Genomic DNA, 55,962 nt, shown 5'->3' on the forward strand with positions numbered 1-55,962 from the left:
GCGCGTCAAACGCCTGCGAGTACAGCGCGGGCAGGATGATGCCGCGCGTCAGCTCGCCGCCCGGGGAAAAGACGATCACCTGTTCGCCGACGGTGGGCGCCGACCAGGTGCGCGTGCTGCCGGCGCGTGGCGTGGCCCAGTTCAGCCATTCGGTGGTGAGTGTCGGCCCGAGCCGCACGCGCGCCTTGGCCCCTTTGACCTCGGCAATGGTGCCCAGGCGGATCAGGTTTTGCAGCAAGCGGAGGAGGTCGGACAGGTCGGCGTTCATGCAGTGCATGTTGCCGAAGTCCGCGTGCGGATGCACGCGGGGGCGGGTTGATATGTGGCTTAGCGCCTAAGAGTTAAAAAAAATGAATGATGTTTTTTATTGTGAAGTTTTTATAGATTTAAAAGCCACCACCATATTAAAACTAATGGAACTCCTGCAATAAAAAAATATGCAAAGTGTTTGCGCCAACCAAGCCAAAATAGCATTCCAAAAATACTGTAGAAGATTACATTTGCACATAGAGATAAAAGAAAAAATTGTATTTCAGTTCTAGGGTCTTGACTTGCAGGGAGAACCATCAAAAATGTCGGCCACAGCAAAAATGTGATTTGTTGGAAGATAAAGATAAAATCGATATCTTTGCTTTTTTCTACGAAGATCCAAATAATGCGAATAAGTATTGGAAATAAAAACCCTGCGAACGAAAATATGGCTGTAAATTTTAAAAATGTCATTATCGCCTGCCTCCGAATTGTTGTTGTAGGTTTCTCATTAAAGTTCCAGGAAGCATTGTCGCAGGTGTATTTATTCCTCCAGCCCTAAGTGCATCTCGTACGGTAGTTGCACAATTTCTATCGTATAAATCGTACATGCCAGGATTTCTTCTGCGGAAATCAATAAAATCTTGTATGGCTTTATCTTGAATTGCTGTTGTTTGAATTGTTATGGATTGTTCCTGATTGAGTGTGTCGGGTTGCATAATTCCTTGGACTGGTTGCCCAGTTACAATAGACAATTTTGAGGCTGTAGCTACTGGATAAAAGCCCATTGTACTAGTCGAGTTAACGCCGACGCCTACATGACCTGCCCCATTTGCTCCTGGATAGCGAGCAATAGTCACATCGAGTCCCATGGGGTCGATAAATGAAAGCGGATTTCCGCCGACATAGCTGTAAGTATTCAATCCACCCATCAACCCAATAGGATCGCTCTGCAAATATCGCCCCAGTGAAGCATCATAGTAACGATTCCAGTTGTACCACAGGCCTGACTCAGTATCGTAATACTGCCCCGGAAAGCCGATCGGCATGCCACCGATATTGTTGATTACTATCTTTCGATCAAACGCGGCGTTGGCGGCGCGCCAGACGACTCCACCACTTGTATTACTCATGACTTCCGGACGGCCCAAATGGTCGTTATGGCTGAAGTAGAGCTGGTTGGCACGGGACATACCGATTAGCTCGCCATTGAACCAGAAGTAGTGGCTGGTTTGCGTACCGGTTTCTGCCAAGAGTTCTCCGCTTGGACCATAAATAGCCAGCGTAATTCCACCAGAATTTTCTTTTTGTACACGCTGATTGAGCGCATTGGTACGATAGTCGGCAACATAACTGCCGTTCACGAGAATCCCACGCATACGGTTGAAACCATCATAGGTATAGGCACGCGTACCATCATGGCGCGATTCGCTCGCTAGCGTACCCACGGGGTTGTAACTGAAGTTGCGAAACTCCCCGTTGCCACTCCAAGATGCGAGGCGGTTGCTGGTGTTATCTAGCACAAAGCTATAATTGCTGCCCTTTCGGGTCTGGGCGATACGATTGCCAGCCTGATCCCAGGAGAAACTCTGATAGTCGCTCGGGCGTGTCACCAGTCCCACTCGATCAGCCGCGTCATAGTCAATTCCCTGCGTCATATTTTGATCAACCGAATCGATCATGGCAATGATCTGATTCGTACTGCTATGACGATATTCGACGTTTTCCACACTGCCAGAAATTTGCGTAATACGGCCATCCGTATCGAGAGTCACTCTGCGCGGTAAATTGTTCCCATATCGCCATGCATAAGGCTTGCTGCTGACTGGCTGATATAGTACTGAATCCACAATTTTCGTCCATACGCCAGTCGCATTTGTTAAGAGTTCGCTGACACGGCCATAAGCATCGTAATTGTAAAATGTGCGTGTCCCATAAGGGTAATGGATGCCTTTCAGCCTACCTGAGGCATCGTAATCCCATGCGGTGGTATAGGTGGCACCATATATTTTGTTGGCCTGTGCAGTCAGTTGTCCGAAGGCATTGTAGGCATAGCCAGTCTGTCCCGTTAGGTCAGTGAATCCTGTCAGATATCCCTTACCGAATTGCCCTTCGTCATAGGTGAAACTCTCTGTTTCCCCGCTACTACTGCGCGAAACTTGGCGACCGAGCTTATCCCACGTGTACACCGTAACTCTACCATCAGAACGTGTTTCGCTCGCCAAGCGACCGGCACTGTCGTAGCCAAATGTACTAGTACCAGTATCTGGACTGACCATACTGGTGACCTGGCCAAAACCATTGTACGTGTAACGCGTCTGCAGAGGGCGCGGGTCGGTCACCGATGCTACGTTACCTTCTGAATCGTAAGTTATTGTGGTCACGCCGCCATCTGGTGTTGTATGACTTACGATGCGATTGGCTGCATCATATGCATATGTAGTGTTGCGTCCAGCAGCGTCGGTGACATTGGTAAGATTGCCATTAAGATCGTAGCGCTTCTCGATGCGCTGCCCGTTGTTTCCAAGCTCGGTATATGAACGGCCTAACGTATCCAGTTGCGTCGTGGAGCTCAGCTCACCTGCGGGAACTGCCACTGGTTGACTGCCGATTATATCGGCGTGATGTAAGGGCGAGCTGACACGCACACTATTGCTAGGAACATCGACTGCTACACGTGCGAGTTCTCCCAGCGCGTTCCCTATGTATTCCAAGCGACCACTGGCACTATATTGAAAACGATCGATCCTCCCATCGGGATAATTTATCGTGCTGACCTGTCTAGCATGATTGTATGTATAAGTGACTGTGCGCCCATTTTTACTCTCGGCAATGAGATTCCCAATTGAATCATAGCTGTATGTCGTAGCTATTCCATTGATATCTATTTTTGAGGTGGCAAATCCTAGCGCGTTATATCCGCCAAGTGAAACTTGATGACCTAATGGATTAATGATGGATATGAGATTTCCTGATCCATCATAGTTATACGTTGTTTGCGCTTCGCTACTTGGAAGTGCTTTCTTAACTATTTGTGTCGCTAGAACTCGGTTCGCATGGAATGTGTACGTGTAATTTATTTGTCGTTGACCGCCGACGCGTAAATCGCTTGAGATAATGCTTGCTAGTTTCCCATCTTGTGGAGTTCCTGAAACAGGGAAATACGAATATGCCTCCTTGGCGTAAGGAATATTTTTTTCGTCTAACATGGTTATTTCAGATAAATAATCTCCAGACCAACTGTAGTTTTTCGTTATCGCAGCGTCGGTGCCGGCAGCAGTTATGGCCTGTGTCAACTTTCCACTTACGTCATATAGATAATCTGTTTTATTTCCATTCCAGTCTAAGGTATAGTCAACCCATCCGTTACTATCATAAAATGTGGCGGAATTAGCGGTAGGGCATGTCGTTGTTGTTTCTCGGGAGATAGATGATAATTTTAGTCCTCCTTGGATAGGTACATATGAATAGGTTACTGTTTGACCTTTTGCACTGGTTACAGTTGTTTTGTTTGAAGAGTATGAAAAGGTATCCCGTTCCTCTCCGTCGGATAACCCACTTTCTTGAACACGTTTATCCGCATAATAACGATATGTGCTATAGCGGATGCCATTGATTGCAATACCAGTTAATAGTCGAGGATCACTGCCATCCTCATAGAAATATGTACGTATATCAGGATTTTGTCCTGGGGAGGTGACGGAAATCAACATTCCTGCTAAGTTGTATAAGTAGTTCCATTCGTTACCAGCAGGATCTCGAACTTTCGTTACACGACCATCTGTCCAAGTTAGCTCTAAAGTTTGTCCTGATATATTAATGATACGGGTAGCCTGCTCAGAATTGCTTCCATAAATAAATTCAAGCAAGTTTGCGCCGCCAGGATTGGTGATTTTTTGAATCATTCCAGCTGCAGAAAATGAATATGTCTTCTGATCTAGAATAAGAGTCCAAGTACGATTCGTCGGCTTATACGTCATGCGTCCCCTCGAGGCAGCATTCTTTGCCCGATATATTAGGCTTCCCCCGGCCATCATCCTTGTGTACGTGATGTTTGCACCATCTGGTCTGGTAAAAATAACATCTGTTGGAATACACAGATTGCCAAAGTCCGGATGGCGATAGCAACCAGAAGGGGCTAGTCTTGGATAATCATATTCAGAGAGCCATTTTGGACCAAACATGGTGGCACTGGAATTAAAAGAGCGGTAAGTCCGTTGCAGACTCAGCCCGTAACTATTTCCCGCAGAAAAGTCAACCTCATTTTTGTATTTTTCTCCTGTAGAAATAATGACCGGATTACCAGTCATTGGATTGGTATTATTTGTATCTGAGCAATCTGTTGGTGCACTGCTATCTGTCGTGGCAGGCTCTGCTGTTTCTTTTCTCCCAGGATTCTTAGGTGCTGGATCACTGTGCCCATCTCCATAGCGTGTAGGTGGTGGTGGTCTGAAAATAGGCGCTGGAGGTTCGTATCTCGGAAGTCGCTCTCCATGGATTTCGATAGCTGGAATGTTATCAATAATAATGTCACGCGATTCCGAACTATCATCACCACCATCTAGAAGCCTATGAAAAATAGGCTTATTTTTAGCATCAGAAAAATTTGCTATCGGAAATAGTATTAATAATATAAAAATATATATTAAATGTCTATGTGAAATATATTTAAACTTAAAATGACAATTATCTTTAGTCATATTTCCTCTATTTTTGTTTTAATTTAATATTTAAATAAAGTGTAATTTCAATCATGATTAATTCATAGGAAATAATATCATTTTGTTCTGTTGTGAAATTCACACTTTGTAACAATAGTGGGAAATAAAATTAAGAAATTAGTTGTTAAAATTTAATGTTTGTGAGTTTTTTATTATCTGTATTTGTAAAAAGATGGTGCAGGAAAGACTCTCGCACTAATGATTTGCCAGAATTGCTCAATCCCACCAGTGGCCGCTCCGGGTATTTATATGAGGGCCCTTTTTTTGTGACATGCTCTTGACGTCCAAATTGATGCACCCGCGCCACGCGCGCCACCCAGCCAAAGAAGCCGACCTCGATCTGGTCGCCGGTCGCCTTTACTTTCAGATGTTTTGCAGTACGAATCTTGGCGAACATCGCCGCCTTCTGCCGCTTGATCCGTCCATTCTTCCCCTTGAATTCCTTGCGCCGCTTGCGCGCCGGATAGGCCGTGCCATCCGGCCCCTGCTGGGCCTTGATGCGCTGTGCCTGGCTGCGGCGCAGGTCGATGGCCACCTTGTGATTGATGGCGCGGCGCTGGGCCGGCTGCAGCTTGGCCAGCAGGGCGCCGGCCCAGGCTTCCAATGCGTGCAGGTCGCCGCTCATGGCGTCGCCTCGGGCGTGCGCCATTCGGCCAGCAGGGTCTCGCCGTCATATAGCTTCCAAAACTCGTCCGCATAGGCAGGCATGTGCTGTATCTCAGCCAGGTGCTTGATGTCCAGGCGGCCCGCATCGCCGGACTTGACGGTCACGCGCTCGGTCAGGTCCAGCTTGATGGAAATATCGACCGTTTCATGGTTATTAAAATCGACCTCGAAGGCGATGCCATGCTTGCGCGTTTCTTCGTTGGCCATCAGGTCGAGCTGGTGGACTTTCAGCCAGGCGATCAGGGCCACCATGATGGCGTCGGCGTCGCCCGCGTAGTCGGTGACGATCAGGTTGAGCTTGAAGCGATATTCGAAGGAGAGGGAGGCGGTGGCCGACGCCACCACATTGCCCTCGTCGGCGAAGACCAGCAGCCGGTCGGGATCGCGCTGCAGCTGGGGAATTGCGGCGGCCAGGTGCTGGCGCAGGCTATTCGGTTTGTACATGGTAGGTGTCTCGTACTAGGTTGTAGGCGTCGATGCAGGAGTTGAGCTGGCGGGTGGCGTCGTCGCCTTCGCCGGCAATGGCGTCAAGAGCTGCCGCAGTCGCTGCGTCAAGTTCGGCGCGCGCTTGATGCCGATGGCCTGCGGCAGCGGTGGAATCTGCAGTGGCGGCGCAGTGGCCGCTGGCGACGGGGATTGACAGGCGCACAGCGCCGCTGCGCACGTCAGCATTGAAATGGTCACGTTCGGTTTTCGCATGGGTTTGTTCCTGGGTGAGGTGGTCGGCGCGCTGCGCCAGGGCGCCGCCGGCGGCGCGCTCCAAGGTGAGCACGCGAGCGGTGGCCTGGACCAGTGCGGTGGCGGCATTGGTCTTGCTGGTGGCGGCCGCTCGCTGCAGTTCGGCGATGCTGGCGTCCTTGCGCCAGCCCTGCGTCGTCCAGCCCGCGATGGCGCCGCACAGCAGGCAGGCGGCCAGCGGACGCCAGGTGGTCGCGGTCACATGGCCACCCGTTCCTTGATCCAGCCGAACAGGAAACGGCGCTGGGTCTTGTTGGCCTCGGTGATTTCCAGGTAACGCGCCGCCTGCAGACCGTTCAAGGCGCGCAGTAGCACGGTGGCGCCGTCCTGGCCGCGCCATTTCAGGAAGGATGCAAGGGCGCCCAGCGACTGCGCGCCCAGGCGACCGTCGACGAACAGGGCGGGATAGCGGGCGCCCGTGTCATTGAAGCCGTTCAGCCAGCGCTGCAGGAACTCGGCCGCGCGGTGCGGCCCCATGTTCACGCCCGTGTCGATCACTTCGGCGCCGATGCCGGCATGCAGGGCCAGCACCTGGTCGAACTTCGGTTCCGTGATGTAGCGGGCCGTGTAGATGGCGCGCGCCACCGTCACGGGAAGGTCGCGCATCGGTCCCGTGTAGCCGTTGGCGCGCGCCACGGCGACAGTGATGCCGTAATTGGTTTCGCCGCCCTTGTCTTGCGGGTCGTTCACATAGCCGCCCTCGGCGCGCAGGATGGCGTCGATGACGCGCGCGATGAGTAAGTTTTCGGTGGTGGCCATCAGTGTTCCTTCGCGTCTTTGACCAGCTCGGCGATGTCTTTGTCGCTGCGGCGCTGAAACCACAGGGCCACGGCGCGCGATACCCACCAGCCGGGCGCGCCCACGATCAGGTCGATGGCGGAGGCGTTGACCATGGCGCCGATGGCTGGGAGCTGGGCGCACAGCAGCTGGTACACGGTGCCGCCCAGCAGGCACGAGAACACGCCGGCGCAGGCCAGGCGGGCGACGAATTCGCCCTTGTTGAAGGTGCCGTCGGCATTCAGAGGCGGCAGCACGATGTACAGCATGGCCGCGCCGACCATGCCCAGCGCCGCCTTGAAGCCGTACAGTTTGACCAGGGTGGCGAAACCACCAAACGATTCTGCGGACATTGCTTGATTCTCCGGTGAGAGGGGTAATAGATTTTTCATGCTGGATAAAAGGGTGAATGCCAGGGTCAGTCCCATAGCTGCACAAGATCTGCTGCGGCCACCTGGCCCGTGCTAGGCGCCGGTTCGGGCAGGGTGACGACCAGGCCGGCGGGCAGCACGGCGCCGTGGCGCGCCAGCGCGGGATTCATTTCCAGGGTTTGCTCGACGTATCCCGCGCCGTCGCCCAGGTAGCGCCACACCAGGGCGTCTACCGTGTCGTGCTGTTGCGTGCGTACCTGCATCAGATCAGTTCCACGGTCAGGTGCGTGCGACCGACGATATCGGCGATGGCCCATTGCGCATTGCGCCGCTGCGCGCCGGGCGCTTCGTCCAGCCACTCTATGCTTTTCTTGTCGCTGACGGAGGTGGCCGTGCTGTCGTAATCGCGGTAACGCTCGATCAGATCGGCCTTGGCCGTGCTGTAGACGGCGCGCCGGTACTGCGCCAGCAAGCGGGATTCGCGGTTGATGCGCGTGGCCGGCACGTCCACCAGGGCGGTGATGCCGATAGCCGCCTGCTTGCCCTGCCAGTCGGTCAGTTCGCGGTTGACGTGCAGGATGGCATCGACCACGGCTTGCACCAGGCGCGCGTCGGTGACGGTGCCGTCCAGGCGCATGGCGTCGCGCAGATCGGTCAGCGCGACATCGGGAAACCAGCCGTCGTTCTCGATGATGCCGATGGGCTGTGCCGGTGGCGCCGGCGCGGTGCCGGGCGGGATGGACGGGGGCAGGGCCATGAAGGACATACGGGGCGCTTTCAAAAGGGGGCGGTGGACGGGGTTCATCAGGCCGAGATTGTTGCCAATACGTTAGCCAGAATCCCCCCGTGCCGCCGTGCTGCGGGGGATGCTCTTTACGTGGAACCGGCCGCGCGCTTGAGGCGCCGCTCCAGCCGTTCCATATCTTTCTTGACGCCGCAGGACTCGGACAGGGCGCGTGCGCGTTTCAGCTGGGCCATGGCCGTTTCCGCCTGCGCCACCAGTGCCGGGGCGATGTCCGTGTCGTCGGCCTGATCCAGTACGGCGATCATGGCCAGGCCGATGGCCTTGTGCAGCTTGGCGCGGGCCTGGTCGGGCGCGTCGCTGGCGGCCGTCAACTGTTTCACCTGGCCCAGCACCTGGGCCGCGTGTTGCGGATTGCTGGCCAGCTTGCCGTGCAAGTACCCTTCGGCGAACTCGTCCAGCATCAGGGTGGCGATGTCGCGGCTGTAGGTATCGGGCAGGGTGAACTTGTGCGCCAGTGCATATTCGGCCATGACCAGGGCGCGGTCGTACTCGCCCGTGTCGATGTGCCACACCAGCAGGGTGGCGAACACGTCATCCTGGGCGCCCTTGCCGCCGGCCAGCACGCCGTCGATCCATTGCGCATAGTCGGGCAGCAAGGTGGCCTTGACCTCGATCTTGCGTTCCACCGACTGGATGGATTTCAGGCGGCGGCGGTCGTCGGCCAGCTTGTAGAGCATCATTTCGTAGGCCGTACCGGTGGTGACGCCTTGCGGCGTGGCGGCGCCGGCCGTGCGCTCGGCCAGCATGCGCGCGCGGTGGCGCAGGGCGGGGGACTGGTTGGCCATCACTTGTCTTTCAGCTCGATGTTTTCCACCAGCGCGGCCAGGCCCAGGTCTTCGATCACGTAGGCGTCATTCGACGACTCGTAATTCTCGATGCGGTCGCGCTTGGGCACGTCCTCGACGCGGCGGCGGCGCGCGCCTTCCTGGAAGTAGATCGACAGATTGTCGAAACGCGTAATGAGGATGGCGTTGTCCGGGAAGAAGGGCACGCGCGCGGCCGGCAAGCCGCCGATGCGTTTCTGGCTGATGATGATGTCGGCCGCCAGGGTTTCCGTGGGCGCCTGCTTGGTGTTGACCAGCGGAAAATACTTGTCGTTCAACAGCTTGCGCCCGACGATGGCCACCAGATTGGTGTCTTCCTGATACCACGGGTCCAGCAGGTTGACGGCATCGGTGACGGCCGCGTCGAGGTTGGCATAGTCGGCGCCGTCCACGTCGCCGATGATGACCTTGCCCGGCATGCCGGCGGCGACCAGGCCCAGCACGCGCTCGGGCGCCAGCTCGCGCAAGTGCTGCAGCCAGCCCTTGTTCACGTCCTGCAGCAGCGGGTTGGCGTCCAGGTCGGTATCGGCCATGGCCTTGACGCCGTTGAAGCCGATGACGATGCGGTCCAGTGCCTGGCGCGTCAGGATGGCATTGGCCACGCGCGACTGGAAGTCGGGGAACTTGGCCCAGGCATCGAGCTTGGCATAGTTCAGATGCGTGTCGAAGTTGGTCTGTTCGCAGCGGAATTTGGTGCCGTCCAGGGTGGACAGGTCGCGCGTCTTGCGTTCCTTGTCCTTGGTGTTGGTGCGGCCGGCAATCGGGCCGGACACGCCCAGGCCCAGCTTTTCACCTTCCTGCTCTGTCACGCCGATGATGTTGACCTTCGACAGGAACTCGCTCGATTCCTGCATCTTCGTTTCCAGCTTTTGCTGCACGCTGGGCGTGACGCTGAACGTCTTGGCCACGTTGTCCGTGTCGTTCAGTTGGCCCAGGCGAGTTTCATACTGGCCAAAGACCTGGCGCGTTTGCTTTTTCATAAATCAGTGCTCCGTTGTTGAATGGGGTGTTGTTGGATGGCGCGCGCGCTTAAAACTCGGTCTGCACGGCGCCGTCGTTGCCGGTGGCGGCCGGGCGGCGCGGGCCGTTGCCGGGCGCTTCGTCCATCTGCGCCTTGAAGGTGGCCAGCTCGTCCTGCGTCGCTTTCTGCGCCTTTTCCGCGGCATTGAGGCGCTTGAGGGCATCGGCATAGTTGTCGTTGGCGGTAACGACGTGGCCGGCCAGCGCCTGCACGGCTTCGCTGATGTCGGCGAACTGCGCGGCGTCGGTGCCGGATTTATTGGAGAAGCGGGACAGCAGGTTTTTCACGGCGTCGGCCAGCTTGATGCCCTGCTCTTCGAATTCCAGCGTCACCTCGACGGCGGAAGTAAACAGGTTGGTGCTTTGCAGCTTGCGGCTGGCCGAGAATTGCAGCGCCTCGGTGCCCAGGCTGGCCGGGCTGTCGGTGACGCCCAGGCCGACCAGGTAGGGTTGTGCAGAGTCGGCAAAATCGGGCTGGATTTCCAGGCTGGTGTACAGCTTTTGTTTTGCCTTGTTGATGGCCACCAGTTCCGGCGTGGGTTCGATCTGCGCGAACAGGGCCAGTTTCTTGCCGCTGTCGGTGTCGACTTCCTCGGCCTTGACGGCGATCACGTCGCCGTAGGCCTTGAACTGGCTGTCGGGCAGGATGCCGCGAATGTGCTCCAGCCAGATGCGCGCGCCGTAGGTTTTCGGGTTGTAGGTGGCGGCGATCTGCTCGATGGTGGCGCGGTCGATGTTGCGGCCGTCCGTGGTGGCGCCTTCGGTGGCGACGCGGAAGAATTTCGATTTGGACATGATGGTCGTTCTCGGTTGATCGGATAACGCCATGGTCAACGTCTTGGCCCTGCGATTCAATGCGGGGCGGGTTGCTATGGGCCATAGCGACTTTTGTCTTTCCCCGCTCCGCGCGCGCGCGGCCTACGCTGGCGGCATGCTGACAATCGAGAAAACAAGCGAACAAACCCCCGACGAGAAAATCGCCGAACTGGCCGTGCCCGAATCCGAGCCGCGCCGTGCCGCGCGCGCCCTGTACTGGAAGGGCTGGCGTATTTCGTCCATCGCCCGCCACCTGGGGATCAAGCGCAGCACCATCAATAGCTGGAAAGAGCGCGACGAGTGGGACAAGGCCCAGGGCATCGAGCACGTCGAAAACGCGGTCGAGCTGCGCATCATCAAGCTGGTCGAAAAAGAGGTCAAGACTGGCAGCGATTACAAGGAAATCGACTTGCTGGCGCGCACCATCGTGCAGATGGCGCGCGTGCGCCGCTACGAGCAGCCGGGCGGCAACGAGGTGGACTTGAACCCGAAGCTGGCGAATCGCAACGCGGGGCCCAAGAAGAAGCCGACGCGCAACGACTTCAGCGAAGAACAGAAAATCCAGCTGCTCGGCGCCTTCCAGGACTCGCTGTTCGACTATCAAAAGGTCTGGTATCGCAACGGCGACCAGCGCACGCGCGCCATCCTCAAAAGCCGCCAGATCGGCGCCACCTGGTACTTCGCCCGCGAGGCGCTGGCCGACGCCATGGCAACGGGCCGCAATCAAATCTTCCTGTCCGCATCGAAGTCGCAGGCCCACGTCTTCAAGCAATACATCGTGCAATTCGCGCGCGAGGCGGCCGGCATCGAGCTGACGGGCGACCCCATCGTGCTGCCGAACGGCGCGCATCTGTATTTCCTGGGCACAAACGCACGCACGGCGCAGGGCTACCACGGCAATTTTTACTTCGACGAATTTTTCTGGACGCAGAATTTCCAGGAGTTGAACAAGGTGGCCTCGGGCATGGCCATTCATAAGAAATGGCGCAAGACCTACTTTTCAACGCCATCCTCGACCACGCACCAGGCTTACCCGTTCTGGACGGGCGAACTGTTCAACAAGCGCCGCGCCAAGGTGGACCAGGTGAATATCGATGTGAGCCATGGCCGCTTGTCGTCGGGTTTCACGGGCGAGGACAAAATCTGGCGCCAGATCGTCACCATCCTGGACGCCGAGCGCGGCGGCTGCAACCTGTTCGACATCGACGAGCTGCGCAACTTCGAATACAGCCCCGACCAGTTCGACAACCTGCTGATGTGCAATTTTATCGACGACTCGGCCTCGGTCTTCCCGCTGGCCGAGCTGCAGCGCTGCATGGTCGATTCCTGGGTCGAGTGGGACGACTACAAACCGTTGCTGGGCCTGCGCCCGTTCGGCAACCGGCCCGTGTGGATCGGCTACGACCCGGCCTTGAACGGCGACAGCGCCGGCTGCGTCGTGCTGGCCCCGCCCATGACGGCCGGCGGCAAGTTCCGCATCCTGGAGCGCCACCAGTGGCGCGGGCAGAGCTTCGAAGACCACGCCGATGCCATCCGCCAGATGACGCAGCGCTACAACGTCGAATACATCGGCATCGATACCACGGGCATGGGCATCGGCGTGCTGCCCATCGTGCGGGGCTTCTTCCCGGCAGTGACGGCCCTGAATTACTCGCCCGAAGTCAAAACCCGCATGGTCTTGAAGGCCAAAAACATCATCAGCAAGGGGCGGCTGGAGTTCGACGCCGGCTGGACGGACATCGCGCAGTCCTTCATGGCCATCCACAAGACCCTCACTCCAAGCGGGCGGCACGTGACCTATGTCGCCGGCCGCAGCGACGAAACCGGCCACGCCGACCTGGCGTGGGCCTGCATGCACGCCCTCGACCACGAGCCATTCGAAGGCACCACCGACAACCACCACTCTTTCATGGAGATTTATTCTTGAGCAAAGCACGACACTTGCGCGGCCGGCAGGCCGAGAGCGCACCACCAGCGGCCACGGCGCCGGCCGCCGCCGGCATCGAGGCGTTTTCCTTCGGCGACCCGACGCCTGTGCTCGAGCACGCCGACATTCTGGATTGCTTCGAATGCTGGAAGAACGGCCACTGGTACGAGCCGCCCGTCAACCTGGCCGGCCTGGCCAAGTCCTTCAATGCCGGCGTGCACCACAGCAGCGCCATCCACTTCAAGGCCAACGTGCTGACGTCCACCTTGATGCCGACGAAATACCTGTCGCGCGATGGATTCAAGCGCATGGCCCTGGACTATCTGACCTTCGGCAATGCCTACCTGGAAGACCGCCCCAGCCGCAGCGGCAAGGCGCTGGCGTACCAGCATGCGCTGGCCAAGTACATGCGGCGCGGCGTTGACCTCGACACGTATTTCTTCGTGAACGGCTACCAGGCCGTGCATGAATTCGACAAGGGCCGCGTGTTTCACCTGATGGAGCCGGACGTCAACCAGGAGCTGTACGGCGTGCCGCAGTACCTGAGCGCGCTGCAATCGGCCTGGCTCAACGAGGCGGCCACCTTGTTCCGCCGCAAGTACTACAAGAACGGTTCGCACGCTGGTTTCGTCTTCTACATGACGGATGCCGCCGCGAACACGCAGGACGTGGACAACCTACGCCAGGCCATGCGCGACAGCAAGGGACCGGGCAACTTCCGCAACCTGTTCATGTACGCGCCGAACGGCAAGAAGGACGGCATCCAGATTCTGCCCGTGTCGGACGTGGCCGCCAAGGACGAGTTTTTCAATATCAAGAGCGTCACGCGCGATGACCAGTTGGCCGCGCACCGCGTGCCGCCGCAGCTGATGGGCATCCTGCCGAACAACGCCGGCGGCTTCGGCGCCGTCGAGCCTGCCGCGCGCGTCTTCGCACGCAATGAACTGGTGCCGCTGCAGGCACAGTTCATGGCGATCAACGAATGGGCCGGCGTGGAAGTGGTGCGCTTCGCCCCGTATGACCTGGCCACGGGCGGGGAGGGCGCGCAATGAGCGATCACATCGACAACACCGACAAGATCATCTTTGCCGAAGTGGCGCGCGGCCTGGCCGCCGTGCGTGGTCGGCCCGCCTTGGCGGCGCATGGGTGCTGCCACTACTGCGACGAGGCGCTGGTGCCCGCGCTGCTGTTTTGTGATGTGGATTGCCGCGATGACTACGACAAGGAACAGGCGGCGATGATCCGCGCCGGCCACCCAGGATGACCGCCACGCCGCGATAGCCGGCAGGGCGGGGCCGCGATAGCCCAGCCGCGCCAGAGCGCCCCAGCCACCGCACAAGCCGCCCACGAGGCGGCTTTTTCACGTCCGGACGAATGATGTTGCTCTAGATGCAAGAAAAAAGCCCCGTTTCGGCCCGGCGCGCGCAGTTGTCCCCCCTCCACACCTGCCCGCTATATAGGGCTCTTTTGACTCAAATTTGCGCCATGGCCGAAGGCGCATGAGGACTGGCGCGGCGGGGCGAAAAGGGGGCATGCGATTTGACGCATTTTGACGCACTTTGAGCGATTTTTCGGGCGGGTGGTGTGATGGTGTGGGACGGAAGATTTTCATGCGCTGGTGGGGTTAACTGCGCCATCGCAACGTCCTCGGCACCTTGGAATGGAGCGCGCGTCATTTAGTACATGTAAAAGGGTGGTTCTGCAGTGCTCAGCCTATGATCTCAGCAGGCTACCCGCATCGGCCTTGGATGACGGGATAGTCGGGAGCTCGTACTTAATTGAGCGGAGGAAAAAATATGTGAATACCCCTCACGCCGCTATAGACCCTCTTGTCCCATGAGAAAAAGCATTACTTGCGTTGCCATATTTTTCTATTTATGTCAATATCATGTGAAATAATGATATGGGAAGATAAATATGCCTGACGTTGTCGATAATATTTTAAATGTCCTAAAAGTTAGAATGAGCAATTCATTCATGTCATCGGTGATTATATCTTGGCCGATAATTAATTATAAGTTAATTATGGTTATTTTCGGCGGTGGGGATTATGCTCAGAAAATAGAATACATAGATAATTCATTGTATAAGTCTGGTTTTAAATATTGGTATATCGCATACCTTCCAATATGTGTTGGATTATTCTATGTTTTTATATTTCCATTTATTGATATTTTGATAAATATAATTGGTATGTATTTTAAAAATTTGGAGCGTCGTTTTGTATTTTGGCGCCAGAAAAAAGATGTAATGTCTGTTGCTGAAAAGGAATATCATTTTTCTGATTTAATAGCGACAAATAAATCGTTAGAGGCAGAGATGGCAGTAATTAGAAATAGTTACGCTGATCAAATTAGTATGATAAAAAATAACGCTGAACGAGTCAATGATCGCTTTAAAAGCGTTGTCTTTCAGAATGTATCTTTTGGTTTAAATGGGGCAACAAGTTGGGCAAATAGTATAAGCGCTTTATGGCAGAGTGGTGTATTTCAGCCAGATCATATGAAGAGGGAGATGTATGCAAAATTTGCCAACTCGGAATTATTCTCTAATCTTCGAAAGTTGGCAAGTCGGCTTGTTGAATTGGACTATGCTACCGACACTAGAAATATTATCTTAACTAAAGGAGAAATTCAGCAATATAGTGGTGTATTAGAGGAGGATTGTTTTGATGACTTCATAAATGCCGTTTTGACATTTGGAATTTTGAAAGAGATTGATTTTCCAGGCGGAAGGTATAGAACTGATATTTTGGCAAAGCAGAATTTAATATTGCATAGACTTATAAGTTTGAGTGAAAATAAGCCGAATTTATAGTTTTTTTGGATATTTATGGTTAATGAGAGAGGTTTTGTGCGATTATTTTTATAATGTGAAATAAATTTCAGTAGTTATATTAAAAAGTGATTTTATGTGTGCCGATTACACTCCCAGCCGTAAAGAGCAGATCGAGGAAAGTTTCCGTGCGGGATACCCGCTGCTTGACCTGCCGCCTGAGGCATGGCCTGGCTACATGGCGCCAATCGTGCGCGGGTCACACGAAGCGCCCGGTGAGCTAGAAATCGCCCCTGCCATGTTCGGCATAGTTCCCCATTGGGCGGACCACAAGCTGGCCCGTCAGACCTACAACGCGCGAACGGAGACGGTGGCCACCAAGCCCTCCTTCCGCAGCGCCTGGAAGCGCAAGCAGTTCTGCATCATCCCAGCTGCCAACTTCTTCGAACCCAACTACGAAACCGGCAAGCCTGTGCGCTGGCGCATCGAGCGCGTGGACGGTGGGACGGTGGCTATTGCTGGCATATGGGAATACCGGCCGACGGATCAGCTGCTGTCGTTCTCGATGCTGACGATCAATGCCGACGGGCATCCGCTGATGCAGCGCTTCCACAAGCCCGACGACGAAAAGCGTATGGTGATGATCCTGGACCCTGACCAGTACCAAGGCTGGCTGGACGGCTCGTTGGCGTCCGAAGAGGATGTTTATCGGCAATATCCTGTTGACTTCCTCATAGCGCGGCCTGATCCCTTGCCCCCTCGAGCACGAGTTAAACCGGCTGCGAAGCCTGATGTTGCGCCTCCCAACTCACTTTTCTAGAAACAATTGAGTTCGTAGCCTATCCGGGTGTTCCTGATTAAATGCTAGGCGGAAATGAAACTAAAAGAGCCACCCTCGGGTGGCCCTTTTATTCTCGTTCGCCGGCGACAGAGCGGCGCAACTTTTGGCGTAGCTTTCTTAAACTAGGCTCTAAGATACGCTACTGCTTCATCAGTGTATCGGCGCGGAGCTACGATCAAAGTGCAGGGTTCCGCTCTATGGTGTACGGGGAGCACATAAAAAAGGCTGTCATTTTGTTGTCATTCTTAGGCTAGAACAGCCCAAAAACAACCCAAATAATGACAGCCTACTTCTTGCTAACTACTTGATTCTAAACAATTCAGTGGTGGAGACGGCGGGAATCGAATCCACTTCTACAACACACAATGCATCAGTTTGTATGCACAGGCGGACCTGTACCTCTCTTAATTTGTGAGGTGCCGTGAAAATAGAGGATTTGTTGTGTTTTCGGGCATGAAAATGGTAATTTCGTTTGGTTAACATTGCATTGAGCACGATTGGTGTTAGCATTAAATTATCTTAAATTTTTGGTATTTTCATATGGCTACTTCACCAGCAAACAAACGTAAGGCAGCCCCTGCTGCTCCAAAAACTTCACCACTCCCAATGCCGGTACCGCCAGCACCACCGCCCGTACCACCGCCACCACGCGACCTGTCTAAAATTGGCGACCTCTTGGACTTGGTTAAGGAGGCGAGCGACGACGAAATCAAGCGTGCTGTTGCATCGCACCTTGATGACATAGCAAAGAAATATGATTTAAGTAATTACCACATTCTATACCTGTACGACGATTCCTCGATTTCGAGTCGGCACTCAAATGCAATATATGAGGCGGCGGCATCGCAAGTATCAAATCCACGAGATATTCTTTTAGTGGTTCAAAGCGGTGGTGGTCGAATCGAGCCCGCCTACTTGATAAGTAAAACGTGTAAAAGTCTATCCGCCAAGAAGTTTGCAGTTGTTGTACCACGTCGTGCAAAATCAGCAGCGACCCTTCTTGCTTTAGGTGCTGATGAGATTCACATGGGCCTTATGAGTGAACTAGGTCCAATTGATCCACAGATTAATGGTTATCCGGCTCTTGGTTTGACGAATGCATTGAATAAAGTTGCAGAGCTATCAGCAAAATTCCCCGGTTCATCTGCGATGTGGGCCCAGTATTTAGGTAACAAGCTTGACTTGAACGATTTAGGATACTTTGATCGAATCTCCGAATCTGCAGCTCAATATGCTGAGCGATTGATGCGTGGAAAAAAACTGCCAGAGGGTAAGGATTATTCAATGTTGGCAAACCATTTTGTTAATCATTATAAAGATCATGGATTTGTGATTGATCACGATGAAGCATTAGGTTTGCTTGGGCCTGAGGTTATAAAAAATTCAACAAAAGAATATAATTTCGGAAATGAAGTCTATGGTTTCTTAGATTTTTTTGAGGCTATATTGGGTTATTTTAAGAAATATTCCTTTTCACTTGTTGGGGCTGCCGCTAGTATTCAAATACGTGCGAATGAGAAATCATGATTTTTCTGACTTTAACAGTTACCTCCACCGAATGAGCTAGGTGGAGGGGATCGAACTTCAGGTAGTTGGAAGCCGGTTGACCGAAAAATTCTGGCTATACAGATCTACTTTTTCATAAGAAAACGTTTCCGCATCGTCCATGCGGGGCGGCGAAAACAGTGCATTGTAAGGTGCTGGAAAAACATTGCGTGCGGAACGAAATCGCGTGTAAGCATCTGAAACGTATGAAGTATTTTGAAGACTTGAAAACTAGCGACGGGTTAAACTGTTCGTGAGTTCGAATCTCACCGCTTCCGCCAGTTCACCATAAGTGATTGATTTCGCTTATTATCGAGAGGTTTTTCAACCTTTTGGTACAAATGACTGGTACAAGTCCTAAGCAGAGAGCGACGTCGGCGAAAGAGGTCGATATGCTCCCCAACCTGCGTAAAACCCCGTCAGGCTATGTCTATCTGAAAACGATTCCTGCTGATCTGCAGGATGCTCTGGGCAAGACCGTTATAAAAAAAGCGTTGGGCCGTCAGTTTAGTCTTGCGAAAGAAAAATGGGCCGAGCTCGAAGCTCAAAGTACCAAGCTTTTTCAGTCGACCCGGCAGCAGTTAGCGCTCGGACGTAGTGCTGAAGATGCCATCGATGCGTATCTGAAAAAAGATCCGTTAACAAGATTAAAGTCACTGAAGGCAGATCGCCCCCGCCTTGCGGAACAATTGTCTGCTCTGTATCTCGCGGGGCTTTCAGCAGACTATACTGCGCGGAGCCGCCAAGAGCGATGGGCTCACAGCAACGAGCCTGATGAATTCACGGCTGACGTAGATGCTGTCCTCACTACCATAAAAAATGCTGTAGTTTCCGGCGATGTATCAGCGTTTATTCCGGTTATTGAGCAGTTGACAATGTTCCGCGGCTATCGATTAGTCGATGAAACCGGCGAGAGCATACAAACTCTGACGTATGAATTCTTGCGCGCTGCGCAACACGGCTGCCAAGTTTTAGCCGCACGCCAGCGTGGAGAGTTCGCCGAGCCGATACTTCCTGACCAGGAGCCGCTGCCAGCGGCTTGGGACATTCAAATTGCTGTGCCAAAGATTGAAGCAACCACTCCAAAGCTATCTGACGTCACGCCGCTACTGCGGGGATGGTCATTTAGCTGGAGTGCATCACAGTGATATTAATTCTTTACCTGTGCCATTTGACGCTACTCAATAGCGTTACTGTCTAAGGCGCTTTGCAGCGCATCTGCGAACGATACTTTTCAGATTTCGTTTGCAATCGTGGAAAGCATCTTGACGACGCAATCGGCGCGCGCCCGCGCAGCGTCGCTGCGGCCTCCCTGCACGTCGTGTAGTTTGCAGCTGATCGGTTTGGAGTCAGGCGTGCCGGCATCCTACTCAGTGTCTTCGCTCATTTGCTTTTCCTAGACGTGAATGTGTTCGCGCGTTACGATCAAAACCTTTGATGCGTGACAACATTCGGGAAGAAAATGACATGACAAGAGATTTTGACTTTTCCCGCAATACCAAAATAGACCTGGCACAAGCTGCTCAGTTCCGGTGCGTGCGGCCCGGATGTAACAAGCAAACACACTTCTTCGATCAAATGGCGGGTAAATGGAAGCACCTCGGTGCAGCAGCACATGATGCACCAGCATCACCGAATGAGGGCGGTGAGCGTGCCGATAACGACCTAACGGCTGACCAAAAGAAGGCCTATGAAAACGGTGCTTGGCTATGCAGAAATTGCTCGACCGTTGTGGACATTGCGCAAAAATTTTTCCCGCTCGGGACCTTGCCTTCGTGGCAGGCGGCCGCGTGCCAGGCACTTCAAGGTAGTACCCTCAGTTCTGTTCAACCGAGCAGCATCGACTTTCTAGCCGCAGCTGCAAAAGTAGAAAAATTCCTGGCCTGGACCAAATCCATTCGCTTCGAATTTCACTGGCAAGTCTTGGCGATTCCTGTCCCCACGATTCACCATATTGACCGGATTTGGGCTGAGACGTGGCCACTATTGCCTTTGCGGCCTTACAGCGGCCTGTTCCCACACATCGTCAACGTACAACAGCGCCTATTGGATACTCTAAAGGCGATTAAAGCCGAGGTTACCGACCTGTGGTCCTGGCACACCAGTCAAGGATACTACCACTGCAATAAGCCTGGCTTTGGCGCCGCCCCAGGACTGGCTGAACGATTCGAGGAGTCGCATGCTAGGGTAGTCGCGTTGATTAACGACTTCTTGGAGGCGCGCGATTACCTCCAAAACTTTGTTTCTGGCAGAGTGAATCACCATGCGCTTTACCTTTGGTAAGCCGGGCCTCGCCCCTGGGTGTACGGCGGTAGGAACCGAGCACGTTCGAACGGGTGACCTACGCCGACCTGAAGGCGAACGCGACGCTGGTGCCGTCGCTGCGGCCAGGCTCACAGCAGAGAAAATTCTGCAACAGCCCAGCGGAAGCCCAAGTCGGTCATCCCGGCGACTAAATCGACATTTCAATTTCTATTGTCGTGTTGGTGGCAATTGGGAAGAAAAATTAGGCAAGGGCTCGGTCCATTTATCAGCGCGTCGAGCGCTTGGCGTAGTGGCCGAGTTCAGGAATGGCGAAACGTGAGCGACCAAAAACCTTTGTGGCGCCGCCCATGCTGGAAACAGGCTTTGCGTTGGCTGGCTTTTTGATCGTTACAATCCCGACTGCGTAATTGATCCCCACCAACGCATTCGGAGCGGTCGCGCTTAATGCCTTCTCGAGGTTCTTTTGCGCACGACGACGCGCCGCACCAGCGCGATACTTCGCGATGGCCTCAGCTTCAAGCTTCTTCTTCGTGTTCATCGTCGTTCTCCAGCAGAACTGTGTAAATGTAGTTTAGCAGAACCTTCCATGAGGTGCTGCCGGCGGTCAGGTCAAAGTACATTTCCTGACCGCGCCCGTGGGCTTCCCACCACGCCGGGTCAGCCTCGACGACATCAAGGACGTTGCTGCACCCCCTAAGGTGAGCTGGCGCCCTATTCAGGTCGACTGGAAGCAACGGCGCGTCGAAACCGAACTTAGGCCAGACAAAATAGCCAATGAGGTCACCATCCTCCAGATCGACAGGGGGTGGCCCGTTCCCGCCAGCAAAGAGGGATATCTTCGTAAAGCCGTTCCGATACGCTGTACAGGCCATAAGCCCAAAAGCGACAGTGCAGAACCGCGCTGGCGCGTCCTTGTTAAGCATGACACGCACCAAATGCAGAGAGTCGATCCGGACGTGCGGACCGCCTTCATCCTGATACGCGACAATGGTAACAGGCTCATCCTCTTGAACGAACTCATTATCCGAAATCATCTTGACGCCTGCTGGGGTGCCGTCGTCACATTCGGATACGTTCAACGCAGCGACAGTAGAACCGTCGGGAGCCATAAACAGGCGCCCAACGCTGGTTGCGTCGAGCCACATCGGCTCTTCCGAAAAGCCCTCCAAACTGAGGCCCGGGAAGCGCTCATCAGAGATTTTGTAAAGCTCGCCAGTGAATAGAGTTCCGATGGGCAAGCTGAGCAAAAACTCCTCAAACGGCTCAACACTATCTTTAAGGAAAGCAAGATCGATCACTGTCATGGAAGAGCCAGTCGTGGATGAACGTACAGATTACTCTACGGGTGGCACTGACCGCAAGCCGTCCGTCGCGAGCCCACCTACAGGTTCGCCGCTGCAGTGTTCGACTTGCACTGTAGTGGTCAACCCATCCCGGACACTATATTAAGTTTTTCTTCGAAGACGGCCGGTGCCAGTCCCTGGTTGAACTGATGCGGCCGTATCCAGTTATACCGGTGCATCAGGTATGGGCGGCCCGCAAGCATCCGTTTCGCGCGGGCTGGCTGTTCTCGGTCTACCTGGTGCTTGCCGGCGCCGAGCGCCTGCTGATCAAGGAGATCCGGGTCAACGTCAAGTTCGAACTGGCCGGCATCCAGTTCACGCAGGCGCAGTTCATTGCGCTGGTCTTCCTAGGCATCGGCGCCATCGGCATGGCCGTGCTCAACCGCCGCGCACCTGCAGAGTTGTCGGGATCCACAAAGCAACGTAAGGGTAAGCCCTCAGTGTAGTGCGTCAGAGCAATTTTAATGGCATAATTAATTGCCAACAGTTAATATCTACCTGCGGCAGATATTCACTGACATTCGACGCACCACGCTCATGAGAACAAAGAAAAACTACCAGCAGTACCTGAAAGAGGCCGAAGGCGCACTTTCCAGCGCGGCCGTACAGTCGGAGGCGCTCGACGTGCTCCGGACCGATCTGGACACCGCCGAGCTGCTGATTCCCATCGTCGGAAGTTTTAGTGCCGGCAAGAGTTCTATGCTCAACGGGTTCATCGGACGCCCGGTCCTGCCGGTCGGTATCCGCCCTGAGACGGAGCTGGCCGCCGAGCTGCGTTACGATACCGACGAGCGCATCGAGGCGATCGGCCTCGACGGCAGCACGGCGCGGTACGCTCTGGATGCCTTCGAACAGGTCAAGGAGCGCGCCGAAAGCTTCCGTTTCCTGCGCGTGTATGTCGACAGTGCCGCGTTGCAGCGCCTTGAACCGCTGGTACTGGTCGACATGCCCGGTTTCGGTTCCGCCGCCATCAGCCACAACAAGGCGATCGGCAACTATCTTGCGCGCGGCGCCCATTTCGTGGCCGCCGTCAGCGTCGAAGAAGGCAACATCACCCGTTCGACCGCCAGCCAGTTGCAGGACATCGCCGCGATGGGCCGGCAGATCAGTGTGGTGCTGAACAAGGCCAACCTGAAGCCGGAAGCGGAGGTCAGCGAGATTGCCGGCTATGTGGCCGACCAGATCCACGACATGACCGGCACCGCCCAGCCGGTCCATGTGATGGGCAAGGACCCGGCGGCGTTCGCCGGTATGCTGGGCACCGTCGACCCGGAGAAGCTGTTCGCGGCGCTGTTCGGCGCCCGGCTGAAGCGCCTGCACTTCGACCTGCTGGAAAACGGCAACGTCGCGCTGGCCTCGCTGCGCCACAGCAGCGAGGAAAACCAGCAGGCGTTCGACGAGCTGAAGGAGGCGGCCGGCAAGATCGAACGCAAGCGCGACCTCCTGATCGAAGACATCCGGCATCGTTTTGGCAATGGACGCGTCGGCGCCATCGTCGACGCCGTCGGCCTCGCCCTGACCGATGCGGCCGATGACATGGTGGCGGCCCTGCAGGCGGGCGACAAGGCGCGCCTGGAGAGCCTGGTCGGGGATCTGTTGCGCAGTACGCTGCTACGCAAGATGAAGGCGCAGATGAGCGAAATCTCGGCGCTGGTGGTCCACGAATTCGAGCTCGAGCTGCGCGGGCTGGACCGCCTAATGAGCAGCTATTCCGCCGACAGCACATGGTCCTCGGGCTTGTCGCAGAAGATGCTGGATGGCCTGTCTTCGATCCAGACGAGTATCGCAAAACTCGGCAAGGACCTGGACAAGGACAGCAATCTCGGCAATGTGTTCAAGACGGCGGCGACGGTTCTGGCGGTCGCGACCAACGTGGTCGCCCCCATCGTCGAGCTGCTGATCGTCTTCCTGCCGGATATTCTGCCGGCACTTTTTGCCGGCAGTATCCGCGAAAAAATCCGCACTTCGGTACTGACGGAAATGATCCCGTCGATCAAGGAGGAGTTGCGCAAGGAATTGCCGGGCTTGTTCGAGCAGCAGCTTGCTGAGCTCATCCGGCAGGTCGGCGCCCAGTTCGAGCAAGTGTTGCTCGACAAGCAGGAATCCATCCGCCAGCAGGAAAGCGTGGTGCGCGATGACGCCGTCAAGGTTGCCGCGCGCATCGCCCAGTTGGAGGCAATGCAGGCAACGCTGACCTCGCGGGCCTCGGCACTGATCTTCGAGGACGCCCATGGATAAGTCCCGACTGATTGCTGCGCGTACCCGGGTCACACAGATTGTTGCCCGCTATGGCGAGGTGCTAGGGCAGGACGAGCCGGGAATCGCCCGCAAGCACGGCATTGAGCAGCTCGATGCGCTGCAGGCCGCGTTCGACGAGATCGCCAATGCGGACCGGCTGCTGCGGATCGGTGTGGTAGGCCGTGTAAAAGCCGGAAAATCCTCGCTCCTCAACGCCCTGCTGTTCGACGGCGTATCGTTGCTGCCGAAGGCGGCGACCCCGATGACGGCCGCGCTGACGAGTCTCACGCATGGCGACGAGTTGTCCGCCGAGGTCGAATTCTTCACCCAGAACGATATCGCCGCCATCCGCGCCAGCCACGATCAGTTCGTGCGCCTGGTCGACGAGGAAACCCGGCGCCGTCTCGAGCCGCGCGAGGGCGCAGGATACAGTCCCGCGGCCCCGGCGGGCGACGAGGCGCGCGAGCGCGCCCGGCGCTCGGCCATACGCGAGCTGAAGCAGCGCTATGCGAGCCAGGCGGTGGCATACGAGCAATTCATCGACATCCAGAAGTCGGGCCTGACGATCGCCGAGCTTGGCCAGCGCGCGACGCTGCGCGCAGGCAGCAATGCCGAGCTGCTTGAACAGATGCGCGACTATGTCGGCTCCAACGGCCGCCATACGCCCTTCACCCGCAACGTCCGCATCGCAATGCCCCTGGACAGCTTGCTCGACATCGAGGTGGTCGACACGCCGGGCCTGAACGATCCGGTCGTATCGCGCGAGGAACGCACCGCCGAAGCGCTCAAGCGCTGCGACGTGATCCTGATCGTGAGCCCGGCAGGACATTTCTTGAGCGCCGAAGACCTCGACCTGATGGGGCGCATCGTCACCAAGGAAGGCGTCCGCGAGATGCTGGTGCTGGCGAGCCAGGCGGACACTCAGCTGTTCGGCAGCGAGTACAGGGGCCAGCCGCTGCGCGCCGTGCTGGACGATATTACCGGCAAGCTGGGCGGGCGCATGGTCGAGACCCTCGGCAGCCTCAAGCTGAACCAGCCGGCTGTCGGCACCACCTTCGACGCCCTGATTGCCCAGGGCCGCGAGCGGGTCCAGCACTCGTCGAGCAGCTGCTACTCGCTGGCCCGGCAGTTTGAACAGCCTGCGGCGTGGGATGAGCACCAGCAGACCGTCTGGGCCAACCTGAAGGAAGCCTTCCCCGACAACTTTCCGGACGATCCAGTGCTGGCTAGGGCGAATCTCGAGCACCTGGGGAACATCGAACCCGTGCGCGCACTGATCGCCAACGTGCGCCAGCAGAAAGAACGCATCACGGAGGAGCGCAAGCTGGCCCTGGTGCAGGCCAAGCGCACCGCATTGCAAGCGTACCTGGGTGACCTGGTCAAGTTCGTCACCGCTGAACAGGAGCACCTGCGTTCAGCTGACATCGGAAAGCTCGAAAAGCAGAAAGAGGACCTGCGCCGCGAAACCGAGCTGCTCGAGGTTGAACTCGAGACGGTCGGCCGCCGGCTGAGCCACCAACTGCGTGCGGAACTGCGCGAGCAGCTGAAGCGGGAGATTGAGAACGCCTTTTCCCAGTCCCGCAACCGTCAGGAAGCTGCGGTAAGCAGCGGCACGCGGACCGTGACCGAAGAAAAATCCGGTTTCCTGGCCGGGACGGCCCGCTTGCTTTGGGGTGGCGGGTCGCGCGAGCGCCGGGTCGACTACACGAAAGTCGCCACCAACCAGATCCACGCCCAGATCGAGGAATTCTCGCGCGGCGCGAGGGATGAGATTACCCATCTGGCGGAGCGGATCCAGCTGGACTGGGAACAGGCGGTGCGGCACGACCTGCTTGCCGTACTCAGGCGCGTGATCGGCGACGCCAATCTCGACCAGGTCCTCGCGAGCAGGACGGTGAATGAACTAGTCCACAAGATCAAGCTGCCGCCTCCCGCAGTCGACATCACGATCCCGGCCGGGCTGAGCGCAAGGGGCACCCTGACGGACAACGCCGCCGAGGAATACCTGTCGGCCGCCGAAAGGCACATGGACAACCTGCGGCGCGGATTCTTCAGCGAGCTGGACGACTATCTGAACCGGCTGGAAAAGGTGCTTTCGCCCGGGGTGGCGGTCGGTTTCGTCGCGAACTACGGCGCCAGGATCGACAAGCTTGAAGCCCACATCCACAGCAGGGTCCAGGTGACCGAGCGGCTGCAGAACCTGATCGGCGAGCTGAAGGAATGCGAATGCTGAACACCGACATCTTTAACACACTGATCGGGCGCACCAGCCAGCTCGGGCGGTGGTTCCTGTGGGGCCGGCGCCGGCTCAGGGAGGAGGTCGTGGCCGACCTGTCGACGCTGTCCGAAGCGGTCGGCCAGGCGGTGCGGCAGCTCGACGCGCAAGGGGCGCAGCTCGTCGAATGGGAAACGCGGCATGCGCTGCTGTCGAATCACAAGGACGTGCTCGATGCCCAGCTGGGCATCGCCCGGATCGAGGTGGAGGAAACCGCGCGCACGCTCGGCACGGTCCGCGACACCCTTGAGCGGGTGGAGGGCAAGTATGCCGCACTGCAGGAGCGCAACGAGCTGGTGGTCGGCCTGCTCAGCCTGACGCCGCCGGTGAATCCGGGCCTGGCCCGGCTGCGGGACCTGATCGAGCACGACTACATGGGGTTTGCGAATGAAGAGCAATCGCTGGCCGAAGAGGCCGAAGCCCTGGTGCTGCTGCAGGGAGTGGTCGAGGACTTGCGCATGCTGTCGGGCTTTCCCGGCATTTATGGCAAGCGCCGGGTCGCTATCGCGGGCGGTTTCAGCGCCGGCAAATCCGAACTGGTGAACAGCTTTATCCAGGACGCTTCGGTGCGCCTGGCCGTCGGCATCGAACCCGTCACCGCCATCCCGACCTATGTGGTGAGCGCGCCGAAAGCCGCCATCCGCGCCTACGGGGCAAACGGCGGTTCGCTCGAACTGTCTTCAAGCATGTACAAGCGCATCTCGCACGACTTCGTCAAGTCGCTCGGTTTCGACCTCAAGCAATTGATGCCCGCCTTGTCGCTGGGCGTGCCCCTGGACCCTGAATTATTCAGCAACCTGTGCATCGTCGACACTCCCGGATACAACCCGTCGGCGGGTGACGGTTATACGGAACAGGATGGCGCAACGGCGCGCGAGTTCGTGGGCTCGGCGGCGGCCTTGCTCTGGGTGATCGGCGTCGATGCGAACGGCACCGTGTCCGCCTCGGACCTGCAGTTCATTCGCGGACTCGAGCTCGGCGAGCGGCCGCTCTACTTGGTGCTCAACAAGGTCGACCTGCGCAGCGCATCCGAGGTCGAGGAGGTACTGGCCGAAGTCGAGGACATCCTGGCGGAGGAAAACATCACCGTGGCCGGCATCAGCGCCTACAGCGCCAGGCGCGGCAAGGAATACGCCTGCCGCACCATGTCCCTGGCCGACTTCCTGCGCAGCCAGAACCGGCCCGCCGCGGCGGAAGAGCGCGTGCTGGCGACGGTGAACATGGTATTCGACATGTACGGGAAAGCCCTGCGGGACGACCTGGCGCGCTGCGCGCACGTTGCCGATACCTTCAAATCAATGCAGCTGGACGTACTGCAGTACGGGAATACGGTGCTGTACCACAAACTGGAGGAACGCTTCGCCAATATGCGCGACGAGTTCGATCGCGATCAGCTCAATGCGCTGATGGAGCGCGCCGAGCTCTTGCGCGGCAAGCTGCTACAGGCTGCACGCGAAGCGCTCGACGGCATCGCGCCCAGGGAGCGCCTTGAGGACGTCCCAGGCCCGCTGTCCGGTCTGTGGGCGAGCGTGCGGGCTGCCGTCAAGGCCGCGGATCAAGCCCCCGGCCGGGACGCCGGTCTAGGGGCGGAGGCTGTTACGAATGTCTGCACAGCAACAACACCGTACACTGAACTATTCTGACCGTCCGCCTTCGGCTATGAACGATCATTCGCACGCAGCCCGTTTGACGTTCAGAGAACCGTTGCTCCTCTGATGCAGTCATTGCGCATGTAACAACACGCTGCAAACCCGCATAAATATACTGAGGTCTGCGGGTGAATGGATATTATCCCTCAATCACTCCAAAAAATACTTTTAAAATCAAATGGTTACATGTAAATTTTTGTGGCCCCTGCGACATCTAAACCTTACATGTAACCACGGTGTAAGCCGATTGTCGAATTGGTTTTTGTTTGACAACTCAGTCGCGGCCCGAAACCAGAAATCCTTTCCGCTACTGATCTGGAGCATGAGCGTTAACCTTCCATGGTGCCTTCAATTGGGTAACCTAAAGGACGCAGGCCATCATTTTATAAAGTCCAATTTCACTAAGATTCGCGGAAACGTTAGATAATTTTTCCTCAAGTTGTAGGTGAGCCTTTCGAACACCAATACTGGTAGGTGGTTTCGGCATCTTCCGTTCTTTGTATCCGTGGTTTTGATTTCAGTGCGCCAATTCTTTCTGCCAGAACTTCTAGCTCGCCCGCAGCCTTTGGATTCCAGCGATTTTTAACTGCCCATGATCTAATATTTTTAGCGTCCTGTGTGTGTCCTTTGATTTTGAGAATTCGCAACGTTCTATCGGCGTGTTGTTGATTTGCACCGAAAACTGACCCACTTAGCCGCATAATTTGCATCGAAAATTGACCCACGTTTAGCACACAATCCTACTTATCTGAATGAGTAGGGGATCGGAGTGATTGACGTGGCATTACTAGGAATTATTAGGCGCTGGCATCTTCGCGACCAAGTCTCATTGAGGGAAATCGCGAAGCGCCTCGGCATTTCGCGCAACACCGTCCGGCGCTATCTGCGCTCGGAGACAACTGAGCCCGCCTATGCGGAGCGCCAATCGGCCAGCGCCATCGACCCATACGCTTTTCACCTCGCAGGCTGGCTCAAGACCGAGGCGGCCAAATCACGCAAGCAACGGCGCAGCCTAAAACAGCTTCACGAGGATCTAACGGAATTGGGGTTCAAGGGGTCTTACGACCGAGTGGCGGCGTTCGCCAGGCAATGGAGGGAGGGTCAAACAGAGTGGGTCAATTCGGCGCGAAAAAGAACACCCACCCTCACAAAATCAAGCCGCTTCACCCCGTCGATACACAAAGTCCTGACGGCGAATACCCTGCGTAACAAAATCTGCATCCGACGGTATCGTCTCCCAGAAAAACACATGTTTGAAAATGGGTATTTTGTTGAATTTTTTCGAGCGGAATATCCATCTGTTTTTCGTGAAATCGCTGTAGCGGTCGCCTTTGAACTGCTTGTGCACAGCGGTGAAAGGAAGCAGTCTTTCCGCAATATCCGGGAAGGAATAACCCGGATGGTTGTCCTTGAATTTCTCAAAAATTTCAAATTGACCTCTGCAGATAACTTGAATGGCCGTTTCTGGAAAACGATAGCGCGGCGACCACAGGACGTTCCAGCCTGATTCGATTTCATTGATGAAATTAACCAGGCGCGGCGTCATGATATAGGCGTCCGACTCGATGTGGATGATTTTATCCACGCCTAATTCATTTGCCACCTTGACGGAGTGGAGAAAGCTGCGCCACCAGCCAGGGTAGTCGGCCCCGCTTTGCCGTCCCAGATTGTTATCGAAGCGAATGATGAGGTTTTTTTCGCCATTCGAAGCCAGCGAAGCGCTATGGGAAACGGTATTGATGATATCGGCAGGGGGAAGAAATGGCGATCCATCATCGATCATTATCTTCTTTATTGCATTGATTGGAATATCTTGGTAGTAATCGAGCCACCGTTGATACCGGCTTTCCCATGACGGGGCATCTTTAATAAAGCTGGTGCAGAATATAATGGCTTTCATTTGCTAAGCACATTCCTTGTGTTTGAAAAATCCGGGTTATTCATTGTCTGATCATTAAAATTTTTGACTATTTTAACAGAGTGCAGGTGCTCAAATAACTGAACGTTCATGCCGGCGAGGCAGCCGCTGGCATCATGGAGCCTTGGTGCGCGTTCCTGGCGACTTCATTCGATGATGGACGTCCATACGGGCACTTGCCGCACGCGGCACAAGCGTTCAAGCATCAGCGTCAAGTCGTGAGGGAGATCAAGAAAGCTTTCACAGCGGACAATACATCTGTCCATACCCATGCCCGCCTTCATCCGGTGCCGCGTGCGTGCTGCCTTATGCACACTCCTTGGCCCAATCGGCTTTCTGATGCTTCTTGCGGCACTCTACGCGTTCCTCTTCTTTTGTGAAGGAAAATTCAACGGAGTTAACCTCTTTCTGATCATCCGATAAATTGAGATAAATACCGCGTTTCGTCCACGCGGCATAGGGCCGCATGTCAGCGTCGCTGAAACCCGATTCGTCGGGTTTCCCATATTTGGCAATATAGCGTTGCAGGGGAATGGGTGCGTCCGGTACCCAGCGCATATTGTTTATCTTTAAACTATTATCGGTGGTTTCATTTGCCAGTTTAGTCCAATACTCGAAAGTGAATACATCCTTTCTCGTGATCGTGCCTAGGGGAGAAACTTCTATTTTCTCACTTATCTTTTCAAGCATTTTTCGGTAAAAAGGCCGCATGTCGGAAAACACCAGGTATAACTTGCCGGGAAAGCCCGGGCCTGACAGTCGATAGAAACCGTCCGACTCCGTTACCCATGCGGCTTCGACGGATTCAATGGTTGCGGCGGGAAATTGTGCCTTGATGCTGCCAAAGGTTTGTCCGGCGGTGATGCCTTGAAAGCCTTCGGCGGACACTCCGGTGTAAGCGAGTGCGAAGGAAAACAGCGCTAGTGTGCGCAAGGTTTTCGAGCGCAAGAGCAGGCCAGACAATATTTTTGATAACATGGTTATTTGATCAATGAGAGAGTTGGTTGATATAAGTACTTGTTATGATTGGCAATATTATAAAGTGCTGGCATTCCCTGAGCGCCGTTCATCCAGCCGATATTTTCAATCTTATATAAGCTATGTTAATTCTCGTTCTCGGTAAAATGCAGCTCAATGAAACCTGTCTACACCCTCGCCGAAGCCCTGGCACAAGACCCGGCCCGCATCGTCAAAATGCAATTCCTCACCCTCGACATCACTAGGCCGCACATGGGCTTGAAAGGCAGCCACGGCCTGTTCGCCTCCGACGAGTGGTGGGAAAGCATCAAAGCCGGCCGGATCACGACCCGAACGGTGACGGGCAGGATCGAGCGCACGTATTTCGCGGGCCAGGATAGCCGGCGTGGCGATCAAGTCAACAGCTTTACCTTGCGCCTGGAGGATGGCTCGACATTCGACGAGAGCATCTACACGCACAGCAAGCACGACATCAAGCTGTTCGTGCCTGGCGCCATGGTGACGATGGTGTATGCGCTGGACGAACTCAAGGAGCAGCCGGCCGCCGACGGTAGTGTCAATGTGGCGCGTATCGTGCTGGAAGGGTACTGTGTCTTGCCGCCACACCCGCCATCTGCACAGAATTGACCTCGGACAAATTCCTCACTGGAATTCATTTGACCACCTCCCGCGCCGGGTCTAGAGTCAACAAGGATCCCTCAACCGAACACGATCGCCTCCCATGGCCAAGCCCTTTCCCCTGAATCCCAAGAACCCCGAACGTATCTGCTGGGGCTGCGACAAATATTGTCCGCCGGACGCCATGCGTTGCGGCAATGGTTCCGAGCGCACGCAACATCCGATCGAGCTGTTTGGGGAAGGCTGGAATGACTGGGGGCTGGCGGCGGCCGACAAGGCCGACAAGGAGCAGGAGAATAAGCCTTGATGGCAATCCCACCACGCATTGACCCGCTACAATTCCTCATCGCGTCCGAGCTGAGGAATCACCATGCAAGAAACCCTGTCCCGCTGGCTGGAAAGCAATGCCGGCGATTGCCCATCCGTCGAGCACCCGGCCGTGCACACCATCGATGAAGCACTGATTCATGTGCCAGCCATGCCCGGCTTGATGGTGAAAAACCTGTTCGTGCGCGACGAGAAGGGGTGCCGGCATTTTCTCGTCATCGTGCCTTTTGATAAGCGCGTCGGCCTGGCGGCGCTGGGGCGCTTGCTGCCGGCCAGCAAGTTGAGCATGGCTTCGCCCGAACGCCTGCTGCATCACTTGGGTATCACGCCCGGGTCCGTCAGCTTGTTTGCGCTGATACACGACAGCGCCCAGGCGGTGGAACTGGTGCTGGACCAAGTCGTGTGGGACGCTGATTCAGTGCAAGCTCATCCGCTGCGCAACACGGCCACGGTGGCGCTGTCGCATGCCGCCTTCGTCGATTTCCTTGCGCATACAGGCCACGTGCCCCGCATTCTGAGCATACCGGCGGCTGATTAGAGCGCCTTTTCAATGCCCGGATACGGGCGCGCCGCCGCTGCGCCGTCCGGGCCGGAAGCCATGTTCGCGGGCCGACCAGGCGATCACGAATGCCAGCACCAGCAAGCTGACCATCGCCCAGGGGAAAGCATTCGCACCCCAGGTTTCCAGCAAGGCGCCGCCCACCACGCCCGCGGCCGCAATCGCGCCATTCCACGCCACCACATTCATCGACAAGGCCACGTCGGCGCCGCTGCCGGCCGTGTCGGCCAGCGCTGTTTGTAAAAGTGTTGCCGCGCCGCCAAAGCTCAGGCCCCAGATGGCCATGCCCAGGTAGATCGCAAAGGGAATGTGCGCTGCGATACCCAGCACGAGGGCCGTCGCGGCGAACACGGCCAGGCTGGCTAGTACGGTGGCGCGCAGGTGGCGCTCGACCAGTTTACCCGTGATCCAGATGCCGGCCATGGCGGCGGCGCCGAAGACGAGCAGCACCAGGTCGATTCGCTCTGTCAATCCTGCCGGAGCCACGAACGGGGCGATGTAGGTGTAGAGAATGTTGTGGGCCAGCATCCAGGCGATGACGACGGCCAGCACGGGGCGCACGCCCGGCGTCGTGAAGACGCGGCGCAGGGGCAGGCGCTCATGGACGGACTGGCCCGGGTAGTCAGGCACCTTTGCCAGCACCCACCCGATCAGTATCAATGTCAGCGCGGAAATGATCCAGAACGCGGCGCGCCAGCCGACGAGCGAGCCGAGCAAGGTGCCCAGCGGTACGCCCAGGGACAGGGCGACGGGGGCGCCCACCATGGCCAGCGCCAGTGCGCGGCCTTGCTGATGCGGCGCCACCATGCGGCGCGCGTAGCCGGCGAGCAAGCTCCACGCCAGCCCGGCCGCCATGCCGGCAAAGAAACGGGCCGCCAGGGTCAGCCAGTAGTGGGACGACAGGGCCGTGACGGTGTTGAACACAAGAAAGCCGATGATGGTCAGCAACAGCACGTTGCGGCGGCGCCAGCCGCGCGTGGCGATGGTGAGCGGAATGGCCGCCAGCAGGGCGCCGAGCGCGTAGGCCGTGACCATTTGCCCGGCCAGCGCGGCGCCGATGCCGAGCCCTGCGCTGATTTGCGGCAGCAAGCCGGCGGGCAAGGTTTCCGTGACGATGCAGATAAAACCCGTCATAGCCAGGGCCAGCAGGCCGGCGACGGGGAGGCGGTCGGCCAGCGCTGGGCTGGTTCCGGTGGTGAGCGTAGCGTGATTCACGGCAAACATCCTTGTAAAGTAATCGGGCGCAGGAATCCCCCCGACCGTTATAACGGTACATATGTATCGATCGGTATAAATATAGATGATGGCGCGCGGCGTTGTCAACGACTTCTGTATCGAGTAGTATGTAAGTAGATAAAAGGGAGTGATCGATGGCGCAAATGGGACGGCCGCGCACGTTCGACCGGCAGGCAGCGGTCGAACAGGCCATGTATTTATTCTGGCAGCAGGGATATGAATCGACGTCCTTGAGCCAGCTCAAGGCGAGCCTGGGCGGCGGCATTTCCGCGCCCAGCTTTTATGCGGCATTCGGTTCGAAAGAAGCGCTGTTCCGCGAGGCGGCGCAATGCTATCTGGACACATTTGCCCGCGTGACGGAATGCCTGTGGGACGATGGCCTGGCGCCGCGCGCAGCCATCGAGCAGGCCCTGCGCCAGTCGGCCCGCATGCAGTCCGATGCGGGGCATCCGCCCGGCTGCATGGTGGCGCTCGGTTGCATGAGCGCGCCGACGGCCGAGCATGCGGCCGTGGCTGCTCCCCTCACGCAATCGCGTGCCCGCACCCGCGCCGGCTTCGTGCGCTGCGTCGAGCGGGGCATGGCCAGTGGAGAATTGCCCGCAGATACGGATGCAGCGGCTCTGGCGTCCGTCTTCGACAGCTTTTTATCGGGCGTGGCGATCCAGGCCCGCGATGGCGTAGGTTACGCCGTGTTTGGCTCTGCCATCACGCAGGTGATGCGCGTGTGGGATGCCAACCGCTTGACCGCTTAGGCCGTAAAGTAAAATTCCAGCACCTCGTCGCCATACTTGTCCGTCTCGCCCGTCGCCGTCCAGCCCAGGTAGCGGTAAAAGCCGTAGGAGCGCGAGGCGGGATCGCTGGAGCAGCCGAGGAACAGCCGTTGATGGCCTTGCGCACGCAACTCCGTCATCACCAATTCCAGCAAGGTCTTGCCTAACCCTAAGCCTTCGAATGCCGGCAGCAGGGCCAGGACGATGATTTCGCCCGTGTCGCGCTCGCCAAAGCAATAGCCGACCAGCTGGCCGTCGTGATGGCAGACCTGGCCAGGCAGGCTGCCCGAGCGCATCATTTCCGCCCAGGAGTCTGCTGTGATACCGACTGCGGCCAGGCGTTCCTTGGGTATCGCGTTTTGCCGCGTCTTGCCGCGCAATTCGATGAAGGCTGGCGTGTCTTCCGCCTTGGCGGGATGGAAAGTAATCGATGCTGGATGTGTCGTCATATGTTTTATTTATTCAATGGTGTCGGATGGCAGGATAAATATCATTCCCAGGATTTGCGCATGATGTGCGCATGGCGCTGCCAGTCATATGCTTTTACGTTGTCAATGGTTTGCTGGCCAGGATTGCCGCTATCGATAATTTCATCCTTGACGATGATCAAGTCGTTTTTTTCATTCAAACGATACTCACGGTAGCGTTCGCAATCCTGTTCGCGCCGGGCGGTGGCGATTAACTTGTCAGCCCGCCACTTATAGCTGTCCTCATAAAAACATTGCGCTGCGCAGCCGCAATTGCGAATGCCGCCTTGGATTCCTTGATCGGCCATGCTGATATCCAGATTCGGAATGGCAGATAATAGCTTGTTGAAACGGTATTGCTTCGCCGGCGCATCCCACAGCCACACATCGGAACAGCGGATGCGCCCCTGGCTATCCGTGTAGCCGGTCACCCACAGGTCGGCATGGCCGTCGAAATTCATGTCCAGCAGCAGCGCGTGCAAATTGCCCGTGCCGCTGCTGCTGCAACTGCCATTGATCCACTGCTTGCCGATGTTCAGCTGGTACGTCTGTTTTTCATCGTGATTCGCATAGCGGATATCGGCCGCTTGCCATACTTTGCCTGTCGCGGCTTTGTCCAGGTGCAAGGTGCCGCAATAAGCCGAGGTGGAAATCAGGGATAAAAGCAGAGCAATCAGTTTCATGGCGATATTCTTGGGCGGGTATTGGAGCGCAATGCCCTGATTGCATCAGGCGGAGAACGATCATAACGCATGATTTGGGCAATGCGCCACACCGTTTCCTATCGTGCATTCGGCGCGGAACAGTGCTGTGTACAATGCCAAAAAATCCCCGAACAAGGAATTCTGATGACATCTTCTCCCGAATCTTTGAATGAAGCGGGCATCCTCGCTTATAACGACGATAACCACGCCGAGGCGTTCAAGCAATTCGACGCGGCGGCGCGCACCGGCGATCCGGCCGGCCAGCATTTATTGGCCAGCCTGTATTACCAGGGCCATGGCGTGACGCAAGACCTGCCGAAAGCGGTGGAGCTGTTCACGGCCGCCGCGCAGGCGGGCTTTCCGCCGTCGCTGGCCAACCTGGCCCTGATGTATGCGAGCGGTGATGGCGTCGCGCAAGACATGGCGCAATCGCTGGCTTACGGACGCCAGGCGGCCGAGGCGGGCGATGGCCAGTCGCAATTCAACCTGGCGCAGGCTTACCGCAAGGGCGATGGCGTACCGCAAGACTATGCCGAGGCGGCGTTCTGGTACAAGCAGGCGGCCGAAGCCGGTTCCCTGTCGGCGCAGAATGAATACGGCTTGCTGTACGCGCAAGGGCAGGGCGTGGAACTCGATTACGTGCAGGCCTACGCGTGGATCGCCATGCCGGCCGAGGCGGGCAGCACGCAATCGATCAAGAACCGCGACCAGTTGCTGGAAATCCTCACGCCCTCACAGCAGCAGGCGGCGCGCGCGCTGGCGGCCGAGTATGCGGCCCAATACGGCGTCAATCCCCACTAAAATAACACCTGACAAAACCTGCTGCGCGTCGTAATTTGCGGTCTGCGATGCTCACTGTACCTTCGTACAGTTGCGCTTCTCGACCACAACTTCCTTCCGCTCGCTACGGTTTTGTCAGGCGTTGTTAATTCGGTTTTAACGGCAGTTTGATCAGCTCGCCCGCCGCATCGAGTTCATAGCTGTCGAAATCGCGCGCCAGGAACAGCTGGCCTGAATAATGCAGCCGCGCTTCCGCTTCCAGCTCGGCCATGCCGTCCGCATGGTGATAGCGGGCGCTGAAGTGGGTGAGGATCAGGTTCGGCAGACGCACCGCTTCGGCGAACTGCGCCACGCGCTGCACGGAGCTGTGCGTGGGGCCGGGGCCCACTTTCTGCAGCATCGCTTCCGTGTAAGTGGCTTCATGCACGAGCAATTGCGCACCGGCACAGGCATCCGCCAGCAACGCTGGCGTATCGTTGTCGCCGCCGATCACCACCGTGGCGCGCTGCGTTTCCGTCTGGCGGAAAGCGCCGGCCGCTAGTACCGTGCCATCGTCCAGGATCGCATCCTGGCCCGCCTGCAAGAGTCCCCAGGCGGGGCCGGGCGGCACGCCGGCCGCCAGCAGGGCGGTCTTGTCCAGCTTCCATCTGCTTGTTTCCAGCGCAAAACGATAGCCCACGCTCGGCGCGCGGTGCGACAGCGCGTGGCGCTCGATGGTCAAGCCCGCTGCTTCATGCACGACTGGCGTGCTGTCCACGTCGATGTGGATCAGCGGGTACGTCAAAAACAGCTCCGTGTGCAGCAAGGTCGCGTCGATCCACGCCTTGATGGCGGCCGGGGCGATCAGCAGCAGGGGCTTCTTGCGCCCCGTCATCGAGGCGCTGGCCAGCAGGCCCGGCAGACCATAGCTGTGGTCGCCATGCACGTGGGTGATGCAGATGCCCACCAGGTCGTGCACGGACAGGGGGATACGCTGCAGCCGGTGCTGCGTGGCTTCGCCGCAATCGATCATCCACCAGTCGCGGTTGTGCGTGGTTTGCAGGGCCAGCGACGTGACGTTGCGGTAGCGCGTGGGCACGCCGGAAGAGGTGCCGAGAAAAGTCAGTTTGAACATGCCCGCATTATGCGGCAGCCGTGCGGGCTTGCCAACGCTGTTGGCCGCAGCCAGCTTGTGGCGCGAGGCAAGGCGGTACCAGCTCAAGCGTACACTTGCTTTGAGCAAACAAATATAGAATGCCTGCGTTAAAAGTATGATGCGGAGTCATTTCGGGTCATACTGTCGCTACTATCGAAATCACTTTAAAGGGCAGGACATGATGCGTACACACTATCGGAAAATCGTCGCCGCCTTGGCATTGGCTGCCTGCAGCGCTTCTGCTTCCGCCGTCGGCCTGGGTTTCCTGGCCGATACGCCGATGGCTTACCTGAACAAGAACGACAAGCCCGTCTTCGTCAAGGCCGTCACCGACGTGCTCAATGACAAGAAGGATGGCGAAACCGTGCAATGGAGCAATGAAGGCTTGCGCAATTCCGTGCGTATCGCTGCGGAAATCACGGCCAGCGACACGGAAAAAACGGATGCGCAAACCTGCCGCAAGGTGCAGGTGGGTTTGAGCGCCAAGGGCCAGGAACAGACCCTCAAGCTGAAGGTCTGCAAGGCCGGCACGGCCGCGTGGAAAGTGGCGAAGAGCTGATCGTCCGTGTTGTTCCCTTGCCGGTTCTGCACCGGCAAGGGGCGACTTTCCTCTAGGTAAGTCTGGCAGCGGTTAGAATCACGCTTTACCCTCACTTTTCTCACCTGCATGCAGCAAAGTCGCCTCCTGTTTTTCCGCCTGGCCGGGCAGTTTCGCCGCTATGGCGCCATCGTTGCCGCCACCTTGCTGGCCGTGGGCGTGGCGTCCGCCACCGATGTGTTGTTAATCCGCCAGTTGCAAAACGTCGTCGACGCCATGCGTACGACGGCCAGCACGCAGGTGGCGCCCGCATCGGGCGTGATGGGCATGCTGCAGGGCTGGGTCGACCGTTTCTTGCCGGCACAGGCGGGGCAGGTGGACTTGTGGGTGATTCCCGCCACTATCCTGGGCCTGGCCGTGCTGCGCATGGTGTCGAGTTTTGCCGGCGATTACGGCTCCGTTTGGCTATCGAGCCGCGTGCAGGCCGATTTGCGCGAAAAAATGTTCGCCACCATCATGCGCCTGCCCAGCCGCTTCTTCGATACCACCACCACCAGTCTGACGCAGTCGCGCGTGGCCTTCGACGCGAGCCAGGTGTCGCAGGCGGGCTTGAACGTGCTCAACGTGATGGTGCGCGATTCCGTCGCCACCGTCGGCTATTTGATCTTGCTGTTCAGCATCGACGTGAAGCTGGCCCTGTTCTGCATGGCGTCGATGCCCATCGTGGCCATCGTCGTGACCCTGGCGGGCCGCCGCATGCGCCATCTGAGCAAGAGTTCGCAGCAAGCCGTGGGCGAGCTGACGTCCGTGCTCGACGAAAGCATCGCTGGCCAGCGCGTGGTGAAAATCTTCGGCGGGCAGGATTACGAACAGGCGCGCTTTGTCGACGTCGTCAAGCGCAACCGCCAGCTGGCAGTCAAGCATGCGGCTACCTCGGCCATGAATTCCGGCTTCATCATGATGCTCGTCGGTATCACCTTGTCGTCCGTGATCTATTTCGCCATGCTGCGCGCGCAGAGCGGCGCCATCACGCCGGGGGCCTTCGTTGCGTTCATGGGCGCCTTGATGGCCATGCAGTCGCCGATCAAGAATTTGACGAAGATCAATGAGCCGCTGCAACGGGGTTTGGCGGCGGCCGAGTCCGTTTTCGGCCTGATCGACACGCCGCTGGAACCGGACCCGGGCACAGTGGCCCCGGCGGCCGTGCAGGGCAATTTGTCCTTGCAGAACGTGCAGTTCCGCTACAACAGCGACGACCCTGACGCGCCCACGGCCTTGAGCGATGTCACGCTCGACATCCGCGCCGGCGAGACGGTGGCCCTGGTGGGCGGCTCCGGCGGTGGCAAGACGACCTTGCTGGGCCTGCTGCCGCGCTTCTATGACGTCAGCGGCGGCCAGATCCTGCTCGACGGCGTGGACGTGCGCGACTACGCCTTGCTGGCCCTGCGGCGCCAGTTTGCCCTCGTCAGCCAGGACGTGATCTTGTTCAACGACACGATGGCGGCGAATATCGCCTACGGCGACCCGGCCCCGGACCAGGCCCGCATCGAAGCGTCGGCGCGCGCCGCCTATGCGCATGACTTCATCATGCAACTGCCGCAAGGCTACGCCACCCAGGCGGGGCAGAACGGTTCACGCCTGTCGGGCGGACAACGCCAGCGCCTGGCCATCGCGCGCGCCCTGTACAAGGACGCGCCGATTTTGCTTCTGGACGAAGCGACCAGCGCGCTCGATACGGAGTCGGAGCGTTCCGTGCAGGCCGCGCTGGAAGTGCTGATGCGCAACCGCACCACCATTGTCATCGCCCACCGTTTGTCCACCATCGAAAGCGCCGACCGCATCGTCGTCATGCAGGGCGGGCGACTGGTGGAATCGGGCAGTCACACGGACTTGCTGCAACAGGGCGGCGCGTATGCGCGCCTGCATGCGAGCCAGTTGTCGCCAGTCAAGGATAGCGTGGGCTGAGGTGTGGCGCGTCTGGCGCGCCAGCGCATCCGCCGGGCCGGAGCCGGACCAGCAGGTCCGCCCCGGCCTTTTTTCATGGAGCGGCAATCGTGCCCATGGCGCAGGGCGCTTGCCTTTATGATGGTGGCCGCAAAGCAACATGAACAATGGAACAACATGAAAAATCAACAAACGATGCGCTGGCTGCTGGCCGCCGCGCTGGGCGCAGCCTTGCCGCTGGCGGCGCAGGAGCTGCCGGCGGCGCCAACGCCAACCCTACAGGAGAAAGGCCAGACCATGTATCTGGATGAAAATTTCATGCCGAGCAACCAGCGCAGCGCCGCGTATGCGCTGCGCACGGCGCCCGTGCGCGACGAGGCGCTGGGCGCCTGGCATGTGCGCCTCGAATTTCCTGACACGCCGGGCGTGCTGGCCTTTGAAACCTATGCCACTGACCTGGACTTGAGCCAGGTGAAGTTCGTGCGTTTTCGCAAGTACTACTACGAGAATGGCCAGCTGCTGCGCGAAACCTATTTCAATGACCAGGGCGAGGAGCTGCTGGGCGGCTCCGTGTATTTCGAGAATGGCCAGGTCAAGCAAAAGGTGACGGCGCTGCCGAACGGGCGCGACAGCATCTCGGAAACGTATCACGAGAATGGCCAGCTGATGAGTCGCACCTTGTATCACGGCGACGAGATGGCCGATGGCGAGCACGTGTCGTATGGCGCGAACGGGGCCGTCAGCAGCCGCTCGTATCGCCGCAATGGCCAGATGGATGGCGTGGAGGAATCGTTTTATGCCGATGGCAAACTGCACCGGCGGGGACAGTATGTCAATGGCCAGCGCGAGGGCGAGTTTGTCATGCTTGCCCAGGACGGCAAGGTGCTGGCCAAAACCGTGTGGGTGCACGGCCAGCCCGATGGCTGGTCGTTTGAAAGCCATGGCAATGGCAAACTGTCGAACAAAACGCTGTACCGGAAAGGTGCCGTGCTCAGCTTGGAAAAGTGGGGGGCGGATGGCCATCCCATTTTTGCGTGGCAGAAAGATGCACAGGGTCGTGACCACGGCGATACGACGGAGTGGCATGCCAACGGCGTGCGCGCCAGCGTGACACCGTTTGTCGCAGGCCAGCGCCACGGCTTGCTGCAAACCTGGTACAGCGACGGCAGCCTGCGGCAGATCGTGCCGTATGAACACGGCAAGAAGCACGGCATCGAGCGCCAGTGGGACAAGGCCGGCAAGCTGGTGCTGGAACAGGCTTGGCGTGATGACCAGTCGGTGACAGGCAGTTAGTTCCTCGCCGCCATTGCAGGTATCATGTATGCATTCCGGCCCGCCAGCAGGCGCGAAGCCGGCGGGATAACTGGAGGCAATGGTGGCGGAAGCGGAAGTATCGGCGATAGCCAAGGCGCAGGGCATGGCCTTGCAAAACATGCGCGTCGTCATGCGCGCGGCGCAGCGGCACTCGGCGCAGATCGAGAAGCAATGCGGCGTGTCGGGCGCGCAATTGTGGGTGATGCAGGAATTGCTGGAGCGGCCGGGCCTGCGCATGGGCGAGCTGGCCGGCAAGATGTCGCTGCACCAGACGACGGCCAGCAACCTGGTCGACGCGCTGGTGAAAAAATCCTATGTGCGCAAGGCGCGCGACCAGCCCGACCAGCGCGTGGTCACCTTGACCCTGACGGTGGAAGGCCAGGCCGTGATCGCCGGCGCGCCGCAGCCGGCGCGCGGTTTGCTGCCCAGTGCGCTGGCCCAGCTGGACCCCGACAGCCTGGCGCACCTGAACCAGGGCTTGGACGCCTTGCTGGCCGTCGTCGCCCCCGATGACAGGCAGGCGGGCATGCAGCCGTTTCCGTTTACGATGTAGTTTCCCGGCCCGCTTGCTGCAGCGGCAGCGGCAGCCGTTGCAACTGCAGCTGCGCCAGCGCGCCGTACAGCGGCTCGCTGAGCACGCGCGACACCGTGCTGGCCACCACGGCGCAGGCCATCAGGCTCAGCACCATGCCGTGGCCATCGACCATTTCCATGACAATGATAAACGCCGTCAGCGGCGCCTGCGTGGCGGCGGCCAGGAAACCCACCATGCCCAGCGCGATCAGGGCCGGCGCGTGCGGGTAGTGCAGCAGCACGGCGATATCGTGGCCGATGCCGGCGCCGATGGCCAAGGAGGGCGCAAAAATGCCGGCCGGCACGCCCGACCAGACGGTCAGCCACGTCGCCACATATTTGAAGGCGACAAAGGCGGGCGCCACATCGGACGAGCCTTCCAGCATGGCGCGCGTGGCCACGGTACCGCTGCCGAACGTGGCGCCGTGGCTGGCGATGCCGATGGCCGCCACCAGCACACCGCAGACGGCGGCGAACAGCACGGGCCGGTCTTTTCTCCACGCAGACAATTTCCCCAGCGGATTGCCCCGGGCGGATGCCAGCAGCAATCGCGCAAACAGGCCGCCCGCCACGCCCGCCACCAGGGTCACGAGCAAGCCTGGCAAGGCCAGTGCCAGGCCGATGGGACCCGGGTGGATGATGCCGAAGTGCGTCGCGTTGCCGTGGATCGACACGGCCATCATGCCGGCCAGCACGATGCCGGCGACGATCAGGCCGCTGTTGCGCTGCTCCGGCGAGCGTGACAATTCCTCGATGGCAAACATGACGCCGGCCAGCGGCGTGTTGAAGGCAGCCGCGATGCCGGCCGCGCCGCCGGCCACCAGCAGGGAATGGGCGCTCACTTGCGAGTGGCGGGGCAGCCAGCGGCGCGCGGCCAGCATCACGCCCGCGGCGATCTGCACGGACGGCCCTTCGCGCCCCAGCGACAATCCGCCCAGCAAGCCGCCCGCCGTCAGGACGATTTTCGCGGCACTGAGTTTCAGGGACACGAACAGCGAGCGCTGCTCGGGCGCCACGGCCGGGTCCAGTGTCGCCATCACTTGCGGGATGCCGGAACCTGCCGCGCCCATCGCGTAGCGGCGCGTCAGCCAGACGAGCAGGGCGGCGCAGGCCGGCGTCCACAGCAGGGCGAACCACCAGGCTTTGCCGTTGAAAAAGAGAAACAGGTCCAGCGCTTCCTCCGCCAGCCACGTAAAGCCGACGACGACGAGCCCCGCGATGGCGGCCATGCCGACGACGACGGCGCGCGACCACCACAGGCGCGGGTTGGCAAATTCATGCTTGAAGGCAGAGGGAATATCGTGCAAGTGCTTCATTGCGGCAAGTCCAGGAAGGGGCGCGCAGGGCGTCGGGGAGACTTGCCATTATATAGATGTATTTGCTCAAATGTATTTGAGCCTCATCTTCCGTGGGTGGCTGGCAACAGTATGTCTGTTTCGGCCAGAAAATCGACGAGGGCCCGTACTTTCGGCGCCAGGTGCGGCCCGGATGGCCACAGCAGCCAGCAACTGTGGGCCGGATGGGCGGCGATCGCGTAGTCCCTCAGCACTTCGATGAGGCTGCCGTCAGCGATGGCGGAGCGCACATAAAAGTCGGGCAGCCAGGCGATGCCCAGGCCTTGCCGGGCGAAGTGCAGCCGCGCTTCGACGTTGTTGCAGACCATGGACAGTGGCAAATCCGGCGTCGGCGCCTCGGCTTGCTGGCGCAGCTGCCACTGTTCGACCTTGCCGCTGTGGCGGAAGCGGTAGTGCAGGCAAGCATGTTGTTGCAGTTCAAGGGGATGGCTGGGTGTGCCGTGGCGCGCCAGATAGGCGGACGAGGCCACGAGGCAGGAGCGGAACTGGCCCAGCTTGCGGGCGGCCAGGCGCGAATCGCGCGGTGCGCCGATGCGGATGACGGCGTCGAAACCGTCGCCGACGACATCGGCCAGCGCGTCGGAAAAGTCCAGGTCGAGGGCGATGGCCGGGTGTCTTTGGGAAAAATCAGCAAGCGCGGGCAGGAATACGCTGCCCAGTTCCGGCAAGCCCAGGCGCAGGCGGCCGCGCGGCGCCAGCGTGCCCGCCAGTTCCTCCTGCGCCGCCTGCATTTCCGCCAGGATGCGTTCGCTGCGCGCGAGGAACAGCTTGCCTTCCGCCGTCAGGCTCAGCTGACGCGTGCTGCGCTGGAACAGGCGCGTGCCCAGCCGCTGCTCGAGCCGGGCCAGGCTCTTGCTGACGGCCGATGGCGAAATGCCGGCCTGGCGCGCGGCGGCGACAAAGCTGCCCGCCTGCGCCAATTGCACGAACAGAGCCACGCCGGAGAGATTATCGATGTCTTGCATGATTCATGACAGTTTGGTCAGGTGTGAAACGCATTGAAGCATATTTTTCTTTCTCGCGTGGCTGCTTACCATGCGGATTTACCTGGAGCATGCAATGAAGATGATCGGTTTCAAGAAAGGAAGCAGTGTGGTTGAACAAGGCGGCCTGTTCGACATGGAAGGCCCGATGCCCGTGCCCGGCCCGCGCGACGTGCTGGTGCAGGTGCGCGCCGTCGGTATCAATCCGCTCGATACCAAAGTGCGTGCGGGGCTGGTGACGGTACCCGATGGCGTCACGGCATTGGGCTGGGATGCGGCCGGCATCGTGCATGCGGTGGGCAGCGAAGTGACCCTGTTCGCGCCGGGGCAAGCCGTGTATTACGCGGGTTCGTTCGACCGCGCGGGCGCAAATGCCGCATATCACCTCGTCGATGAGCGCATCGCGGGGCGCATGGCGGCGACCCTGGATTTTGCGCAGGCGGCCAGCGTGCCGCTGGCGGCGCTGACGGCGTGGCAACTGCTGTTCGAACGCTTTGCCATCGTTCCCGGCGACCAACAGCCGTGGGGCAGCCTGCTGGTGCTGGGCGGCGCGGGCGGCGTTGGTTCCATGCTGATGCAACTGGCGCGCCAGTTGACGGGCTTGACGGTAATCGCCACAGCCTCGCGTGGCGACAGCATGGAATGGTGCCGGGCCATGGGCGCGCACCACGTGATCGACCATACACAACCCCTGCCGGCGCAGGTGGCGGCATTGAACGTGGCGCCCGTGCGTCACATCGCGGCGCTGTCGCACACGGCGCTGCATTTCATGGAATTGCTGGAACTCATCGCGCCGCACGGCAAGCTGGCCGTCATCGACGACCACGATGTTTTCGATGCGGCGCCGCTGAAGGGCAAGAGCATCTCCTTGCACTGGGAAATGGTGTTTACGCGGCCTTTGTTTGCCACCGAAGACATGATCGAGCAGCACCGCATCCTGAACCGCGTGGCGCGGCTGCTGGACGAGGGCGTGCTGCGCCATACGCTGCGGCAGCGCTTGTCGCCGATGAACGCGGCCACCTTGCGGCGCGCGCATGCGCTGCTGGAGCGGGGCGGGCAGCCGGGCAAGATCGTCGTCAGCGGCTGAACGGATTTACACGAACAGCTCGCGCCGCGCGCTCTGGCTGATGGCGATGGTGGCCGGGTGGCGCAGGCGCCGTTCCGTGGTGATCGCATACACCTGCTCGACGAGGCTGTCGACCCGGCCCAGCGCCACCACCGCGTATTGCTCGCACACCTGGGGCGCGATGACGGTGGGCGCAAAAAACAGGCCGGCGCCGGACTGGCCAAACGCCTTCATCATGGCGCTGTCGTCGAACTCGCCGACGATGCGCGGGTGCAGGTTGTTGTCGCCGAGCCATTGCAGCAAGCGCCCGTAAATGGCGAAGTCTTCGCCGGGCAGCAGCAGCGGCGCGCCGTCCAGGCATTGCGGGAAGTCGCCGTTCAGCGTGGCGGCCAGGGCTGGCGTGCCGAACAGGGTCATGCCGCTTTCACCGAGCAAATGGTTAAAGCCGCGCACGCTCAAGTGGGCCGGCATGGGGCGGTCCGCCATGATCAGGTCGAGCCGGTGCACGGCAAGGTCCGCCAGCAGGCTGGCCAGCCGGCCTTCGCGGCAAATGATGCGCAGCGGTTCGGCCAGGCCCAGCGCCGGCTCCACGAGGCGGCAGGCGATCAGTTTCGACACGGAATCGGCGCAGCCCACGCGGAAGGTCGTCGTTGTCGTACGTGACTGGTCGCGCACGATTTCCAGCAACTCATCGCCCGTGCTGAAAATGCTTTCGGCATGGCTGAGGATGCGCCGGCCCGTGTCCGTCAATTCCAGCTGGCGCCCGCTGCGGCGGAACAGTTCCACGCCCAGGGTGTCGGCAAACTCGCTGAGCTGGCCGGAAATCGATTGCGGCGTCAGGTGCAGCTGCTCGGCCGCGCGCGCGATGCTGCCCGTCTTGGCCACCATCCAGAAATAGCGCAAGTGCTTGAAGTTGAGTGTCGACATGGTTTTTCCCGGCAGATTAATACATCGATTTTTTCGACGTATTCTTAAATTATATTCGATTTGTTCGATGTTTATATTCGGACTATGATGGCAGCTCAATTCATGCAAGGAGAGTGTCATGGACTTCAGAATACAAACAGATAGTTGCGGAGGCCGCCGATGAACGGCCTGGAAAGTATTGCAACGGCACCCATGTGGGCCGGCTTCATCGCCTTTGTCCTGGTGATGCTGGCGCTGGACTTGTTCGTCTTCGGCGGCAACAAGGCGCACAAGGTCAGCGTCAAGGAAGCGGCGACGTGGTCGCTCGTGTGGGTCAGCCTGGCCATGCTGTTCAACGGCGGGCTGTGGTGGTACCTGAACGGCACGGCCGGTCCCGAGATCGCCAACCAGAAGGCGCTGGAATTTTTCTCCGGCTACCTGATCGAGAAAGCCCTGTCGGTCGATAACGTGTTCGTCTTCCTGCTGATCTTCAGCGCTTTCCAGGTGCCGATCCAGTACCAGCGCCGCGTGTTGATCTATGGCGTGCTGGGCGCGATCGTCATGCGCGCCGTGATGATCATGGCCGGTGCGTGGGTGGTGAGCGAGTTCAGCTGGGTGCTGTACCTGTTCGGCGCCTTCCTGCTGGTGACCGGCATGCGCATGCTGGTGGCTGCCGATGCGGAACCGGACGTGGCGAACAACCCCGTGCTGCGCTTTGCCCGCCGCCACTTGCGGGTGGCCGACGGCGACCACGGCGAGCGTTTCTTCGTGGCAAAGGGTGGCTTGCGCTATGTCACGCCGCTGTTCCTCGTGCTGATCCTGATCGAGGTGACAGATTTGGTGTTTGCAGTCGATTCGATCCCGGCGATTTTCGCCATCACGACGGACCCGTTCATCGTCTTCACGTCGAACCTGTTCGCCATCATGGGATTGCGTGCCCTGTACTTCCTGCTGGTGGACGTGGCTGACCGCTTCCACATGCTCAAGTATGGCCTGGCGATGGTGCTGGTGTTCATCGGCGCCAAGATGCTGATCATGCCGTGGTACCACGTGCCGGTGGAAGCATCGTTGCTGGTGGTGGCGGTGCTGATCGTGTCGAGCTGCGTGGCCAGCGTGTTCATCACCCGCAGCGACAAGAAGTAAATGCCGTACCGCGCGCCCTGCAATGGCGGGGCGCGCTTTTTAAACTGACAATGGAAAGTGAACTATGCGTACCTATGCAATGAACAGTCCCCAGGCAGCGGGACGTATCCTGGCCCTGATGATGGTGGTCGATGGCAACCTGGCCAGTGCCGAGCTGCAAGCGATGCACCGCAGCAAAATCCTCGAGCATATCGACCTGGAGCCGGCCGCCTTCCAGCAATTGCTGCAAGACCTGTGCGACGACATGCTGACGTCGACCGTGCATGGTGCCGTGCAACTGGCCAATGGCGTGATCGACAGCCTGCTCGATGAAATCACCGAGCCGGACTTGCGTCGCCAGCTGCTGCAAGCCATGTGGAAGATCGCCGATGCGGACGACTGGCTGGCCGATGGCGAAGCCGTCTTGCTGGCCCGCGCCAGCGCGGCGTGGTCGGCGGAAACGAACTTCCGCCGGCATGCGGCGTAATTACTGCGCCTTGTGCCCCATGGCAATGACGGCGGCGCCGGCCAGGGCCATGGCCACGCCGGCGACGTCGGTCCAGGCCGGCGTGACGTCGTCCACCAGCCACAGCCAGCCCAGCGCCGTGGCGATATAGATGGCGCCATACGTGGCATACACGCGGCCGCTGGCGGCCGGATGCAAGGTCAGCAGCCACACGAAGACCAGCAGGCTGAGGGCGGCCGGCAACAGCAGCCAGGCGCTGCCCTTGTTGCTCAGCCATAGCATGGGCAGGTAGCAGCCCAGCAGTTCGGCCACGGCCGTGACGGTAAACAGCCCGAAAGTGCGGGCAAGACTGGTCCATTCGATGGCGTCGTTCATGCTATTCCTGTTGTGCGGTCAGCCGCCATTGTAGACGGGCATCTGTCAATTCAGTTGCAGGGCGACATACAGCAGCAGGCGGTCATCCGTGTCGTCCAGATCCAGCCCCGTCAGTTCGGCGATCTTCTGCAGCCGGTAATCGAGTGTGTTGCGGTGGATGTGCAGGGCCCTGGCCGTGGCCATCGGGTGGCTGTGGTGGCGGAACCAGGCGGCCAGGGTGCGCATCAGGGTGCCCGACTTGCGGTCGTGCGCCAGCAGGCGCGCCAGGGTCTGGCGCAATTGCTCGGCCTGCCAACCCGCTTGCAGGCCGGACAGCAGCACGGGCAGGCTCAGTTCCAGATAAGAAAAAGTAGTGTGCCCGCCATCGCGGGCGCGGCCCACGCGCGCCGTCTGCTTCGCCGATTCATACGAAGCCGTGGCGCCATCGAGGCCCGGCAAGGCCACGCCCATGGCCAGGGTGGCCGGTGGCGTGAGCGCCTGCTGTGCTACCTGATGCAGTTCGAGCAGGCGCTGCCTGGCTTGCGCCGCGCGCGCCTGCTGCGGGCCGCTGGCGGGAAAGGCGTCGAGCAGCACCAGTTCGCCCGGCGAGACGACGGCCATCAGCAGCGAGGGCCAGCGGACCGACAGGTCGGACTGCACTTGCTGCAGCTGCGTCAGCACCTGGTCGAGCCGCTCGCCCGGGCCTTCGCCCGCATCCGGTACTTCCAGCACGAACATGGCGCGCGGCACGCGCAAATCGACCGCCAGGCGCGCCGCCCATGCCTGCATGCTGGCGTCCGAAATGCCCGTGCGGTAGACGAGCTGGGACACGAATTCCTCGCGGTAGCGCTTTTCATGCTGCAACTCGCTGACCAGCCGTGCCTGCTCCAGCATCATTTCCGCCATGGCCCGCACCAGTTCGCCGAACTGGCGCACGGCATCTGGCTCGCCCGTCAGGCCCAGCACACCGCAAATCTCGCCGCGCACCGTCAGGGGCAGGTTGATGCCGGCCCGCGTGCCCGGCAGCCGAGCCATGTCGGCCGCGCCGATTTCCACGCTGGCGCGCCGGGCCAGCGCCACTTGCGCACCCGGATGCAGGTCGCCCACGCGCTGCGGATCGCCGCTGGCCAGGATCACGCCGCGCGCATCGATGACGTTCACGTTGAAGGGAATGATGTGCATGGTGCGCCGGACGATGTCCTGCGCCAGGGGAAGGTCAATATTCGGCATGTGGTGGTCCGTCTCGTGCATCTGCATGGAATCATCGTATCAAGCACCATATTTCTTCATGCATCCGCACGATGACTGTTTCTGACGGCGATTGTACGATGGGCTGGCCGTATCCCATAAAAAAATAGTCAGGAGACACCCATGACCACCCATCCAGGCGCCAGCCTGTCCGCCGGCGCGTCCGCGCAGGGCCGCGTGCGCGAAGGCGCCTACCGCAAGGTCACCTTGCATCTGATCCCCTTCATCTTCATCTGCTATCTGTTCAATTACCTGGACCGCGTGAATGTCGGCTTTGCCAAGCTGCAAATGCTCGATGCGCTGCAATGGAGCGAAAGCGTGTACGGCCTGGGCGCCGGCATTTTCTTCATCGGCTACGTGGCCAGTGGCGTGCCCAGCAATCTGCTGCTGCACCGCCTGGGCGCGCGCAAGGTCATCGGCACCCTGATGATCGCCTGGGGCATCGCCTCGGCCTGCCTGATGTTCGTCACCACGCCGGCCGCGTTCTATTCGCTGCGCTTCATCACGGGTGTGTTCGAGGCGGGCTTCTTCCCCGGCATCGTGCTGTACTTTACGAACTGGTATCCCGCGTCGCGCCGGGGCCGCATCATGGGCCTGTTCATGTCGGCCATTCCCATTTCCGGCTTGCTGGGCAGCCCCTTGTCGGGCTGGATGATGCAATCGTTCGCGGGCCACGGCGGCCTGGCCGGCTGGCAATGGATGTTCCTGCTGCAAGGTATTCCTACCGTGCTGCTGGGCTTTCTCGTGTACGTGCTGCTGAACGACGGCATCACCCAGGCGAAGTGGCTCAATACCGAAGAAAAGCAGCTGCTGCGCGCCGACCTCGACGAGGACGAACGCCAGCGCCGCAACGGCGCGAATACGGCCGACACCTTCGCCAGCGTGCTGCGCAACAAGCATGTGTGGATGCTGGGCCTCGTGTATTTCTGCATCCAGATGGGCGTGTATGCGATCAACTTCTGGCTGCCCACCATCGTCAAGTCGCTCGGTTTCGCCAGCCCCGTGGCCGTGGGCTGGGTCAGCGCCATTCCCTACCTGTGCGCCAGCATCTTCATGATCTGGGTGGGCCGTTCGGCCGACAAGCACAAGGAACGCCGCTGGCATTTGAGCGGCCCCTTGCTGATGGCGCTGTGCGGCTTGCTGCTGGCGACCCAGGCGCACGGCAACGTGGTCGTCGCCCTCATCGGCCTGTCGCTGGCGACCATGGGCGCGCTGTCCGGCCTGCCCATGTTCTGGCCCTTGCCGACGGCGTTTCTCGGCAGCGCGGCGGCGGCCGGCGGCCTGGCGCTGATCAATTCGCTGGGCCAGGTGGCCGGTTTCGTCAGTCCCTTCCTCGTCGGCTGGATCAAGGATGCGACGGGCGGCACCGACGTGGCCCTGTATATTCTTTCCGCAGTCATGCTGCTGGGCGCCATACTGGTGCTGCGCGTTCCCGCGCGCATCGTTAATCGCTGATCGAACCGGAGGAATTGACCATGACGACGACCCTGCCACCGCCACCGCGCGCCTTGCTGCAAGCGATGTTCCAGGCCGCCATCGCCGCGGCCCAGCCATCGCATTGCGTCCCGCCCCATCTGCCGCCCGCGCCCAAGGGCCGGCTGATCGTCATCGGCGCCGGCAAGGCGTCGGCCGCCATGGCGCAGGCCGTGGAGCGGCACTGGCCGGGGCCGCTGTCGGGCCTCGTCGTCACGCGCTATGGCTATGCCGTGCCGTGCGAACGCATCGAGATCGTCGAAGCGTCGCACCCCGTGCCCGATGCGGCCGGCATGGACGCGGCACGGCGCATGCTCGAGCTGGTCGGCAATTTGCACGCTGACGATACGGTGCTGTGTCTGATTTCGGGCGGCGGCTCGTCGCTGCTGGCCTTGCCACTTGACGGCATCAGCCTGGAAGACAAGCAGGCGCTGAACCGCGCGCTGCTGGCGTCGGGCGCCACCATCGGCGAAATGAATTGCGTGCGCCGCCATTTGTCCGCCATCAAGGGTGGGCGCCTGGCGGCCGCCTGCCATCCGGCGCAAGTGGTGACCCTGGCCATTTCCGACGTGCCTGGCGACAAGCTGGGCGACATCGCTTCCGGCCCCACGGTGGGCGACGCGACCACGTGCGATGACGCGCTGGCCACCGTGCGCCGCTATGGCATGGACTTGCCGGACAGCATACGAAAGACCCTGGAAAGCGGGCGCGGCGAATCCGTCAAACCCGACGACCCACGGCTGGCGCGCACGCGCACGACCCTGATCGCCACGCCGCAGATGGCCCTGGAAGCGGCGGCCGACGTGGCGCGCGCGGCCGGCGTCACGCCGTATATCCTGGGCGACAGCCTGGAAGGCGAGGCGCGCGACGTGGGCAAGGTGATGGCCGGCATCGCGCTGCAAACGGCCGTGCGTGGCCAGCCGTTTCCCACCCCGTGCGTGCTGCTGTCGGGCGGAGAAACGACGGTCACCGTGCGCGGCAACGGGCGCGGCGGGCGCAACGTGGAATTTCTGCTGGCGCTGGGCATCGCGCTGGACGGGCACGAGGGCATTCACGCGCTGGCCGGCGACACGGATGGCGTCGACGGCCAGGAAGACATCGCCGGCGCGGTCCTGGCGCCCGACACCCTGCAACGGGCCTGGGCGCAAGGCATCAAACCGCGCGACAGCCTGGACAACAACGATGGCCACGGCTTCTTCCAGGCGCTGGGAGATGCCGTGATCACGGGCCCGACCTTGACGAACGTCAATGATTTCCGGGCCATTTTGATTACCTGATTAATTAAAACTTTCCAGGACGATTTTCCCTTTTGCCGTATTGCTTTCCAGCAGGGCATGCGCGCGTTTCAGGTTTGCCGCGTTGATCGTGCCGAAGCTCTCGGCCAGGGTGGTCTTGATGATACCAGCGTCGACCAGCTGCGCCAGTTCCTCGAGCAATTCATGTTGTTTGACCATATCTGGCGTCTGGAACAGCGAGCGGGTAAACATCAGTTCCCAGTGCAAGGACACGCTCTTGCCCTTGAACTTGCGCACGTCGATGTGCTCGGGGTCGTCGATCAGGGCGAACTTGCCTTGCGGCGCGATCAGTTCGACGATTTGCTCGAAATGCTTGTCGGTCTGGTTCAGGCTGATCACGTAATCGACGGGCGGCAAACCCAGGCGCGTGATTTCCTGCGCCAGCGGCAGGCTGTGGTCGATCACGTGGTGGGCGCCCAGTTCCTTGACCCAGTCCGCCGTTTCCGCGCGCGAGGCCGTGCCGATGATGGTGACGCCCGTCAGTTGCCGCGCCAGTTGCACGAGCACGGAACCGACGCCGCCGGCCGCGCCGATTACGAGCAGCGACTTGCCGGTGAGATTCTTGTCGCGGCTGATCTGCAGGCGGTCGAACAGCAATTCCCAGGCCGTAATTGCGGTCAAGGGCAGGGCTGCGGCTGGCGCGAAGTCGAGGCTGGCCGGCATGTGGCCGACGATGCGCTCGTCGACCAGCTGGAATTCGCTGTTGCTGCCGGGACGGTTGATGGCGCCTGCGTACCAGACTTTATCTCCGACCTGGAACAGGGTGACGTCGGGGCCGATGGCCGTGACGACGCCGGCCGCATCCCAGCCCAGCACTTCCGGCTGGCCGTCTTTCGGCGCGCGGTTCTTGCGTACCTTGGTGTCGACGGGGTTGACGGAAATCGCCTTGACGGCGACGAGCAGGTCGCGCCCCGTGGCGACGGGCACGGGCAGCTCGATGTCGAGCAGGGCGTCGGCATCGGTGATGGGCAGGCTGTGGTGGTAGGCGATGGCTTTCATGTGCTTCCTTTGGTAAAACAGTGATGGAGTAGGCGTAGGTCGGATCAGGTCCGAAGGACCGTAATCCGACACCATTGTTGGCGTGGCCATACGGGCTTGACGTATCATGGCCATTTTCTCGCCCTGGAAACAGGGGGCGCGTACCGAAACACTTTCAAAGGAATGCTGAAAATTGCTGCGACTCGATGACTTGCAGGTATTTGTGCGCACGGCCGACCGCGGCAGTTTGTCGGCGGCCGCGCGCGAGATCGGCATTTCGCCCGCGCTGGCCAGCGCCGCCGTCAAGCGCCTGGAAGGGGAGCTGGGCTTGCGCCTGCTGGCCCGCACGACCCGTTCGCTGAGCCTGACGGCGGAAGGCACGCAATACCTGGAACATGCGCGTGAAGCCTTGCGCCTGCTGCGCGCTGGCCACGATGCGCTGATGGCCGGCAAGGACAGTTTCGGCGGAACCTTGAAAATTGCCATGCCTTCCGACCTGGGCCGCAACCTGATGCTGGGCTGGCTCGACGAATTCCAGTCGCGCCATCCGAAACTGCACTACCAGCTCAGCGTCAGCGACCGGGTGGCCGACATGGTGCGCCAGCAAGTCGACGTGGCCATCCGCTATGGCCAGCAGGACGATTCGAGCATGGTCGCCATGCCGGTCGCGCCTGCCAACGACCGAGTGCTGGTGGCGTCGCCCGCCTACCTGCGCGAACATGGTCCCCTGCTGGCGCTGGAAGATTTGTCGCAGCGCAATTGCCTGCGCTTCGCGCTGGAAGACGGCTTGCATGACCGCTGGACCTTTTACCGCCTGCCGCAGCGCGAGCAGGTGACGATAGCCGTGAGCGGCAACCGTAGCGCCGACGATGCCGACCTGGTGCGCCGCTGGGCCGTGGCGGGCCTGGGCATCGCCTACAAATCGCGGCTCGACGTGTCCGGCGACGTGGCCGCCGGCCGTTTGCACGTGCTGCTGCCCAAGGTGGCGGGCGAGGCCGCGCCCTTGCAACTGCTGTGCATGCACCGGGCGCAGGTGACGCCGCTGGTGCTGCAGCTGCGCGATTTCCTGCGCGACAAGTGCACGGAATTGCAAAAATAGCATTATTGATTACAACTCGTTGCAAATGGCAATCATGCGCAGGTCAACCTGGGCGTACCCTCAGGCATTCTGGTTGAAACCGCTTGAAGGACCGCCATGACCCCTCACCGACTGTTGCCGACGACCTTGATTTCCCTGCTGTTGCTGGCCGGCTGCGCCGCCACCGGACCTGCCGTCCAGGCCGACCATCGCGCGCAGACCAGTTCCGCGCAGGACATTGCCTTGCTGGAAAGGGTGAGCTGGGGCGTGAACGCTGGCAGCGCGCGCCAGATGCAGGCGCAAGGCTGGCAGCGCTATCTGCAGGCGCAATTGCATCCCGGCAAAGCCAGCCTGCCGCCCGCCGTGCAGGCGCAGATCGACGCCATGACCATCAGCCAGGTGCCGCTCGATCAGCTCGTCATGTCCGTGGAGCAAAAGCGCAAGGAGTCGGCTGCCGTCATGGACGACATGGCCAAGCAGCAGGCGCAAAAGGATTACCAGCAAGAACTCAACCGTCTGGCGCGCGAAGCGGCCACGCGTTCGCTGTTGCTGGATGTGTATTCGCCGAATCAGCTGCAGCAGCAGCTGAGCTGGTTTTGGCTCAACCATTTCAGCGTGCACCAGGGCAAGCACAACTTGCGCGCCATGGTCGGCGATTACGAGGCGAACGCCATCGCGCCGCACACGCTGGGGAAATTCCGCGACTTGCTGGGCGCGACCGTCCACCATCCGGCCATGCTGCGCTACCTGGACAATGAAGCCAATGCCGCCAAGCGCATCAATGAAAACTATGCGCGCGAGCTGATGGAACTGCACACCCTGGGCGTGAACGGCGGTTACAGCCAGGCGGACGTGCAGGAGCTGGCGCGCATCCTGACGGGTGTGGGCGTGAATTTGGGACCGGACATGCCGAAGGTGAAACCGGCGCTGCAGTCGCAATACGTGCGCCGGGGCCTGTTCGAGTTCAATCCGAACCGCCACGATTATGGCGACAAGCAATTCCTCGGGCAAACGGTGAAGGGCCGGGGTCTGGCCGAGCTCGATGAAGCGCTGGACCGTTTGAGCCGCAGTCCCGCCACCGCGCATTTCATCAGCGGCAAGCTGGCCCAGTATTTCGTCGGCGACAATCCGCCGGCGCCCCTGGTGGCGCGCATGGCGGCCACCTTCCAGCAGAGCGACGGCATGATCGCCGACGTGCTGCAAACCATGTTCAACAGTCCGGAATTTACGCAGTCGCTGGGCAAGAAATTCAAGGACCCCATGCATTACGTGGTGTCGGCCGTGCGCCTCAGCTATGACGATAAGCCCATCCTGAATGCGGGCCCCATGCTGAGCTGGCTCTCGCGCATGGGCCAGCCTCTGTACGGCCGCCAGACGCCGGACGGTTATCCCTTGACGGATGCCTCCTGGGCCAGCCCCGGCCAGATGACGACGCGTTTCGATATCGCCCGCACCATCGGCTCGGGCAGTGCCGGCCTGTTCAAGACAGATGGCCCGCAGCCGCAGGAAAAGGTGGCGTTTCCCCAGTTGGCCAGCGCCCTGTATTACCAGTCGCTGCAGCCGACCTTGAGCCCGGCCACGCGCCAGGCCCTGGAGCAGGCCGCTTCGCCGCAGGAGTGGAATACCTTCCTGCTCTCGTCGCCCGAAATGATGCACCGCTGAAAGGAATTGTCATGAACCGTCGTGACTTGTTGAAAGCCCTGGCCGCCGCGCCCCTGTTGTCGCATGCGGGCAGCTTGCTGGCCGCACCGGCCACGAATGCGAAGCTATTGTTCGTCTTTTTGCGCGGCGGCTATGACGCAAACAATCTGCTGGTGCCGGTCGGCAGCGATTTTTACTATGCCTCGCGGCCGAATATCGCCATCGCGAAACCGGGCGAGGAGAACGGCGCGCTGGCCTTGAACGCCGACTGGGCCCTGCATCCGGCCTTGC

The 55,962-nt window shown here is 59.3% G+C and carries 55 protein-coding genes and 1 pseudogene (1 of these 56 only partly in view); 30 read left to right on the forward strand and 26 right to left on the reverse strand.

Translation table 11 applies throughout. From position 1 onward, the window contains the following. From MRBLMS1_RS09950 to MRBLMS1_RS10005, 12 genes are all read right to left on the reverse strand, one after another. The coding region (locus MRBLMS1_RS09950) for a phage baseplate assembly protein V (protein WP_485879249.1) at positions 1-277 on the reverse strand (277 nt) is incomplete at its 3' end. Positions 278-722: 445 nt separating this feature from the next. Beyond that, positions 723-4,949 carry an RHS repeat-associated core domain-containing protein gene (locus tag MRBLMS1_RS09955; protein ID WP_485879251.1) on the reverse strand — a complete coding sequence of 1,409 codons (4,227 nt, stop codon included), beginning with the start codon at positions 4,947-4,949 and terminating at the stop codon, positions 723-725. A gap of 145 nt (positions 4,950-5,094) precedes the next feature. Beyond that, entirely contained in the window at positions 5,095-5,595 is a 501-nt protein-coding gene (locus tag MRBLMS1_RS09960) for a phage virion morphogenesis protein (protein ID WP_485879253.1), read from the reverse strand. Then, positions 5,592-6,080, reverse strand: a complete 489-nt coding sequence (locus MRBLMS1_RS09965; RefSeq protein WP_485879255.1) for a phage tail protein — start codon at positions 6,078-6,080, stop codon at positions 5,592-5,594. The genes MRBLMS1_RS09960 and MRBLMS1_RS09965 overlap by 4 nt, the downstream gene beginning before the upstream one ends. Beyond that, positions 6,064-6,576: a lysis system i-spanin subunit Rz gene (locus MRBLMS1_RS09970; RefSeq protein ID WP_485879257.1), complete on the reverse strand. Its 513-nt coding sequence runs from the start codon at positions 6,574-6,576 to the stop codon at positions 6,064-6,066. Before MRBLMS1_RS09970 ends, MRBLMS1_RS09965 begins: the two co-directional genes overlap by 17 nt. Next, positions 6,573-7,133 (reverse strand): glycoside hydrolase family 108 protein, encoded by a 561-nt coding sequence (locus MRBLMS1_RS09975; protein WP_485879259.1) that lies wholly within the window; start codon positions 7,131-7,133, stop codon positions 6,573-6,575. The genes MRBLMS1_RS09970 and MRBLMS1_RS09975 overlap by 4 nt, the downstream gene beginning before the upstream one ends. Beyond that, the gene (locus MRBLMS1_RS09980) at positions 7,133-7,504 is read right to left on the reverse strand and encodes a hypothetical protein (RefSeq protein ID WP_070224671.1); all 372 of its coding nucleotides are present in this window, start codon (positions 7,502-7,504) and stop codon (positions 7,133-7,135) included. Before MRBLMS1_RS09980 ends, MRBLMS1_RS09975 begins: the two co-directional genes overlap by 1 nt. A 65-nt stretch (positions 7,505-7,569) precedes the next feature. Further along, positions 7,570-7,785 carry a tail protein X gene (locus MRBLMS1_RS09985; RefSeq protein WP_046682368.1) on the reverse strand — a complete coding sequence of 72 codons (216 nt, stop codon included), beginning with the start codon at positions 7,783-7,785 and terminating at the stop codon, positions 7,570-7,572. Further along, a complete protein-coding gene (locus tag MRBLMS1_RS09990; RefSeq protein WP_485879261.1) occupies positions 7,785-8,288 on the reverse strand; it encodes a head completion/stabilization protein in 504 nt (167 codons plus the stop codon). Before MRBLMS1_RS09990 ends, MRBLMS1_RS09985 begins: the two co-directional genes overlap by 1 nt. Positions 8,289-8,395: 107 nt before the next feature. Then, a complete protein-coding gene (gene gpM, locus MRBLMS1_RS09995; protein WP_485879263.1) occupies positions 8,396-9,112 on the reverse strand; it encodes a phage terminase small subunit in 717 nt (238 codons plus the stop codon). After that, positions 9,112-10,131 carry a phage major capsid protein, P2 family gene (locus MRBLMS1_RS10000; RefSeq protein ID WP_485879265.1) on the reverse strand — a complete coding sequence of 340 codons (1,020 nt, stop codon included), beginning with the start codon at positions 10,129-10,131 and terminating at the stop codon, positions 9,112-9,114. Before MRBLMS1_RS10000 ends, gpM begins: the two co-directional genes overlap by 1 nt. A 49-nt stretch (positions 10,132-10,180) precedes the next feature. After that, the gene (locus MRBLMS1_RS10005) at positions 10,181-10,969 is read right to left on the reverse strand and encodes a GPO family capsid scaffolding protein (RefSeq protein ID WP_485880058.1); all 789 of its coding nucleotides are present in this window, start codon (positions 10,967-10,969) and stop codon (positions 10,181-10,183) included. 133 nt (positions 10,970-11,102) lie between these two features. Between MRBLMS1_RS10005 and MRBLMS1_RS10010 the strand changes: the two genes are divergently transcribed. From MRBLMS1_RS10010 to MRBLMS1_RS10045, 8 genes are all read left to right on the forward strand, one after another. Further along, positions 11,103-12,914, forward strand: a complete 1,812-nt coding sequence (locus MRBLMS1_RS10010; RefSeq protein ID WP_485879267.1) for a terminase ATPase subunit family protein — start codon at positions 11,103-11,105, stop codon at positions 12,912-12,914. Continuing rightward, a complete protein-coding gene (locus tag MRBLMS1_RS10015; protein WP_485879269.1) occupies positions 12,911-13,966 on the forward strand; it encodes a phage portal protein in 1,056 nt (351 codons plus the stop codon). The genes MRBLMS1_RS10010 and MRBLMS1_RS10015 overlap by 4 nt, the downstream gene beginning before the upstream one ends. Then, complete coding sequence (locus MRBLMS1_RS10020; RefSeq protein WP_485879271.1) at positions 13,963-14,178, forward strand: hypothetical protein; 216 nt, start codon at positions 13,963-13,965, stop codon at positions 14,176-14,178. Before MRBLMS1_RS10015 ends, MRBLMS1_RS10020 begins: the two co-directional genes overlap by 4 nt. Before the next feature lie 653 nt (positions 14,179-14,831). Beyond that, the gene (locus MRBLMS1_RS10025; protein ID WP_485879273.1) at positions 14,832-15,731 is read left to right on the forward strand and encodes a hypothetical protein; all 900 of its coding nucleotides are present in this window, start codon (positions 14,832-14,834) and stop codon (positions 15,729-15,731) included. A 94-nt stretch (positions 15,732-15,825) separates the two neighbouring features. Beyond that, complete coding sequence (locus MRBLMS1_RS10030) at positions 15,826-16,509, forward strand: SOS response-associated peptidase (RefSeq protein ID WP_485879274.1); 684 nt, start codon at positions 15,826-15,828, stop codon at positions 16,507-16,509. A gap of 561 nt (positions 16,510-17,070) precedes the next feature. Next, positions 17,071-18,057 (forward strand): SDH family Clp fold serine proteinase, encoded by a 987-nt coding sequence (locus MRBLMS1_RS10035; protein ID WP_485879276.1) that lies wholly within the window; start codon positions 17,071-17,073, stop codon positions 18,055-18,057. A gap of 410 nt (positions 18,058-18,467) precedes the next feature. After that, positions 18,468-19,223 carry a DUF6538 domain-containing protein gene (locus MRBLMS1_RS10040; RefSeq protein WP_485879278.1) on the forward strand — a complete coding sequence of 252 codons (756 nt, stop codon included), beginning with the start codon at positions 18,468-18,470 and terminating at the stop codon, positions 19,221-19,223. A 289-nt stretch (positions 19,224-19,512) separates the two neighbouring features. After that, positions 19,513-20,358 (forward strand): hypothetical protein, encoded by an 846-nt coding sequence (locus MRBLMS1_RS10045; RefSeq protein WP_485879280.1) that lies wholly within the window; start codon positions 19,513-19,515, stop codon positions 20,356-20,358. A gap of 247 nt (positions 20,359-20,605) precedes the next feature. On the opposite strand, the gene MRBLMS1_RS10050 is transcribed toward MRBLMS1_RS10045, so the two are convergent. Together MRBLMS1_RS10050 and MRBLMS1_RS10055 are read right to left on the reverse strand one after the other, a co-directional pair. Beyond that, positions 20,606-20,878, reverse strand: a complete 273-nt coding sequence (locus MRBLMS1_RS10050; protein WP_485879282.1) for a hypothetical protein — start codon at positions 20,876-20,878, stop codon at positions 20,606-20,608. Continuing rightward, positions 20,856-21,644 carry a hypothetical protein gene (locus MRBLMS1_RS10055; RefSeq protein ID WP_485879283.1) on the reverse strand — a complete coding sequence of 263 codons (789 nt, stop codon included), beginning with the start codon at positions 21,642-21,644 and terminating at the stop codon, positions 20,856-20,858. The genes MRBLMS1_RS10050 and MRBLMS1_RS10055 overlap by 23 nt, the downstream gene beginning before the upstream one ends. A 188-nt stretch (positions 21,645-21,832) precedes the next feature. On the opposite strand from MRBLMS1_RS10055, the gene MRBLMS1_RS10060 reads away from it, so the two are divergent. From MRBLMS1_RS10060 to MRBLMS1_RS10080, 5 genes and pseudogenes are all read left to right on the forward strand, one after another. Next, positions 21,833-22,129 (forward strand): hypothetical protein, encoded by a 297-nt coding sequence (locus MRBLMS1_RS10060; RefSeq protein WP_485880101.1) that lies wholly within the window; start codon positions 21,833-21,835, stop codon positions 22,127-22,129. 91 nt (positions 22,130-22,220) lie between these two features. After that, entirely contained in the window at positions 22,221-23,921 is a 1,701-nt protein-coding gene (locus MRBLMS1_RS10065; RefSeq protein WP_485879284.1) for a dynamin family protein, read from the forward strand. Beyond that, positions 23,914-26,154, forward strand: a complete 2,241-nt coding sequence (locus MRBLMS1_RS10070; RefSeq protein WP_485879286.1) for a dynamin family protein — start codon at positions 23,914-23,916, stop codon at positions 26,152-26,154. The genes MRBLMS1_RS10065 and MRBLMS1_RS10070 overlap by 8 nt, the downstream gene beginning before the upstream one ends. Then, positions 26,148-27,839, forward strand: a complete 1,692-nt coding sequence (locus MRBLMS1_RS10075; protein ID WP_485879288.1) for a dynamin family protein — start codon at positions 26,148-26,150, stop codon at positions 27,837-27,839. Before MRBLMS1_RS10070 ends, MRBLMS1_RS10075 begins: the two co-directional genes overlap by 7 nt. Positions 27,840-28,614: 775 nt before the next feature. Then, positions 28,615-28,956 (forward strand): annotated as a pseudogene (locus MRBLMS1_RS10080) (helix-turn-helix domain-containing protein); the annotation flags it as partial. 42 nt (positions 28,957-28,998) lie between these two features. Here MRBLMS1_RS10080 and MRBLMS1_RS10085 read toward each other — a convergent pair. Together MRBLMS1_RS10085 and MRBLMS1_RS10090 are read right to left on the reverse strand one after the other, a co-directional pair. After that, on the reverse strand, positions 28,999-29,745 hold the full coding sequence (locus MRBLMS1_RS10085; RefSeq protein ID WP_485880103.1) for a hypothetical protein: 747 nt from the start codon (positions 29,743-29,745) through the stop codon (positions 28,999-29,001). A gap of 324 nt (positions 29,746-30,069) precedes the next feature. Continuing rightward, positions 30,070-30,741: a hypothetical protein gene (locus MRBLMS1_RS10090; RefSeq protein ID WP_128140055.1), complete on the reverse strand. Its 672-nt coding sequence runs from the start codon at positions 30,739-30,741 to the stop codon at positions 30,070-30,072. Positions 30,742-30,897: 156 nt separating this feature from the next. Here MRBLMS1_RS10090 and MRBLMS1_RS10095 point away from each other — a divergent pair, with 156 nt between their 5' ends. From MRBLMS1_RS10095 to MRBLMS1_RS10105, 3 genes are all read left to right on the forward strand, one after another. After that, positions 30,898-31,368, forward strand: coding sequence for a hypothetical protein (locus tag MRBLMS1_RS10095; protein ID WP_485879290.1), 471 nt, complete (start codon positions 30,898-30,900; stop codon positions 31,366-31,368). A gap of 94 nt (positions 31,369-31,462) precedes the next feature. Then, entirely contained in the window at positions 31,463-31,666 is a 204-nt protein-coding gene (locus tag MRBLMS1_RS10100) for a DUF3079 domain-containing protein (protein WP_034759072.1), read from the forward strand. A 63-nt stretch (positions 31,667-31,729) separates the two neighbouring features. Continuing rightward, a complete protein-coding gene (locus tag MRBLMS1_RS10105; RefSeq protein WP_485879292.1) occupies positions 31,730-32,224 on the forward strand; it encodes a prolyl-tRNA synthetase associated domain-containing protein in 495 nt (164 codons plus the stop codon). Between the two features lie 9 nt (positions 32,225-32,233). Here MRBLMS1_RS10105 and MRBLMS1_RS10110 read toward each other — a convergent pair whose 3' ends face one another. Next, complete coding sequence (locus MRBLMS1_RS10110) at positions 32,234-33,379, reverse strand: MFS transporter (protein ID WP_485880060.1); 1,146 nt, start codon at positions 33,377-33,379, stop codon at positions 32,234-32,236. 236 nt (positions 33,380-33,615) lie between these two features. On the opposite strand from MRBLMS1_RS10110, the gene MRBLMS1_RS10115 reads away from it, so the two are divergent. After that, the gene (locus MRBLMS1_RS10115) at positions 33,616-34,233 is read left to right on the forward strand and encodes a TetR/AcrR family transcriptional regulator (protein ID WP_485879294.1); all 618 of its coding nucleotides are present in this window, start codon (positions 33,616-33,618) and stop codon (positions 34,231-34,233) included. Here the strand turns inward: MRBLMS1_RS10115 and MRBLMS1_RS10120 are convergent. Together MRBLMS1_RS10120 and MRBLMS1_RS10125 are read right to left on the reverse strand one after the other, a co-directional pair. Beyond that, entirely contained in the window at positions 34,230-34,700 is a 471-nt protein-coding gene (locus tag MRBLMS1_RS10120) for a GNAT family N-acetyltransferase (protein ID WP_485879296.1), read from the reverse strand. The genes MRBLMS1_RS10115 and MRBLMS1_RS10120 overlap by 4 nt on opposite strands. 41 nt (positions 34,701-34,741) lie before the next feature. Continuing rightward, complete coding sequence (locus MRBLMS1_RS10125; RefSeq protein ID WP_485879298.1) at positions 34,742-35,401, reverse strand: XAC2610-related protein; 660 nt, start codon at positions 35,399-35,401, stop codon at positions 34,742-34,744. Positions 35,402-35,566: 165 nt separating this feature from the next. Here MRBLMS1_RS10125 and MRBLMS1_RS10130 point away from each other — a divergent pair, with 165 nt between their 5' ends. Beyond that, entirely contained in the window at positions 35,567-36,223 is a 657-nt protein-coding gene (locus tag MRBLMS1_RS10130; protein WP_181877874.1) for a tetratricopeptide repeat protein, read from the forward strand. A gap of 124 nt (positions 36,224-36,347) precedes the next feature. Here MRBLMS1_RS10130 and MRBLMS1_RS10135 read toward each other — a convergent pair whose 3' ends face one another. Continuing rightward, a complete protein-coding gene (locus MRBLMS1_RS10135) occupies positions 36,348-37,403 on the reverse strand; it encodes a ribonuclease Z (RefSeq protein WP_485879301.1) in 1,056 nt (351 codons plus the stop codon). A gap of 112 nt (positions 37,404-37,515) precedes the next feature. On the opposite strand from MRBLMS1_RS10135, the gene MRBLMS1_RS10140 reads away from it, so the two are divergent. The 4 genes from MRBLMS1_RS10140 (at position 37,516) to MRBLMS1_RS10155 (ending at position 41,686) form a co-directional block, all read left to right on the forward strand. Further along, positions 37,516-37,896: a hypothetical protein gene (locus tag MRBLMS1_RS10140; RefSeq protein ID WP_485879303.1), complete on the forward strand. Its 381-nt coding sequence runs from the start codon at positions 37,516-37,518 to the stop codon at positions 37,894-37,896. 108 nt (positions 37,897-38,004) lie between these two features. After that, positions 38,005-39,840, forward strand: a complete 1,836-nt coding sequence (gene msbA, locus MRBLMS1_RS10145; RefSeq protein ID WP_485879305.1) for a lipid A export permease/ATP-binding protein MsbA — start codon at positions 38,005-38,007, stop codon at positions 39,838-39,840. 156 nt (positions 39,841-39,996) lie between these two features. Further along, complete coding sequence (locus MRBLMS1_RS10150) at positions 39,997-41,112, forward strand: toxin-antitoxin system YwqK family antitoxin (protein ID WP_485879307.1); 1,116 nt, start codon at positions 39,997-39,999, stop codon at positions 41,110-41,112. Between the two features lie 124 nt (positions 41,113-41,236). Then, positions 41,237-41,686, forward strand: coding sequence for a MarR family winged helix-turn-helix transcriptional regulator (locus tag MRBLMS1_RS10155; RefSeq protein ID WP_223278900.1), 450 nt, complete (start codon positions 41,237-41,239; stop codon positions 41,684-41,686). On the opposite strand, the gene MRBLMS1_RS10160 is transcribed toward MRBLMS1_RS10155, so the two are convergent. Beyond that, positions 41,676-43,022, reverse strand: a complete 1,347-nt coding sequence (locus tag MRBLMS1_RS10160) for a chloride channel protein (RefSeq protein ID WP_485879310.1) — start codon at positions 43,020-43,022, stop codon at positions 41,676-41,678. The two genes, MRBLMS1_RS10155 and MRBLMS1_RS10160, sit on opposite strands and share 11 nt — an antisense overlap. An 83-nt stretch (positions 43,023-43,105) precedes the next feature. Next, the gene (locus MRBLMS1_RS10165; protein WP_485879312.1) at positions 43,106-44,026 is read right to left on the reverse strand and encodes a LysR family transcriptional regulator; all 921 of its coding nucleotides are present in this window, start codon (positions 44,024-44,026) and stop codon (positions 43,106-43,108) included. Positions 44,027-44,120: 94 nt separating this feature from the next. On the opposite strand from MRBLMS1_RS10165, the gene MRBLMS1_RS10170 reads away from it, so the two are divergent. Further along, a complete protein-coding gene (locus MRBLMS1_RS10170) occupies positions 44,121-45,131 on the forward strand; it encodes a zinc-binding alcohol dehydrogenase family protein (protein ID WP_485879314.1) in 1,011 nt (336 codons plus the stop codon). Positions 45,132-45,137: 6 nt separating this feature from the next. Here the strand turns inward: MRBLMS1_RS10170 and nhaR are convergent, their stop codons facing one another. Beyond that, entirely contained in the window at positions 45,138-46,037 is a 900-nt protein-coding gene (gene nhaR, locus MRBLMS1_RS10175) for a transcriptional activator NhaR (RefSeq protein ID WP_139090894.1), read from the reverse strand. A gap of 159 nt (positions 46,038-46,196) precedes the next feature. On the opposite strand from nhaR, the gene MRBLMS1_RS10180 reads away from it, so the two are divergent. After that, entirely contained in the window at positions 46,197-47,159 is a 963-nt protein-coding gene (locus tag MRBLMS1_RS10180) for a TerC family protein (protein WP_070304117.1), read from the forward strand. Positions 47,160-47,223: 64 nt separating this feature from the next. Beyond that, positions 47,224-47,625, forward strand: coding sequence for a tellurite resistance TerB family protein (locus MRBLMS1_RS10185; RefSeq protein ID WP_034759008.1), 402 nt, complete (start codon positions 47,224-47,226; stop codon positions 47,623-47,625). Here MRBLMS1_RS10185 and MRBLMS1_RS10190 read toward each other — a convergent pair whose 3' ends face one another. Together MRBLMS1_RS10190 and MRBLMS1_RS10195 are read right to left on the reverse strand one after the other, a co-directional pair. Then, positions 47,626-47,979, reverse strand: a complete 354-nt coding sequence (locus MRBLMS1_RS10190; protein WP_485879317.1) for a YnfA family protein — start codon at positions 47,977-47,979, stop codon at positions 47,626-47,628. A 45-nt stretch (positions 47,980-48,024) separates the two neighbouring features. Beyond that, complete coding sequence (locus MRBLMS1_RS10195; RefSeq protein WP_485879319.1) at positions 48,025-49,215, reverse strand: sugar diacid recognition domain-containing protein; 1,191 nt, start codon at positions 49,213-49,215, stop codon at positions 48,025-48,027. A gap of 114 nt (positions 49,216-49,329) precedes the next feature. Here MRBLMS1_RS10195 and MRBLMS1_RS10200 point away from each other — a divergent pair, with 114 nt between their 5' ends. After that, positions 49,330-50,661 (forward strand): MFS transporter, encoded by a 1,332-nt coding sequence (locus tag MRBLMS1_RS10200; protein ID WP_485879321.1) that lies wholly within the window; start codon positions 49,330-49,332, stop codon positions 50,659-50,661. Between the two features lie 20 nt (positions 50,662-50,681). Then, positions 50,682-51,956, forward strand: a complete 1,275-nt coding sequence (locus tag MRBLMS1_RS10205) for a glycerate kinase type-2 family protein (RefSeq protein WP_485879323.1) — start codon at positions 50,682-50,684, stop codon at positions 51,954-51,956. Here MRBLMS1_RS10205 and MRBLMS1_RS10210 read toward each other — a convergent pair whose 3' ends face one another. Beyond that, complete coding sequence (locus tag MRBLMS1_RS10210; protein WP_485879325.1) at positions 51,957-52,973, reverse strand: zinc-binding alcohol dehydrogenase family protein; 1,017 nt, start codon at positions 52,971-52,973, stop codon at positions 51,957-51,959. Between the two features lie 172 nt (positions 52,974-53,145). On the opposite strand from MRBLMS1_RS10210, the gene MRBLMS1_RS10215 reads away from it, so the two are divergent. The 3 genes from MRBLMS1_RS10215 to MRBLMS1_RS10225 all read left to right on the forward strand — a co-directional run. Next, positions 53,146-54,051, forward strand: a complete 906-nt coding sequence (locus MRBLMS1_RS10215; RefSeq protein WP_485879327.1) for a LysR family transcriptional regulator — start codon at positions 53,146-53,148, stop codon at positions 54,049-54,051. 96 nt (positions 54,052-54,147) lie between these two features. Continuing rightward, positions 54,148-55,692, forward strand: coding sequence for a DUF1800 domain-containing protein (locus tag MRBLMS1_RS10220; RefSeq protein ID WP_485879328.1), 1,545 nt, complete (start codon positions 54,148-54,150; stop codon positions 55,690-55,692). 11 nt (positions 55,693-55,703) lie between these two features. Next, positions 55,704-55,962, forward strand: partial view of a DUF1501 domain-containing protein gene (locus MRBLMS1_RS10225; RefSeq protein WP_485879329.1) — the start only. Its footprint extends 932 nt past the window's final position; only the first 259 of its 1,191 coding nucleotides appear in the window; it begins with the start codon at positions 55,704-55,706; its stop codon lies off the right edge, out of view.

It is taken from the genome of Massilia sp. LMS1-1-1.1, from assembly GCF_040815535.1.
Lineage (GTDB): Bacteria > Pseudomonadota > Gammaproteobacteria > Burkholderiales > Burkholderiaceae_D > Janthinobacterium > Janthinobacterium aestuarii.

Excerpts from the sequence above, each read along its gene's own strand:
- MRBLMS1_RS09955 (WP_485879251.1), bottom strand. The coding sequence starts at position 4,949 with ATGACTAAAGATAATTGTCATTTTAAGTTTAAATATATTTCACATAGA.
- MRBLMS1_RS09960 (WP_485879253.1), bottom strand. The coding sequence starts at position 5,595 with ATGAGCGGCGACCTGCACGCATTGGAAGCCTGGGCCGGCGCCCTGCTG.
- MRBLMS1_RS09965 (WP_485879255.1), bottom strand. The coding sequence starts at position 6,080 with ATGTACAAACCGAATAGCCTGCGCCAGCACCTGGCCGCCGCAATTCCC.
- MRBLMS1_RS09975 (WP_485879259.1), bottom strand. The coding sequence starts at position 7,133 with ATGGCCACCACCGAAAACTTACTCATCGCGCGCGTCATCGACGCCATC.
- MRBLMS1_RS09980 (WP_070224671.1), bottom strand. The coding sequence starts at position 7,504 with ATGTCCGCAGAATCGTTTGGTGGTTTCGCCACCCTGGTCAAACTGTAC.
- MRBLMS1_RS09985 (WP_046682368.1), bottom strand. The coding sequence starts at position 7,785 with ATGCAGGTACGCACGCAACAGCACGACACGGTAGACGCCCTGGTGTGG.
- MRBLMS1_RS09990 (WP_485879261.1), bottom strand. The coding sequence starts at position 8,288 with ATGTCCTTCATGGCCCTGCCCCCGTCCATCCCGCCCGGCACCGCGCCG.
- gpM (WP_485879263.1), bottom strand. The coding sequence starts at position 9,112 with ATGGCCAACCAGTCCCCCGCCCTGCGCCACCGCGCGCGCATGCTGGCC.
- MRBLMS1_RS10000 (WP_485879265.1), bottom strand. The coding sequence starts at position 10,131 with ATGAAAAAGCAAACGCGCCAGGTCTTTGGCCAGTATGAAACTCGCCTG.
- MRBLMS1_RS10010 (WP_485879267.1), top strand. The coding sequence starts at position 11,103 with ATGCTGACAATCGAGAAAACAAGCGAACAAACCCCCGACGAGAAAATC.
- MRBLMS1_RS10020 (WP_485879271.1), top strand. The coding sequence starts at position 13,963 with ATGAGCGATCACATCGACAACACCGACAAGATCATCTTTGCCGAAGTG.
- MRBLMS1_RS10025 (WP_485879273.1), top strand. The coding sequence starts at position 14,832 with ATGCCTGACGTTGTCGATAATATTTTAAATGTCCTAAAAGTTAGAATG.
- MRBLMS1_RS10030 (WP_485879274.1), top strand. The coding sequence starts at position 15,826 with ATGTGTGCCGATTACACTCCCAGCCGTAAAGAGCAGATCGAGGAAAGT.
- MRBLMS1_RS10035 (WP_485879276.1), top strand. The coding sequence starts at position 17,071 with ATGGCTACTTCACCAGCAAACAAACGTAAGGCAGCCCCTGCTGCTCCA.
- MRBLMS1_RS10040 (WP_485879278.1), top strand. The coding sequence starts at position 18,468 with ATGCTCCCCAACCTGCGTAAAACCCCGTCAGGCTATGTCTATCTGAAA.
- MRBLMS1_RS10045 (WP_485879280.1), top strand. The coding sequence starts at position 19,513 with ATGCGTGACAACATTCGGGAAGAAAATGACATGACAAGAGATTTTGAC.
- MRBLMS1_RS10050 (WP_485879282.1), bottom strand. The coding sequence starts at position 20,878 with ATGAACACGAAGAAGAAGCTTGAAGCTGAGGCCATCGCGAAGTATCGC.
- MRBLMS1_RS10055 (WP_485879283.1), bottom strand. The coding sequence starts at position 21,644 with ATGACAGTGATCGATCTTGCTTTCCTTAAAGATAGTGTTGAGCCGTTT.
- MRBLMS1_RS10060 (WP_485880101.1), top strand. The coding sequence starts at position 21,833 with ATGCGGCCGTATCCAGTTATACCGGTGCATCAGGTATGGGCGGCCCGC.
- MRBLMS1_RS10065 (WP_485879284.1), top strand. The coding sequence starts at position 22,221 with ATGAGAACAAAGAAAAACTACCAGCAGTACCTGAAAGAGGCCGAAGGC.
- MRBLMS1_RS10070 (WP_485879286.1), top strand. The coding sequence starts at position 23,914 with ATGGATAAGTCCCGACTGATTGCTGCGCGTACCCGGGTCACACAGATT.
- MRBLMS1_RS10075 (WP_485879288.1), top strand. The coding sequence starts at position 26,148 with ATGCTGAACACCGACATCTTTAACACACTGATCGGGCGCACCAGCCAG.
- MRBLMS1_RS10085 (WP_485880103.1), bottom strand. The coding sequence starts at position 29,745 with ATGAAAGCCATTATATTCTGCACCAGCTTTATTAAAGATGCCCCGTCA.
- MRBLMS1_RS10090 (WP_128140055.1), bottom strand. The coding sequence starts at position 30,741 with ATGTTATCAAAAATATTGTCTGGCCTGCTCTTGCGCTCGAAAACCTTG.
- MRBLMS1_RS10095 (WP_485879290.1), top strand. The coding sequence starts at position 30,898 with ATGAAACCTGTCTACACCCTCGCCGAAGCCCTGGCACAAGACCCGGCC.
- MRBLMS1_RS10100 (WP_034759072.1), top strand. The coding sequence starts at position 31,463 with ATGGCCAAGCCCTTTCCCCTGAATCCCAAGAACCCCGAACGTATCTGC.
- MRBLMS1_RS10105 (WP_485879292.1), top strand. The coding sequence starts at position 31,730 with ATGCAAGAAACCCTGTCCCGCTGGCTGGAAAGCAATGCCGGCGATTGC.
- MRBLMS1_RS10110 (WP_485880060.1), bottom strand. The coding sequence starts at position 33,379 with ATGACGGGTTTTATCTGCATCGTCACGGAAACCTTGCCCGCCGGCTTG.
- MRBLMS1_RS10115 (WP_485879294.1), top strand. The coding sequence starts at position 33,616 with ATGGCGCAAATGGGACGGCCGCGCACGTTCGACCGGCAGGCAGCGGTC.
- MRBLMS1_RS10120 (WP_485879296.1), bottom strand. The coding sequence starts at position 34,700 with ATGACGACACATCCAGCATCGATTACTTTCCATCCCGCCAAGGCGGAA.
- MRBLMS1_RS10125 (WP_485879298.1), bottom strand. The coding sequence starts at position 35,401 with ATGAAACTGATTGCTCTGCTTTTATCCCTGATTTCCACCTCGGCTTAT.
- MRBLMS1_RS10130 (WP_181877874.1), top strand. The coding sequence starts at position 35,567 with ATGACATCTTCTCCCGAATCTTTGAATGAAGCGGGCATCCTCGCTTAT.
- MRBLMS1_RS10140 (WP_485879303.1), top strand. The coding sequence starts at position 37,516 with ATGATGCGTACACACTATCGGAAAATCGTCGCCGCCTTGGCATTGGCT.
- msbA (WP_485879305.1), top strand. The coding sequence starts at position 38,005 with ATGCAGCAAAGTCGCCTCCTGTTTTTCCGCCTGGCCGGGCAGTTTCGC.
- MRBLMS1_RS10150 (WP_485879307.1), top strand. The coding sequence starts at position 39,997 with ATGAAAAATCAACAAACGATGCGCTGGCTGCTGGCCGCCGCGCTGGGC.
- MRBLMS1_RS10155 (WP_223278900.1), top strand. The coding sequence starts at position 41,237 with ATGGCCTTGCAAAACATGCGCGTCGTCATGCGCGCGGCGCAGCGGCAC.
- MRBLMS1_RS10160 (WP_485879310.1), bottom strand. The coding sequence starts at position 43,022 with ATGAAGCACTTGCACGATATTCCCTCTGCCTTCAAGCATGAATTTGCC.
- MRBLMS1_RS10165 (WP_485879312.1), bottom strand. The coding sequence starts at position 44,026 with ATGCAAGACATCGATAATCTCTCCGGCGTGGCTCTGTTCGTGCAATTG.
- MRBLMS1_RS10170 (WP_485879314.1), top strand. The coding sequence starts at position 44,121 with ATGAAGATGATCGGTTTCAAGAAAGGAAGCAGTGTGGTTGAACAAGGC.
- nhaR (WP_139090894.1), bottom strand. The coding sequence starts at position 46,037 with ATGTCGACACTCAACTTCAAGCACTTGCGCTATTTCTGGATGGTGGCC.
- MRBLMS1_RS10180 (WP_070304117.1), top strand. The coding sequence starts at position 46,197 with ATGAACGGCCTGGAAAGTATTGCAACGGCACCCATGTGGGCCGGCTTC.
- MRBLMS1_RS10185 (WP_034759008.1), top strand. The coding sequence starts at position 47,224 with ATGCGTACCTATGCAATGAACAGTCCCCAGGCAGCGGGACGTATCCTG.
- MRBLMS1_RS10190 (WP_485879317.1), bottom strand. The coding sequence starts at position 47,979 with ATGAACGACGCCATCGAATGGACCAGTCTTGCCCGCACTTTCGGGCTG.
- MRBLMS1_RS10195 (WP_485879319.1), bottom strand. The coding sequence starts at position 49,215 with ATGCAGATGCACGAGACGGACCACCACATGCCGAATATTGACCTTCCC.
- MRBLMS1_RS10200 (WP_485879321.1), top strand. The coding sequence starts at position 49,330 with ATGACCACCCATCCAGGCGCCAGCCTGTCCGCCGGCGCGTCCGCGCAG.
- MRBLMS1_RS10205 (WP_485879323.1), top strand. The coding sequence starts at position 50,682 with ATGACGACGACCCTGCCACCGCCACCGCGCGCCTTGCTGCAAGCGATG.
- MRBLMS1_RS10210 (WP_485879325.1), bottom strand. The coding sequence starts at position 52,973 with ATGAAAGCCATCGCCTACCACCACAGCCTGCCCATCACCGATGCCGAC.
- MRBLMS1_RS10220 (WP_485879328.1), top strand. The coding sequence starts at position 54,148 with ATGACCCCTCACCGACTGTTGCCGACGACCTTGATTTCCCTGCTGTTG.